Source organism: Bacteroides sp. D55t1_190419_B8, assembly GCF_015558905.1.
GTDB lineage: Bacteria > Bacteroidota > Bacteroidia > Bacteroidales > Bacteroidaceae > Bacteroides > Bacteroides vicugnae.
Genome location: NZ_JADMOU010000015.1, coordinates 6,911 through 64,581, shown reverse-complemented (window position 1 = coordinate 64,581; position 57,671 = coordinate 6,911). Strand labels below are relative to the sequence as shown.

Sequence of the window (57,671 nt, the reverse complement as noted above, 5' to 3'; positions counted from 1 at the left end):
GGCCCGTTTGAAACTGATGAAGGTACTTTCTCCTTCCAAAGATAAGATTGATACTTTATATAATTTGCTTTGTACATTGGGAAGCAGTTCGAGCATCGTATTCTGTAATCATCGGGATGCAGTGGATCGTGTGCATCAGTTATTGGCGGATAAAAAACTGTCTGCAGAACGTTTTCATGGTGGTATGGAACAGCCGGACCGCGAACGTGCGCTCTACAAATTCCGTAACGGCAGTTGTCATGTGTTGATTTCTACCGATTTGGCTGCCCGTGGACTGGATATTCCGGAGGTGGGACATATTGTTCATTATCATTTGCCGGTGAATGAAGAAGCTTTTACGCACCGCAATGGACGAACAGCACGTTGGGATGCTACCGGAACGTCCTATCTGATTTTGCATGCCGAAGAGAAACTTCCTCCTTATATTCCGGAAGATATGGAAACAGTAGTGTTACCTGAAAATCCTCCCCGTCCTCCGAAATCGGTTTGGGCTACCATTTATATAGGTAAAGGAAAAAAGGAGAAACTTAGCCGGATGGATATTGCCGGATTCTTATATAAAAAAGGAAATCTGACCCGCGAAGATGTCGGAGCGATTGACGTCAAAGAGCATTATGCTTTCGTTGCTATTCGCCGGGCTAAGGTGAAGCAGCTCTTGAATCTGATTCAGGGGGAGAAAATCAAAGGAATGAAGACTATTATAGAAGAAGCGAAGTAAAGATCTTTTCTGTAAGATACCTTACTTGACATCTATGGATAACAAAATGGTGTATATATCCTGTATAAACCAATAAAAAGAAAGGGAAATCTGCTTTAAAACAGTATTTTTATAAGGAAAGATTTGTGCAGCGGAAATAAATTCGTAAATTCGCAAGGTCAAAAGACAAAAGTAACGAAATTGTTAAACCAAAAACAAACTTCAAATGAAAAAGCATAATTTCAATGCAGGACCTTCCATTCTTCCGCGTGAGGTGATAGAGGATACAGCGAAGGCTATTTTAGATTTCAACGGCTCTGGTCTCTCTTTGATGGAAATCAGCCACCGCGCCAAAGACTTCCAACCTGTGGTTGACGAAGCAGAGGCATTATTCAAGGAATTACTCAATATCCCCGAAGGCTATTCGGTACTGTTCTTGGGCGGAGGTGCTAGTATGGAGTTCTGCATGGTTCCTTATAACTTCCTCGAAAAAAAGGCTGCATACCTGAACACTGGTGTATGGGCAAAGAAAGCAATGAAAGAAGCTAAAGGGTTTGGTGAAGTTGTAGAAGTTGCTTCCTCTGCTGAAGCTACATATACTTATATCCCCAAAGATTATACAATCCCAACAGACGCAGATTATTTCCACATCACGACTAACAACACAATTTACGGTACAGAATTGAAGAAAGACCTCGATTCTCCAGTTCCGATGATTGCCGATATGTCTTCTGATATTTTCTCACGTCCGATCGACGTTTCTAAATATATCTGTATTTATGGTGGTGCACAAAAGAATCTGGCTCCTGCAGGTGTTACATTCGTTATCGTTAAGAATGACGCTGTAGGTAAGGTTTCCCGTTACATCCCGTCAATGCTGAACTATCAGACACACATTGATAACGGTTCTATGTTCAATACTCCTCCGGTAGTGCCTATCTATGCTGCATTGTTGAACCTGCGCTGGATCAAAGCACAGGGTGGTGTGAAAGAAATGGAACGTCGTGCCATCGAAAAGGCTGATATGCTGTATGCTGAAATCGATCGTAACAAAATGTTTGTTGGTACTGCTGCCAAAGAAGACCGTTCACGCATGAATATCTGTTTCGTAATGGCTCCTGAATACAAGGAATTTGAAGCGGACTTCTTAAAGTTTGCTACTGAAAGAGGCATGGTAGGTATCAAAGGACACCGTTCTGTAGGTGGTTTCCGTGCATCTTGCTACAATGCTCTGCCGAAAGAAAGCGTACAGGCTTTGATCGACTGCATGCAGGAATTTGAAAAACTTCATTAATAATATTTTCACCACAGATTACACAGACGGACGCAGATTTTTTAATTCTGTGAGAATCTGGGTTATCTGTGGTGAGTCTTTATAAACAGAATTAGATTATGAAAGTACTTGTAGCTACTGAAAAACCGTTTGCTAAAGTTGCAGTAGATGGTATCCGTAAAGAAATAGAAGCAGCCGGATTTGAGCTTGCTTTACTTGAGAAATATACTGATAAGGCTCAATTGCTGGATGCAGTAAAAGATGCTAATGCTATCATTATCCGTAGCGATATTGTTGATGCAGAGGTGCTGGATGCTGCTAAAGAATTGAAAATCGTAGTCCGTGCCGGTGCAGGATATGACAACGTTGACCTGGCTGCTGCCACTGCTCACAATGTATGTGTGATGAATACTCCGGGACAGAACTCTAATGCTGTTGCCGAACTTGCTTTGGGTATGATGGTATATGCTGTCCGTAACTTCTATAACGGAACTTCCGGTACGGAATTGATGGGCAAGAAATTGGGTATTCATGCTTATGGAAACGTAGGTCGCAATGTAGCTCGTGTTGCCAAAGGTTTCGGAATGGAAGTGTATGCTTATGATGCATTTTGTCCGAAAGAAGTAATCGAAAAAGATGGTGTGAAAGCACTTGATTCTGCAGAAGAATTGTATAAGACTTGCCAGGTGGTATCTCTTCATATTCCGGCAACTGCCGAAACAAAGAACTCTATCAATTATGCTCTGTTGAAAGATATGCCGAAAGGTGCTATGTTGGTAAACACTGCCCGTAAGGAAGTGATTAATGAAGCAGAACTGATTAAATTGATGGAAGATCGTGCAGACTTCAAATATATCACAGATATCATGCCTGCTGCTAACGCAGAGTTTGCAGAAAAGTTTGCCGGACGTTATTTCTCAACTCCCAAGAAGATGGGGGCTCAAACTGCTGAAGCAAATATCAATGCCGGTATTGCTGCCGCTCAACAAATTGTTGGCTTCTTGAAAGATGGTTGCGAGAAATTTAGAGTAAACAAATAAGATTCTGAATAAGTCAGCCGGATTTTTTAGGATAACTATGGTAGTATCTGAATAAAAACAATCCGTTGCAGAATGTCTTTTTTAGAAATAAGTAGTATATTTGAGCCACAGATTTTCAAGAAGTCTGTGGCTTTAATTTTTTACATATAAAATACTAATATCATGGCAATAATCAAACCTTTCAAGGGCATTCGTCCTCCGCAAGACCTCGTAGAACAGGTCGCTTCACGTCCTTATGATGTATTGAATTCTGAAGAAGCCCGCGCAGAAGCGGAAGGTAACGAGAAGTCTCTTTATCATATTATTAAACCGGAAATAGATTTCCCTGTTGGTACGGATGAACATGACGAACAGGTGTATGCTAAAGCTGCCGAGAATTTCCAACTGTTTCAGGACAAAGGCTGGTTGGTGCAGGATAAGATGGAAAACTATTATATCTATGCCCAGACGATGAACGGGAAAACACAATATGGGTTGGTAGTCGGTGCTTATGTCCCGGATTATATGAACGGGGTTATCAAGAAGCATGAGCTGACCCGTCGTGACAAGGAAGAGGATCGTATGAAACATGTACGTGTGAACAACGCTAATATTGAACCTGTTTTCTTTGCTTATCCTGACAATGAGAAGTTGGATGTTATAATAAAGAAATATACAGCAAATAAGCCGGTTTATGACTTTATCGCTCCGGGTGATGGTTTTGGACATACTTTCTGGATTGTCGACCAGGAGGCAGATATTGCTGCAATTACTGCCGAATTTGCTAAAATGCCTGCCCTTTATATTGCTGACGGGCATCACCGTTCTGCCGCTGCTGCATTGGTGGGAGCAGAGAAAGCAAAACTGAATCCAAATCATCGCGGTGATGAAGAATATAATTACTTTATGGCTGTTTGCTTCCCGGCAAATCAGTTGACCATTATTGATTACAACCGTGTGGTGAAAGATCTTAATGGTTTGACTCCTGAACAATTCTTGGCTGCACTTGATAAAAACTTTGTAGTAGAAGAAAAAGGCGCGGACATCTATAAACCGTCCGGCTTGCATAATTTTTCACTCTATTTGGGTGGTAAATGGTATAGCTTGACCGCTAAGGCCGGTACGTATAATGATAACGACCCTATTGGGGTGCTTGATGTTACAATCTCTTCCAACCTGATTTTGGATGAAATTTTAGGCATAAAGGATCTGCGTTCTGATAAACGTATTGATTTTGTAGGTGGTATCCGTGGATTGGGAGAGCTCAAGAAACGTGTGGATAGTGGTGAAATGAAAGTGGCTTTGGCTCTCTATCCTGTATCTATGAAACAGTTGATGGATATTGCAGATACAGGCAATATTATGCCGCCGAAGACTACTTGGTTTGAACCGAAACTCCGTTCAGGGCTGGTGATTCATAAGTTAGATTAAGAAATATCTGTTATGCGAAAATCATTGTTGACGGGAATTATATCAATAGATGTGACGCTTGATTGATGTAGAAAAAATAGTGACGGGATATGCCCGGGATAGTGACGGTATCGTTGTGGTATACCGTCACTATTTTTATTGGATAGCGTCACTATTTTCAATCCCTCCAACTACCTATCATTGATAAGTGGAACATTAATATTTCCAAACGATAGATTGACTTTTCTTATTAAAGCCGTATCTTTGCAACATGACTGCTGAAGATACTTATAAAACCATCATTGAGCCTTCCGAAGGTATTTATACGGAAAAACGAAGCAAGTTCATTGCTATAGCCCTTCCTGTGCGTACTCTCGATGAGATAAAGATGCATCTTGAAACGTATCAGAAAAAGTATTATGATGCACGGCATGTATGCTATGCTTATATGTTGGGAGCTGCACGAAAGGATTTCCGTGCCAATGATAATGGAGAACCTTCCGGAACAGCGGGTAAACCCATTCTCGGACAGATAAACTCGAATGAACTGACGGATATACTGATTATAGTAGTCCGTTATTTTGGAGGAATCAAATTGGGAACGAGCGGATTGATCGTTGCTTACAAGGCTGCTGCTGCTGAAGCTATTGCTGCCGCTACCATTATAGAAAAGACGGTAGATGAGGAGGTGACGGTAATGTTTGAATATCCTTTTATGAACGATGTTATGCGCATTGTGAAAGAAGAAGAACCGGAGATTCTTAATCAGTCGTATGATATGGATTGTAGCATGACATTGCGGATTCGTCGTTCGATGATGTCTAAGTTGCGTGCACGTTTGGAGAAGGTGGAGACAGCGCGGATTCTTGATGATGAGAATATGTTGTAGGTAAAGTATTAGAGTGGTAATAGAGATAGAGAGTGGATCGCATGATAAATAAATGTCACATATTTTTTAGTCTGTTTTTAAGTTCCTTTGTATGGATAAGCGTTCAGGCGCAAGCACAAGTACAGGAGGCTCAAAAACTGGCTCCTAATAATATTCCTGTTCCGTGGTATTCGCAGAAAATCGCGGGATGTCCTTACTCGCATTGCTCTCTGGCTTCTTCGTTAATGGTCTTTGATTATTTTAAGGGAATGACGGCTGATACACAACGTACAGCCCAGGATGCAGAAAAGAAACTAATTGAATATCAGCGGAATTACTTTCTGAAAAAACGTGCTCCTTTCCGTCGCCGTACTTCGATAGGGCAGGGAGGATATTATTCTTTTGAAATTGATTCGTTGACACGTTATTATGAAAACATGATAAGTGCCGAACATTTCCAGCAGAAAGATTACCGGATATTGAAAGATTATATTGATCGTGGCATTCCTGTGCTTGTGAATGTGAGATATACAGGCGCAGTTCGTGGTTTGCGTCCCGGTCCGAGAGGGCATTGGATGGTACTTCGCGGCATTGATGATAAACATGTGTGGGTGAATGATCCCGGACGTTCGCCGGAGATGCGGACTAAAGGAGAAAACATCTGTTATCCTATTAAGAAACAGCCGGGTAACCCTTCCTATTTTGATGGTTGTTGGACGGGACGATTTATCATAGTCACTCCTAGAGAATGGATACGAAATTCCCTGTTTGCACAAGTAGGCAAGCTCCCTCCATTGGAGGAGGTGACTCATATAGTTCCTCCGGTTGTGTCGTCTGTAGCCTTACCGCAGGTTATCAATCAGTAGAAGCAACTCATAGTTAGGAAAATTCAGTAGTAGGATTAAGATAAAACATTTGTAGTAAAATAAAGAAGAACAAAAATATATGGCATTTGAAGCAACCAAAAAAGAATGGTGCGAACTCTATTCTTTCTTTCGTCTCTTAGCAGACGGAAAAGTAGTGTTAGGCACGGCAGAAGCAAAGGCGGGAGATACATTTTGGCCTGTTGCAATGATTCAACGGGAAGAACATGATGGAACACGTCAATATTATATTGAAGAAGATACGATTCGTATAGAAGGAGAGAATGGGAGTAAGTCCATGCCTCGTGAAGATTTTGGTATTGTAGCTGATCTGATATTGCAGGCAGTGAAATCTTCTTCGGAAAATGATGTTGCTTCTCCGGAAGGAGTAGAAGAGTTTTTAGACGAAGCTGCCATTTTCGATTTGGAAGCAAAAACAGAAGATCGCACAGATTTTTCCGTTGCATTTTGGCATCCGAAAGCTCCGTTAAGAGGGTTCAATGTCCGCTCACGATTGGGCGCAATGAATCCGTTGCTGGACGGAGGACGTGCAGCGAATCTTAAATTGGAACAGAGCGGAATCAAATTTGCTACTCCAACAGTGAATAAAATCAATGCTTTGCCTGAATCTCCGAATGAGGTTGCCGAACGGATGATGATGATCGAACGTTTGGGTGGCGTACTTAAATACGCTGATGTAGCCGACCGTGTGTTCCGCAGTAATCTGTTGATGATTGATCTGCATTTTCCACGTGTACTGACAGAAATGGTTCGTATCATGCATTTGGATGGCATCTCCCGTATTGGTGAGTTGACAGAAATTATCAAACAAATGAATCCGTTGAAGATTAAAGATGAACTAATCAATAAGCATAAGTTCTATGAATTCAAGATGAAGCAGTTCTTGATGGCATTAGCATTGGGAATGCGTCCTGCAAAGATTTACAATGGATTGGATTCGGCTGTGGAAGGTATTCTGTTGGTGGATGGAAGTGGAGAAGTGCTCTGTTATCATAAATCGGAAAAGCAAATAATGGAGGATTTCTTGTTTCTAAATACTCGTTTAGAAAAAGGATCTTTAGAGAAAGACAAATACGGATTTTTGGAGAGGGAGAATGGAGTCTATTATTTCAAACTGAATGCAAAGATTGGGCTGGTCAAACGGTAGAAAAGTACGAAGCATTGATGAGTCAAACTAATAATGATGACATACTTATATAAAATACTTGTTATCCATGAAAACAAATGAAGTTTTAGAGAACATGAAAGCACGCCGTAGCGTACGGGCTTATACAGGCCAGCAAGTTTCAGAAGAGGATTTGCAGGCCATTTTGGAAGCTGCAACTTATGCACCGAGTGGAATGCATTTGGAAACATGGCATTTTACAGCTATTCAAAATATGGATAAGTTGACAGAACTGAATGAACGGATTAAAGGAGCTTTTGCAAAAAGCGGCGATTCTCGTTTGCAGGAACGTGGACATAGCAAGACTTATTGTTGCTATTATCATGCTCCGACTTTAGTGATTGTATCTAATGAGCCTACTCAATGGTGGGCTGGTATGGATTGTGCCTGTGCTATAGAAAATATGTTTCTGGCTGCCCAGTCTTTAGGTATCGGCTCTTGTTGGATCAATCAGTTGGGAACAACATGTGACGATCCGGAGGTTCGTGAATTTATTACTGCTTTAGGTGTTCCTGCCAATCATAAAGTCTACGGTTGTGTAGCTCTGGGATATGCCGATCCTAAGATTCCGATGAAAGAGAAAAAGATAAAAGCCGGTGCGATAACCATCGTGGAATAGAAATACCCGGCACTCTATTTGTGAAACGACATTTCATTATTCTTGAAGCGGTACCTTGATGTTCTTGGTCCGACACCTCAATACGCTTAAAGCGGTGTCTTACGATACTTAAAGTGGTGCTTAACACATTGTAAAGCGGCACTTTAGGACTCCTAAAACGCCGCTTTATTTTTATACTATCTTTCCTGATTTAGGTAGACTGTCTGCCCTGTTTCAAAAGGACATATCAGTCAAAAGATCCATATCGGGTTGGCAACAGTTTGCGGTCTCCCAAGGTGTTATCTACGCGAGCTACATTTATCCAAAATTTATTATCACGTACGCTTTCTATAGGATAGGCTGCTTTCTCGCGTGTATATGAGTGTTCCCAACGATCACTTACAATTTCGTATTCCGGATGAGGAGCATTAATCAATACATTATCATCTTTATCCGCTTCGCCATTCTTTACTTCTTGAATTTCTTTCCAGATATTCAGCATGACATCTACGAAATTGTCTAGTTCTGCCAGACTTTCACTTTCTGTCGGTTCAATCATCAACGTACCGTGGACAGGGAAAGAGAGGGTAGGAGCATGATAACCATAATCCATCAGACGTTTGGCAATATCATTCTCCGAGATACCTGCTTCCTCATGTACTTTCCGGCATTCCAGAATCATTTCGTGTCCTACGAAACCGTTGGCTCCCCGATAAACAACTCCATAGGTATCTTTCAGACAACTAGCCAGATAATTGGCATTCAGGATCGCAATTTTAGTTGCCTGTGTCAGTCCTTCCGCACCCATCATACGGATATATCCATATGTGATAGGCAGAATACCTGCACTGCCGAATGGAGCTGCTGATACTTGATTTTGTGAGTTGCCGAAGATTCCGTGTCCGGGAAGGAAAGAAACCAGATGTTCGGCTACGCAGATAGGACCGACTCCCGGACCTCCGCCACCATGAGGGGAAGCGAATGTTTTATGAAGATTCAAGTGACAGACATCCGCACCGATGAATCCCGGATTGGTTAATCCTACTTGTGCATTCATGTTGGCTCCGTCCATATATACTTGTGCACCACAGGCGTGAATGATGTCGCAAATCTCTTTTATCTCGGTCTCGAAGATACCATGTGTAGAAGGATAAGTAATCATCAGTGCAGCCAAATCATCTTTATTCTCTTCTGCTTTTGCACGCAAGTCGGCCATTTCTACATTCCCTTGCTCGTCGCATGCACAGGTAACAGTCACAAAGCCTGCCTGTATAGCTGACGCAGGATTTGTTCCGTGAGCCGAAGCCGGAATCAAGACTTTGTTCCGGTGTCCCTGACCGATACTTTCGAGATAGGCACGAATCACACGAAGGCCTGCATATTCTCCCGCGGCACCCGAATTGGGTTGTAGGCTGACTCCTGCAAATCCGGTGATAACTTTCAAATCTTCACTTAGGTTCTTGATTAATTCACGATAACCTTCTGCCTGGTCTTCCGGGACCAGCGGGTGCATACCCATAAACTCGGGACGGCTTAAAGGCAACATTTCCGCGGCTGCATTCAGTTTCATTGTACATGAACCGAGGGAAATCATAGATTGTGCAAGAGAAATATCTTTGCGGTTCAGACGTTTGATGTAACGCATCATCTCTGTTTCCGTGTGATACTTGCTGAATACTTCGTGTGTCAGGAAAGGCGTTGTACGTTTCAAAGCCTTGTCGATATTGCTTCTTTCCGGAATATCGTCCACTTTCTGATAATCTTTTCCGGCGGCAATGGCAAAAATCGAGAGCAACACATTGGCAGCTGCCACGTCTGTTGTTTCGTCAATGCTGAAACCGACATTGCCATTTTCATAATAGCGCAGATTAACTTCTTTGGTAAGTGCTATCGTACGGATTTGCTGTGCCGAAACGTGTTCGGGCAATTCGAAACGTAAGGTGTCAAAGTATTGAGCGTTGACTTGTGTATATCCGCATTTCTTTAATTGCTTTTCAAGAAATACAGTAATGCTGTGTATACGCGATGCAATTGTAGTGATACCCTCCTGACCGTGATAAACAGCATAAAAGCCTGCCATAGTAGCTAATAGTGCTTGTGCGGTACAGATATTTGAAGTTGCTTTTTCCCGTTTGATATGTTGTTCACGTGTCTGTAAAGCCATTCGGTAGCAGAGCTTGCCATATTTGTCTTTAGACCATCCGATGATTCGTCCCGGCATATTCCGTTTATATTCATCTTTGGTAGCAAAGAAAGCAGCCGACGGACCGCCATAGAACATTGGAGTACCCAGACGTTGTGTGGTTCCGAATACAATATCTGCTCCCCATTCTCCCGGAGGAGTTAGCAGGGCGAGACTTAAAATATCAGCGGCAACAGCTACTTTGCAGTCTGCAGCATGTGCCTTTTCGGTAAATTCGGAATAGTCCTCTACGTTTCCATGTGAGTTCGGATATTGCAGAATACAGGCAAACACTTCCGGTGAAGGTTCAAAATCTTTATATTTACCTACACGTAGTTCGATGCCTTGGGGTACGGCACGTGTAGTCATAACAGCTAATGTCTGCGGAAAAATATTCTCGTCTACGAAGACTACGTTCGCATTGGCTTTCTGTTGTGCGCGAGAGCGTAAGGCATACATCATGCTTACGGCTTCGGCGGCGGCAGTTGCTTCGTCCAAAAGTGAGCAGTTGGCGAGTGGCATGGCAGTAAGGTCACATACGGCTGTCTGGAAATTCATCAATGCTTCCAGACGTCCTTGCGATACCTCTGTCTGGTACGGAGTGTAAGAAGTATACCATACCGGGTTTTCGAATACATTCCGCTGGATAACGGCCGGAGTGATCGTGTTGTACCATCCCAAACCGATATATGTAGTATATAGTTTGTTTTTAGCTGCCAGTTCAGCGATGTGTTTTCCAAATTCGTATTCCGTCAGCGGACTAGTCAATGCTAGTGGCTCTTTCAGCCGTATATTGGCGGGAATTGTCTGATTAATCAGTTCGTCCAGTGAGTTCACGCCAATTTTGCGGAGCATTATGGCTGTATCTTGTTCATTGATGCCGATGTGACGGCTAGCTAACAAATCGGTTTTCATAATAATCAAGTATTAAATTAAGTGTTAAGTATCAAGTATTAAGTATTACCGCAGTTAATGGGCGATTCACCTTGTTAATACCTAATACTTGATACTTATTCTTTTTTTATTATCTAAAAAATGGGTTTTCAGCTTTCTCCATTCCGATAGTCGTGGGAGCACCGTGCCCCGGATAAACGACTGTTTCGTTGGGGAGAACAAATAAACGGCTGCAAATATGCTCTATCAGTTCATCGAAGTTACCTCCTGTGAGATCAGCGCGGCCGATGCTGCCTTGGAACAGGACGTCGCCGGAGAACATGCAGTTGTCTTCTTTGCAATAGTACACCAAGCTGCCGGGTGAATGTCCGGGCACGTGTATCGCTTCCAGTTTGGTATGTCCGAAAGTGATGATATCTCCGTCATGCAGGTATTTGCCCAGTGGTACAGGTTCTTCCTGCAACTGAAAACCAAACATTCTGCTTTGTTTCGGTGCTTCGTCAATCCAGTACTCGTCTGCTTTGTTTGCTTCTGCCGATAATCCGAATTCTTTTAGCATGAACGGATTTCCGAAGATATGATCCAGGTGTAAATGAGTATTCAGCAGATGCTTTACATTCAGTTCATTGGTCAGAATGAACTTTTTCAGTGCCTGCTTTTCTTCTTCATAGAAACAGCCCGGATCAATTACGACTGCTTCTTTAGTGTCATCCCATAATACGTAGCAATTTACGGGAAACATATTAAATTCAAATCTTTTTATTTTCATGGTTTCTCTATGATTTATCATCTATCAGAACATATAGTCTTGTTTAAATCGGAACATATACCACTTTTTTTGTTTTAAAGAACTCTTCCTCGAAGTTGTCGCTCAAGCTATGAATGACCGTTTTATGTTTGAACGGCATTGTTTCGTGCTCCAGTTCACCGCCTTTGAGACAGATAAGTCCGTTGGGCAATGCATTCTGTTGTTTCGAAGAGATATTCTTTTTGATAATCTTAATCAAATCCGCCAAAGGCATTACGGCACGGCTGACAACAAAGTCGAACGTTTGTTTCTCCTCTTCTGCACGGGCATGGCGGAAAGTCACATTTTTCAGTCCGATGGCATTTGCCACTTCGGTTGCTACACGTACTTTCTTGCCGATGCTGTCTACGAGGTGGAATTTTACCTCGGGAAACAGGATTGCTAAAGGAATGCCGGGAAAACCTCCTCCTGTACCCAAGTCCATGATGCTGGTTTCGGGGCGGAATTGGATGACTTTGGCAATGCCTAATGAATGGAGCACGTGATGCTCATATAGATTCTCAATGTCCTTGCGGGAGATAACGTTGATTTTTGAATTCCAGTCAGTGTAGAGGGCGTATAGAGCTGCGAATTGTTTGCGCTGCTCTTCCGTCAGATCAGGAAAATATTTCAGTATGATTTCCACTTTTGAATTTTGAATTATAAGTTTTGAATGATAGATGTGGATGAATATCCTATTTTGTCACATGGAAGTGATAACAACAGGGTATTCATTGGTGTTCAGCTTTTTATGAATTTTAATTTTTCAGCTCTCCCAGAATCGGGTTACTGCCTAATAGATGTTCCATCATAGCAAATGGGATTGTTACCTTTACAGGTCCCATAGAATAAGGAGTGATATCATATACATTATAATAGAAGGTGACTCCTTCTTTGCTTAGGTAGAAATTCTCTGTCGGAGTGATGTCACCGGTTGAAGCATATCCCATGTCTTCCAATGCTTCGTGAGTGGTCACTTTGTTGTCCGCCATGAGCTGATTCCAGATCAGGTCGGTCAATGCATCTTTGTAGTCTCCGACAAAAATATCATCGAGACGGAGCGGACGCATCAGGGTGAGGTCCATATTTAAATAAGTTGCCATGTAAATACCATGTGCACCTCCGGTATATTCGTTATAGTCGATGCGGTATACAAGCAGGTCTTTATCATACAGTTGCACATGGCTCTCTATACCTTTATAATAAGAATACCAGGCACCGATGGAAGATTCGTCTTCCTTGTCTTTCTCATCCTCGGTATACATAGGCTCGAGATCGCGACGGTATTCGCTGATATAATTCTCGGTATATTGCTTTACAACTTCTTCCGGTTTTTCACCGATGTATTTATCACCGAAACAGGCCGAAATGAAATAAGTATTCAGACTGTCTTTCAGCATATCATCCGATGATTTTACCGGATAAGCAAAATTAATAATAATATTGCAGGCCGGTTTGGCTGTATCATTGAAGAGGTGCGCTGTCTTATTCACTTGAATGCTATCAAACTGTAACGCACCTGTGTTTTTGTTCATCTTGTCATGACAAGAAAACAAAAAGCCGCTTACCGAAAGTATAATTGCAAGCAGACTGACATATTGTTTTTTCATACCCGTTTTTTCTGTAAATTCAACATTTGTTTTATCATTCACTATTGACAAATATAGATGAAATTCGTGAATCGGGCTAATAAAAACAGAAAAATTTGCAGCTATTTATCCCCTAAAATTGATTGGCGGATATTATCCGCCAATCAATGCTTGCAAACTTTAGTGATATCTACTGTGAATCCATCTTCAGCAGGCATAAACTTCCCTTTCATTTTGAGAAATTCGATAAGGGTATCTACATCCATGTTTTCTGCCGAGCAAGCATAAAAACGTTGCTGTGAGCCAAACTTCTTAATGATTGCTTCCCGCAATGATGATTCCGAGTAGCTATTTCCTTCCATCATGTGGAGGACTTCATGAGCATGTAATTGTTCCATAATCTTTTTTTTCTGCAAAGATAGGGCAGAGATTACTCAGAAACTGTAACATATGTGACAAAACTGCATAATATTCATTGAAAATCGAAAATAACCATTTCACTATGCGTTCCTATTCTGAAAGGTGGTCCCCAAAGAGATAATCCGGAAGATACATACACGTGACTGTTTCCCCATTGGCGATAACCGTGGCTTTGCTCGAATATAGATTCGGTCACCCAACTAATAGGCCATATTTGTCCGTGGTGTGTATGCCCGCTGAATTGCAGGTCGATGCCGGCAGTTTCTGTTTCTTCTAAATCAAAAGGTTGATGATCCAATAAAATGATAGGTTTGCTTTTATCGACATTCACCATTAATTCTTGCAGGGAACGACGCTTTCGGTTATGGCGGTCATCACGTCCTATCAGTTGTATGCCATTAGGAAGTGTGACTACTGAATCGCGCAATAATTGTATTGGAGTGCTTTTTATATATCGGATACTTTCATCGATACCACTAATGTATTCGTGATTGCCGAGAACCATATAGATACCCATAGGAGCTTTCAAGTCGCCCAATTCTTCCGCCATATTCTCTGTATAAAGAGGTACGACGCTATTATCAATCAAGTCGCCACTAATCAGTATCAAGTCGGGATACTGTGCATTTATCATTTCCACATATTTTTTTAATGCGGCTTTCCCTGTACCATTTCCCAAGTGAACATCGCTGATTGCAACGATTTTAATTGCTTGGGGAGTATCTTCATATTGTTTATTGGTTAAAATGCTGACTACATTGGTTTCCGGATGATGATAGTTATATACCCCATATCCCAGCAGTCCCAACGTGAACACTAAAGACAGATAGAACCTATATTTGCAGACAACTTTGAATAATTTCAAGATATCAAACAAAAGTAGGAATAATGCCATGTATAAAGTAAATATCAGCCAACTTGTTCCAATGGTGTACATCGAATGGGAGATAAAGACAGGTATCTCAAGGTTACGAGCCAGCATCGTGTCGAAAAAGGATAAAGCACATATCCAGAATAAAACGGTCAGGAATATTTTTACTCCGAGAGATTTAACCTTCAGAGCTTGTTTTGCTCTGATAAATATGTAGGCATTACCTGCCAGATAAAGAGTGATAATAATCAGTAAATATGTAAGCATAGTGTTTACTTAAAAATCAGAGGAATTATTGGGGCAAAGATAGGTTTTATTGTTGAGTAAAAAGAGTTAATAGTGCTGATATGACTCTAAAATAGCCAAATAAAGGAAAGGGAATGGTGTCTGTAACGGATTGATTGAATCTTAATTACGAAAAATTATAGGAAAATCTGTTTTTATTCTTATCTTTGTCCTCTGAAATGAAAAGACTAGCCTACATAACAGCACTCATCCTCTCTCTCCTGATTATCTATTCAGGAGGCGGAGTCTCTATTGTGCGTTATTGCTGTGCCCGTTGTGAAACGGTGCAGAGCTGTTGTGATACAGGCTGTCCGAAGTGTAAAAAGGCTCATACTTGTGATTCAAAAAAAGGTTGTAAAGATAAAGGTTGTACAGCTACTATCTATAAGCTCGATTTGATGAAACATGCTACTGAACTGACAACATCTGCTTTGGTAGTCGATCTTTTGTGTGAGCATTTTTGCTATCTGTTGACTCCGACCTATGCGGATAAACCGGTAGAATATGATAGTCTGACCTCTCCGCCACCTCTCTGTTCGAGGCAGAAGTTGGCGTTATATTCCACTTATATTATTTAGCCACTATTTCTTTCTTATTTATTCCTTTGCTTTCTATTGAATATGAAAGTAAAGCAAAACTGAATGCAACTAAGTTGCATGAGAAATGAATTAATTTTGTATCTCGAAAGTAACTTTAGAAAGAATGAAATATATGATAATAGGGCTGTTCCTGTTATTTGCCGGTAATATATATGCGCAAGTACGGGGAACAGTGAAAGATAGTGCTGGGGAGGCTATTCCGGGTGCAAATGTGTTTTGGATGAATACAGGACAAGGAGTGACAACTAAGGAAGATGGTAGTTTTTCTATTGTAAAACCTTCCAAAAGCCACATGTTAATAATCAGTTTTATTGGTTTCCAGAATGATACCATTCATGTGAGCAGTAAAAATCAGCAGTTGGATATTGTGCTTCGTGATGGAGTGGAATTGAATGAGGTGAATATTGTCACTCGCAAATTAGGAACGATGAAATTACGCAGTAGCGTGATGAACGAAGATATGATAAGCAGTGCTGAACTGAGTAGAGCTGCTTGTTGTAATCTGGGTGAAAGTTTTGTGACCAATCCTTCGGTAGATGTGAGCTATTCTGATGCAGCAACAGGGGCCAAGCAGATTAAATTGTTGGGACTGTCCGGCACTTATGTGCAGATGTTGACGGAAAATATTCCGAATTATCGTGGGGCGGCTTCTCCTTATGGACTAGGGTATGTCCCGGGTCCGTGGATGCAGAGTATACAAGTTTCCAAAGGAACATCTTCAGTAAAGAATGGTTATGAAGCCATCACGGGACAGATTAACGTGGAATTTAAGAAGCCGCAGTTGCCGGAAGCCGACTGGGTATCTGCCAATCTTTTTGCAAGCACTACCAACCGGTATGAAGCCAATGCAGATGCTACATTGAAACTTTCCAAACGGTGGAGCACTTCTCTGCTGGCGCATTATGAAAATGAGACTAAGGCACATGATGGTAATGATGACGGATTTGTGGATATTCCTCAAGTAGAGCAGTATAACGTGTGGAACCGATGGGCATATATGGGCGACCATTATGTTTTTCAGGCAGGTATCAAAGCTCTTTCCGAAACACGTACCAGCGGACAAGCCAATCATGGAGGGGCAATACACTCCGGTGATTTATATAAAGTGGGGATTGATACGGAACGTTATGAATTCTTCACCAAGAATGCGTACATATTTAATAAGGAGAAGAATACGAATCTGGCTTTGATTCTTTCCGCTACTTTGCACAATCAGGATGCTACGTATGGGCGCAAACTGTATAATGTGGATCAAACCAACGTTTATGCTTCGCTGATGTTTGAAACGGAATTTAATCCGCAGAACAGTTTTTCCGCAGGATTAAGCTTCAATTATGACGCTTACGACCAGCATTATCGTTTGGAGAATAATACGGATAATCCTCTCAAAGCTTTTGAAAAGGAAGCTGTTCCCGGTGCATACGTGCAATATACGTTGAACCTGAATGATAAATGGATGGTGATGGCGGGTTTGCGTGGAGACTACAGTAACGAACATGGTTTCTTTGTGACTCCGCGTGCACATCTTAAATACAATCCGAATGATTATGTGAACTTCCGTCTTTCTGCCGGAAAAGGGTATCGTACCAATCATGTGCTGGCAGAAAACAATTATCTGCTTTCTAGTAGTCGTAGGGTAGAAATAGCTAAGAATCTGGATATGGAAGAAGCATGGAATTACGGTGCTAGTGTATCTACTTATATTCCTATATTCGGCAAGACGCTGAATGTAAATGCGGAATACTATTACACGGATTTCTTGAAACAAGTAATCGTGGATATGGATAGCAACCCTCATGAAGTGGCTTTCTATAATTTGGATGGACGTTCTTACTCGCATGTATTTCAGGTGGAAGCAAGTTATCCTTTCTTTAAAGGATTTACCTTGACAGGAGCTTACCGACTCACGGATGCAAAAACGACTTACAAGGGAGTGCGAATGGAGAAACCTCTAACCAGCAAATACAAAGGCTTGCTCACTGCTTCCTACCAGACTCCGCTGGGAATTTGGCAGTTTGATGCAACACTGCAACTGAATGGTGGAGGTAGGATGCCTACTCCTTATGAATTGGGAGATGGACAGTTGTCTTGGGAACGCCGTTATGGTAGTTTTGAGCAGTTGAGCTTACAGGTGACACGTTACTTCCGCCGCTGGTCTATCTATGTAGGAGGCGAGAACCTGACCAATTTCAAACAAAAGAATCCGATTATCGATGCGGCAAATCCTTGGGGAAGCAACTTTGATTCCACGATGATATGGGGACCGGTACACGGGGCAAAAGGATATATCGGAATACGTTTTAATTTAGCTAGGAATAGTGAGTAAAAACAGGAGAATAGTGAGTAGCGAAATGATCGCATAGAAAATAAAGAATACTAATTTTAAACTGATAGGAAAAATGAAAACAAAAAGATGGATGGCCACTTGCGTGGTGGCTCTTTTGAGTGTAGCAGCTGTATTGGCAAAAGATATTCGTGTAGTCGTATTTAAAGTGTCCCAGATGCATTGTGAGAAATGCGAAAAGAAAGTAAAAGACAATATGCGTTTTGAAAAAGGATTGAAGGATATTGCGACCGAAGTAAAAACTAAATTGGTGACTATCACGTATGATGCTGAAAAAACGAATGTAAAGAACTTGCAAGCAGGATTTAACAAGTTTAATTATGAAGCTGAATTTGTAAAAGAAACAAAGAAAGACGATCAGAAGACTGATAAGAAGTAATTGAACAAATACCTGTATTAGCTTGTTTCTATAAACAAACAATGGTTCTTCCCCGACTTCTTTCCGGGAGGAAGGGAAGACCATAAATAATAATTATATGGGTAACACAATAAAAAAGGCATTTCCTGTGCTTAATATGCATTGTGCAGGATGTGCCAATAATGTAGAAAAAACAGTGAAAAAATTGCCGGGAGTCATTGAGGCTTCCGTTAATTTTGCTACCAATACATTGACCGTTTCTTATGAGAAAGACCAGCTGACTCCCGGAGAAATCCGTGCGGCTGTGCTTGCGGCAGGTTATGATCTGATTGTGGAAGAAGCCCACAAAGAGGAACGCCGGGAAGAGGAGCAGCAGATGCGTTACACTCGTTTGAAGTGGAAAGTGATTGGGGCTTGGATTTTGGTAGTACCGTTGTTGGTATTTTCCATGATACTGATGCATGTACCATACTCTAATGAGATTCAAATGCTACTTGCTATCCCTGTCATGGTCTTTTTTGGAGGTGGTTTCTTTACCGGGGCTTGGAAACAGGCTAAACTGGGACGGAGCAATATGGATACACTGGTTGCACTTAGTACTTCCATTGCTTTTCTGTTCAGTCTGTTCAATACTTTTTTCCCCGAATTTTGGTATGCTCGCGGATTGGAACCGCACGTCTATTATGAGGCTTCTGCAGTGATTATCGCTTTCGTTCTTACCGGAAAATTGATGGAGGAGCGTGCTAAAGGCAATACCTCGACTGCTATTCGCAAGTTGATGGGAATGCAGCCTAAAGTTGCCCGGGTTCTGCGCAATGGAGTGGAAGAGGAGATTTTGATCGAGAACCTCCAGATAGGTGATATGGTTGTTGTACGTCCGGGAGAACAGATACCTGTGGACGGTCAACTCTCCGAAGGCGATTCGTATGTTGACGAAAGCATGATTAGTGGTGAACCGGTTCCGGTAGAAAAGAAGAAAGGCGATAAAGTCTTGGCAGGAACGATCAACCAGCGTGGCTCATTTATCATACACGCCACACAGGTAGGTAGTGAAACGGTGCTTGCCCGCATCATTTCCATGGTGCAGGAAGCACAGGGTAGCAAAGCTCCCGTGCAACGTATCGTCGACCGTATTACTGGAATTTTCGTACCTGTCGTATTGGGTATTGCCATCCTGACATTTGTTTTATGGGTTGCCATCGGTGGTAGTGAATATATCTCTTATGGTATTCTGTCGGCTGTTTCTGTTCTTGTCATTGCTTGTCCGTGTGCTTTGGGACTTGCTACGCCTACTGCATTGATGGTGGGAATAGGTAAAGCTGCCAGCCAGCATATTCTGATTAAAGATGCAGTAGCTTTGGAACAAATGCGTAAAGTGGATGTCGTTGTACTGGATAAAACCGGGACATTGACTGAAGGACACCCTACTGCTACCGGATGGTTATGGGCACAATCGCAGGAACCTCATTTCAAAGATGTGCTTTTAGCCGCAGAAATGAAATCGGAGCATCCGCTTGCCGGTGCTATCGTTTCTGCACTTCAGGATGAAGAGAAAATAAAACCTGCTACGTTGGATAGTTTCGAAAGTATTACGGGAAAAGGAATCAAAGTCTCTTATGAAGGACATACCTACTGGGTAGGTAGTCATAAACTCCTAAAAGATTTCAGTGCGACAGTAAATGATGTGATGGCTGAAATGCTGGTTCGCTATGAATCGGATGGCAATGGCATTATCTACTTTGGACGCGAAAACGAGTTATTGGCTATCATTGCTGTTTCTGACCCGATAAAGGCTACTTCTGCCGAAGCGGTAAAAGAACTGAAACGTCAAGGTATTGACATCTGTATGTTGACGGGTGACGGGCAGCGGACGGCATTAGCTGTTTCTTCCCGTTTAGGAATTGAACGTTTTGTTGCTGACGCTCTGCCGGACGATAAGGCCGAATTTGTGCGCGAGCTTCAAATGCAGGGAAAGAAAGTCGCTATGGTAGGAGATGGTATCAATGATTCGCAGGCTCTGGCACTGGCTGACGTGAGCATTGCCATGGGGAAAGGAACTGATATTGCTATGGACGTAGCTATGGTAACCTTGATGACATCGGATTTATTGCTGCTTCCTAAAGCTTTTCAGCTGTCAAAGCAGACGGTCAAACTGATTCATCAGAATCTTTTCTGGGCGTTTATTTATAATCTGATCGGGATTCCTATTGCTGCCGGTATCTTATTTCCATTGAATGAGTTGTTATTGAATCCGATGTTGGCAAGTGCTGCAATGGCCTTCTCCAGTGTGAGTGTAGTGCTCAATTCATTGAGCTTGGGAAGAAAATAAGTAAGCGACTGTAAAAGAAAACAAACTGTAAGTAAATAATAAACGGTGAATAAATTGCGCATGATCCGCAAAGTATTCACCGTTCGTTTTTTTGTAATTCGTTGTTTATAATTTTATCCTCTATCGCTCTTCATAAGAATTATCTGTTTCTGAATTCCAATGGCGTCATTCCTACGTACCGCCTAAAATACTTACCAAAGAATGAGGCGCTGGGGAAGTTTAAAGAATAAGCTATTTCTTGGATAGTCATATTAGTGCCTTTCAGTTTCGCTTTGGCATCCATGATTACAATATAAGCAATGGTGTCCAATACACTTTTACCTGTCACTTGTCTCACGGTTGTGCTTAGATGCTGAAGCGAGATTCCCAGTTTGTCTGCGTAGAATTGTGCACGACGTTCATTCTTATAATTCTCGGTGATGGCTTGAATCAATTCCCGGCAGATTTCCTTTTTGCGGTTTGAGCTGCTGTTCTCACCCGGAAATTTATGATATATCAGTCGTATGCTTGTCAGGATAGTCTGAAGGGATAATTCAACCAATTCGGAATCCATTTCGAAGTTCTCATTGCAACTGGCCCGTGATAATAGAGCAAAATAGTCTTTCAGATAACTGGCTACTTCTTCATTAAGAGGAACCACCGGCTGTTCTATCAGTTTGGGATATGCATTACCAATATTCTTCATCAGATTGATTCGTCCGGCACAAAAGGCGGAGAAACCGGCAAAGCAAAGGCATACTTTTTCTGTTCTCTCCCGGAACTGGATGATTGTTCCCGGTAACAATGTTATCAGGTCATTAGGACGAATTTCATAATCAAGCAGATTGATGGAGGCTTTCATCGAACCTTCGGTACAGATGGCAACAATACATGCCTGCAACCGGCACGATTGCTTATAAATATTGAGAATGTCTTCCGTAACATTCGTCCATGCTAATACTTCGGTAGGCAAGTCTACCTGTGGAAAGTCCATTTTCATAGTTGTGTTTGTTATATTAGGCCAACAAATGTACACATTTTCTTTTTATTTCTTACCTTTGTTTTCATGAAAACAGTTTTTATTGATTGGAATTTTATCCCATATGCCGAAGCATGGCAACGGCAGACAGAATGGTTTGATGATATTGTCCGGGCAAAAGTTCAGGGCGGGAGTTATGAAAATCGTGTCGTAATGTGCGAGCATCCCCATGTTTATACATTAGGGCGTAGCGGGAAAGAAAATAATATGCTGTTGAGTGGTGAACAGCTGAAAGCTATTGACGCTACTCTTTATCATATTGATCGGGGAGGGGATATTACCTATCATGGCCCCGGACAACTGGTATGCTATCCGATACTGAATCTTGAAGAATTTCAGTTAGGATTGAAAGAATACGTCCATCTGTTGGAAGAAGCGGTGATTCGTGTATGTGCTTCTTATGGTATTGAAGCCGGACGTTTAGAGAAAGCGACAGGAGTGTGGCTGGAGGGTGATACGCCCCGTGCACGTAAGATTTGTGCTATCGGAGTGAGGAGCAGTCACTTTGTCACTATGCACGGACTGGCTTTGAATGTGAATACGGATTTGCGTTATTTCAGCTATATCCACCCTTGTGGGTTTATAGATAAAGGCGTCACTTCTCTTCGTCAGGAATTAAAGCACGATGTGCCGATGGACGAAGTGAAGCAACGCCTCGAAGATGAGCTTAGAAAACTATTCCAACTCCCAGCTGCCAAGTGCGGTGCATAAAGCAATCCTTGTCAGCCAAAGCATAAGAGAAGTCTGCACGTATCGGCCAGAAGTTGATTCCGCAGCCTAAAGTGCCGTAGTTACCTATTCCTTTGTCTTTGTCTCCAAAATGGTATCCTGCACGGACAACACCATATTTCAGGAAATTATATTCGGCTCCTATACCGGCCTGTAAATGACGGATTTCAGAAGGAAGCAGGTAATTAAAGTCGAGCGCAACCTGCAAACGATTTTCTATACTGAATGGCAGGTCGATCGTACCTCCTAAGCCTAATCTGGCAGGTAATTTCTGTCCATCCAGTTTTTTGCCTAAGTTGGCAGCTTGGAAACCAATGCTCCAGGAAGCCATTTCGTCCAACAGAGCCATGCTGCGATAGTAAGTCGCACCGAAGTCCAGGCAAACACTATTCTTGGTGTCTGCACCTTCTGCGGCTTTGGCTTGCAGGTATCTGAACGTTAATGACATAGATAGATTCTTGGCTACATTTCTGAAATAGGCAGCTTCCAGATCCCATATATGCGGACGGTAATCAAATACTTTGGGATCTTTGAAATGCCGGAAACCTATAGCAAATCCATGTATGCCTTCCCTGCCGATCCGATAGAAAAGGGAGGCACTATGTAGCGCATAGTCTTTGTTGATATTGGCGTATGAATAACTCGCCCCCATCACTTCCTGTGAGAAGGCGATGGTAGAAGCATTATGAAAGATAGCTGTACTACCGTTATCGGTGGTAGCTAATCCTGTACCTGCCATACCTGCCGATTGGGCGTCCGGAGTAAGTTCCAGAAAGTAGGCGTTTGCCATTTCTTGTGCTCCCAGCAAAGTGGGGAATAAGCACGAGACGAGAAGGAAATGTTTTACTCGTTTCATAATCAGTTATTTTTAGAGTGAGACATCCGGACAACACGTATGCCTGTCCATGATTTATTGTTGTTTAGCATGTGATTGAGAGGTTCATCGCTGACAACTACTTTTCCCAATGTGGAAGAAGCGTGTAGCAGATGTAGTTTTCCATGTCTATATGCTGCTATTCCCACATGAGCTATATCCAATCCGGACATTTTCGTTGTAATAGCAATAATATCTCCATTCATAATCCAAGGCAATCCGGCTTCCGGCAATTCGTTTTTCGGCAGCCAATGTACCACTTTTCCGGAAATAGCTTTTTCATGTTCGGCCATTTGTAGTACATTTTCCGGCGAATCAGCCATTTTTTTGTATTGCCAGGGGTGAGCGGACATATATGAAAGAGCTAATTTATTTGTATGTAGACTGTTCTTGGCAGTAATATCTGTGAGGAATCCGTGGCGAACGCCGTTTTCAATCCATTCAGAAGTGTAATGCAACCGGGAAGGATATCCGTTGATGATGCCATCCCGATAGCGTATTTTCTGCAGATTGTCAGCAAAGGAAGAGCCGAGTGCCTGTGCAAGTGTATATTCTACAAAAGTGAGGCAATCTACCGCATCAGTCCGAATCACTAGCGTTTCTTTTTCGTCTTGGTCTAATGTGTTGGCCACATATTTGGTTCCCAGGTAAGATTTCCCGATCCGTAACATAGGTTCCGAATCTTCCGGGAATACAACACCGTCGCGCAACCATTTCTCTAATTCTTGTGTCCATTGTTGCTTATATTTAAAACTGTCCTGAAATCCCCAGCCATGTCCTCCGGTAGGATAGACGTGGAGAGTGGCCGGAACTTTATTTTTTTGTAAAGCAAGGTAATAGTTTACTCCATGGTAAGGCGGTACGGAAGGATCGTCGGAGGTAAGAGCTATAAATGCTTGAGGAGTATCGGGAGTTACTTGCAGTTCGGCCGAGAATTTCTGTATCTGTTCCATCGTGGGATTCTTTCCGAGCAATGCCTCTCTTGTATTTCCCCGGGTGACTTGCATCATCGTGACCACCGGATAAAGTAATATCTGAAAATCCGGACGTGTTTCCGAATTATAATGAGTGGCGATTGTAGAAGCTAAATGTCCCCCTGCAGAGGCTCCCATTATTCCTACCTTATGAGGATTGACATTCCATTCCTTGGCATGTTGCCGTACCATGCGAATTGCTTGTTCAGCATCTGATATGGGGACTTCGCTATGTCCGTTCGGCATCCGGTATTTTAATACAATATAGGTGATACCTTGTCCGCAAAACCAAGGGGCCATATCATACCCTTCTCCATCCATACCGAGTCCACGATAACCGCCTCCGGGACACATGATAATGGCCATCCCATTTGGTTTTTCCGGATGGTAGACTGTCATAGTGGGGTATGTGACATTTGTGACAAAATGAGGACGTACTTCCTGCTCTTCTCCGGTTAACCCACTGGAGTTGGGAGCACCGTCGGGCCACAAAGGTAGCTCGACGGGCTGTTGTGCAAATGTTATTGCAGTTATAAGCGATACTATGATGGATAAGAGTCTCCTCATAATTAATTATTTAACTTTCATTGAAGCCTTTATAAAGTAAAGAATCAATAATGCATATGCTCCTAATGCCAACACTTCAGACCAAGTATTGTTCAACCATGCTTCATTGACCAGATTGATTCCGCCAAAGCGCATTGCAGCACTGATTACTCCCATCAATGCACCTCCGGCAATGAAACCGGATGCCAACAAGGTTCCTTTTTCCCCTCTTTCCGTATTCAGGCTTGCATCTTTGCTACGGGTGGTCACAAACCAATTAACAGCTCCACCCACTACCAACGGTACGTTCAGTTCCAATGGAATAAACATACCCAGTGCGAAAGCTAATGCAGGAATTTTACAAAGAGTCAGAATAATCGCTAAGACAGCACCGATGCCGTATAACAACCAGGGTGCGCCTACACCACTCATCAACGGTTCGATAACGGCTGCCATTGCATTGGCTTGTGGAGCAGCCAGTGCACCACTTGTAAATCCGTATGTCTTATTCAAGATAATCATTACACCACCCACTGTTGCAGCTGATACGATCGTTCCCAGAAACTTCCATGTTTCCTGTTTGGCGGGTGTACTTCCGAGCCAGTACCCAATCTTCAAGTCGGTGATGAAACCTCCTGCCATTGACAGTGCAGTACATACCACACCACCCATCACCAATGCGGCAACCATACCCGAAGGACCTTTCAGACCGACAGCTACCATTACTACGGAGGCCAAAATCAGTGTCATCAACGTCATTCCCGAAACCGGGTTAGTACCTACAATGGCAATGGCATTAGCGGCTACTGTAGTAAACAGGAAAGAGATGCCTGCAACTAAAACGATAGCTACCAACGTATGCAACAGATTCCCTTGCATAACGTCGAGGTAGAAGAATAATACGATTAGTATCAATGTGATGATCGAACCGATAGCGATAATCTTCATTGAAAGATCTCGCTGCGTGCGGATAATGCTTTTCTCTACATTTCCTTTACCACCCATCTCTTTAGCAGCTAGTCCGACAGCACTTTTGATGATACTCCAGGAACGGATAATACCAATCACACCTGCCATAGCGATACCACCGATACCGATGCTCTTGGCATAATATTTGAATATCTCTTCCGGACTCATCATTCCTACGGTAGATGTAATTTCCGGGTTCCAGGCATTCAATACACTGTCTCCCCAGATAGCAGACATTCCCGGAATGATAATCCACCATACAGCCAATGAACCGGCACAAATGATGGAAGCATATTTCAGTCCGACGATATATCCCAAACCGAGTACAGCAGCACCGGTATTTACTTTGAATACTAACTTCGCTTTTTCTGCGAGCATTTCTCCGGCACTGCAAACACGGGTGGTAAAGTTCTCGTTCCACCATCCGAAGGTAGCTACGATGAAGTCATATAGTCCACCGATCATACCTGCCATCAACAATGGTTTAGCCTGACTGCCCCCTTTTTCTCCGGAGATCAGCACTTGTGTAGTGGCTGTTGCTTCCGGAAAAGGATATTTTCCATGCATATCACTAACAAAGTATTTTCGGAAAGGAATCAGGAACAAGATACCCAATACGCCACCCAGTAAGGAGCTGATGAATACCTGCATGAAAGTAACCGTCATTTCTGGATATTTGGCTTGAAGAATATAAAGAGCGGGGAGGGTAAAGATCGCTCCGGCAACAATGACACCGGAGCAAGCTCCGATAGACTGGATAATTACATTTTCTCCCAGCGCATTTTTTCTTTTTGCGGCTCCGGAAACTCCTACGGCAATGATGGCAATCGGAATAGCGGCTTCAAATACTTGTCCGACCTTCAACCCCAGATAGGCAGCGGCGGCTGAAAAAAGGATTGCCATGGCAATGCCCCATGCAACTGACCAGATATTAACTTCCGGATAATTTTTTGAGGGACCCATCAATGGGTTGTACACTTCCCCGGGTTTCAACTCTCTGAACGCATTCTCGGGTAACCCGGTGAATTTGTCTTCTTCTTGTTTCATAGTTTTTATAATTTGCTAATGTGTCAATTTACATTTCCGTCCTCAAAGTAAACAAAAAAAAAGGAGAACCGAAAGATTCTCCTTTATGTAATAGTCTATTTTTTCCTACTTTGCATCTTTTGCTGTCATATCGCCCTCGATATACAATCTTACCATCTCTGTTTTGGCATTGGTACGCAAGGTGATTGATTTTTTGAAATGTCCCGGATATTTGCCTGTTCCGTTATAAGTCACCTTGATTGTTCCCTTTTTGCCCGGCATGATGGGCTCTTTTGTATATTCAGGTACTGTACATCCGCATGAGGCTACAGCTTGATGGATTACCAAAGGAGCATCACCGATATTAGTAAAGGTAAATGTGCAACTGACAACCGGACTGTTTTCAGAAAACTTACCGAAATCGTGAGTTGTTTTGTCAAACTTGATATCTGCATTTGTTTGCGCAAATGCAAAGCTTACACCCATTACTAACAGGGTCATTAAAAAAAGTATCTTTTTCATTTTTCCTTCTCTTTTTGATTACGAATGCCAAAGATAATGCTTTTTCCCCTAAAATATACTTTATAGAGTGCGAAATAGTATTAAACGGTTCTCTTTTGCTATTTTGAGAGTTGGAATCCCAGCATCATTCCGTCGTAATTTTCAGCGAGTGAACTAACTGTTTTCAGTGCGGTACTGTTGCTTTTGCTGCCGATGAAAGCCATCAGCTTCAGTAGCTTGTCCGAGTTGAACAGTAATTCCAGTGAACTGGAGCTGCAATTCACTTTTGCATGCAGATTCAGCAGTTTCAGATATTTCAGGTCTACTTGTTTGGTTGAAGCATTGTAAGAATAAGTTCCTTTCAATGTTTTCTTACCCACTGTGCTGGTGAAAGTGCTGTCGGCATTGAAGGTGAAGCTCATCTGACCGTCTTTAATACCTATTTTGCTTAATTGCTCATTCAGTTTGCTTTCAGCCATAGTAGCTGCGGCTGCTCCTCCTGCTTTCATCAGCAAGTTGTCCGATTCGAATTCTACAGCCGAACCTTTGTAGTTCCATGTTCCGGTCATATCGATAGACTCGGTATTTCCAGTTATGGCATTCACTACCTTTGAGATGTTGTCCTTATTCAATAAGTCTGACCATGATTGTGCTTGGCTGTTAGTCGCCATTAGCATAAATACTGCCATTAAGGCAATCGATAAAAAACTCTTTTTCATTTTCATTCTTTTTTTTCATTTAGTGTTGAGATTCTTGTTTATGTTTTCGATGTAGTTGAGTATGTCTGTACGCCCCAAACGGTCTTCCGAGGAAGAAATGAAGTGAGGAGGGAGTTCTTCCCATTGCTTACTCAACTCACGTAAGTAGGCATTGATATTCATTTTTAAGCGTCCACCTTTGAGTTTGTCGGCTTTGGTGAAGATGATGGAGAAAGGGATACCGTTCTCGCCCAGCCATTCCATAAATTCCAGGTCTATTTTTTGAGGTTCCAGCCGACTGTCTATCAGGACGAAAAGATTGGTCATTTGCTCCCGTTCCAGGATATAATCTTCGATTATGGTACGTATCTGGTCTTTTCCTTTTTGTCCGCGTCGGGCATAGCCATATCCAGGAAGGTCAACGAGGTACCAGTTCTTATTGATAAAGAAGTGGTTGATTAACATTGTTTTTCCCGGAGTGGCGGAAGTCATAGCCAGTCCTTTACGGTTAGTCAGCATATTGATAAGACTTGATTTTCCCACATTTGAACGGCCTATAAAGGCATATTCCGGGAAAATTCCGGCCGGGCATTTCTTCACGTCCGTATTGCTAATCACAAATTCAGCACTTGTTATTTCCATCTTCTTGTCATTTATTTCTTTGTAGCTCCTTTTTAGACATAAACATTAAGCCCGCAAAGGTAAGCGTTCCATTTAACATTAGCAATTCATAACCAAATTTATATCCGGTTTCTTTTCCAATCCACCAGTCGGCAAGATAACAGAGTAGTGGTGAAAGGATGGCTATCAGAGGGACCCATCGGTCATTTGTTTGTCTTCGGGTAAAGAGTCCGAAGGCAAACATTCCGAGTAGGGGACCGTACGTGTAGGAGGCGATGATATATATAGCGTCAATTACACTTTTGTTATTGAGCATTTCTACCAGGCAAATGAAGAATGCCAATAAGATTGATAGCAGTAAATGTACCTTATCCCTTTTGCGACGTGCCACTTCTTCTGTGTCTTTTTCCGTATTCAGCAGGTCTACACATACGCTGGTTGTCATTGCTGTCAGAGCGGAGTCCGAGTTACTGAAAGCTGCTGCGATAATACCGATTGTGAAGAGTATTAATACGGGTTGACCCAGATAACCTTGTGCTGCAAACATGGGTAGTATATCATCATTCATTGCCGGTAGCTCGAGCTGCATTTGTCCTGCTAGTGCTATCAATAGAATTCCCAGACATAGAAAAAGGAAATTTAGTGGGATGAATGAGAAGCCGTAGCAATACATGTTTTTTTGTGCTTCCCGAAGGTTCCGGCATGAAAGATTTTTTTGCATCATATCCTGATCCAGTCCGGTCATCACGATAACGATGAAGATACCGCTGAAAAACTGTTTGAAGAAGTTTTGCCGCGATACCCAGTCGTCAAATACAAAAATACGGCTATGTTCACTACTTTGGATTGTTTGGACAATACTGTTAAAGTCAAGGTCTAATCTTTGGATCGTAAAATAGATGATAAAGATCAGGGCGGCAATCAGGCAACATGTTTGTAAGGTATCTGTCCACACGATGGTCTTTATTCCGCTTTTATGAGTATATATCCAAACCAGTGTAACAGAGCCGACAGCAATCAGCCAAAAAGGGACATGCATTTCTTGAAATACATAAGTATGTAGAATGAGGCAGACCAGATAAAGTTTGGCTGCGGTTCCCAGCATGCGCGATAATAGAAAGAAAAAAGAGCTTGTGCGATAAGCACGCAATCCGATACGGTTGCCGATATACCCGTAGATGCTTGTCAGATTTAGTTTATAATATAAAGGGAGTAAGACGTGAGCCACAACCATGTACCCGAAAAAAAATCCGAGTACCGTTTGCATGTAAGTCATATCCATTCCGCGCACCATTCCCGGTACAGAGACAAAAGTGACTCCGGAGATAGAGGCGCCAATCATTCCGAAAGAGACTATATACCAAGGTGACTGGTTCTCTCCCTTGAAGAACGCTGCATTCGATCCGCCCCTGCGTCCGGTGATACGGGCTATTAGTAGTAATGCCGCAAAGTAGCAAATAATAGTGACAAGTATCATCATAACAGATGCAAAGGTAGTAATTTTTGTAGGTATTAAAAACAATAATCTGTATCTTTGCAAGGTTTTATCGATAGAACAGCAATTATTATCTATGAATCAACAATATCCTTCTATACTGCTTGAAAAGGCAGTCGGCGAATTTTCCAAACTTCCGGGTATCGGGCGTAAGACAGCCATGAGGCTTGTCCTGCATCTGCTCCGTCAGGATACGGCTACTGTGGAAGCTTTCGGGAATTCTATCATTACTTTGAAACGTGAGGTGAAGTATTGCAAAGTATGTCATAATATATCCGATACTGAAACTTGCCAGATTTGTGCCAATCCGCAACGGGATGCTTCCACTGTCTGTGTGGTGGAAAATATTCGTGATGTAATGGCAGTGGAAGCAACCCAGCAGTATCGCGGACTTTATCATGTCTTGGGAGGAGTTATCTCTCCAATGGATGGAGTCGGACCGAGTGATCTTCAGATTGAAAGTCTGGTGCAGCGGGTAACTGAAGGTGGAATCAAAGAGGTCATTCTGGCTTTAAGTACCACGATGGAGGGTGATACTACCAACTTCTACATCTATCGCAAGTTGGATAAGCTGGGCGTGAAACTAAGTGTAATTGCCCGTGGTATATCTGTTGGCGATGAACTTGAATATGCCGATGAAGTAACTCTGGGACGCAGCATTGTGAACCGGACACTTTTTACCGGAACAGTATAATCATTATTAATTATTTAAGAACGAACATGGAAGAACAGATAAAACGAGCTGTTAGAAATTTGAATATTAGTTATGTTTTCTTTTGGGTGCTCCCGGCTTTTTTGCTTGGAGCAGGAGAGTTTGAACTCTTTCCCGTAGGAGGTTTGGCAGATAATGCACAAGCTATCTACTATTTTGAGACAATCGGCATTTTGCTCACAGCTTTGTGTGTGCCTCTTTCTCTCAAATTGTTTAGCTTGGTGCTTAAAAAGAAGATAGATTATATGACTATCACGCTTGCTTTGAAGCGATATGTGCAATGGAATATTGTTCGTTTGGGAGTGCTTGAAGTAGCTATTGTAGTGAATCTTTTGTGTTACTATCTGACATTAAGCAGTACGGGCAATCTCTGTATGCTGATTGGTTTGACGGCATCACTTTTTTGTCTTCCCAGTGAGAAAAGATTACGTAACGAGCTTCACATAGCAAAAGACGAAAAACGATGAGACACTCTTTCTTAATGAACGAACGTATTTATCTTCGTGCAGTGGAACCGGAAGATATGGATATTATGTACGAGATGGAAAATGACCCTTCCATGTGGGACATTAGCAATTTTACGGTTCCTTATTCCCGTTATGTGCTTCGTCAATACATCGAAGGCTCACAGTGCGATGTGTTTGCCGATAAGCAATTGCGGCTGATGATTGTACGCAAATCTGACCAGTGCATACTCGGTACAATTGATATTACAGACTTTGTACCTCTTCATTCGCGGGGAGAAGTAGGGATTGCCGTCCATAAGGATTATCGGCAACAAGGTTATGCTACTGACGCATTGAAATTACTTTGTGAATACGCTTTTGATTTTCTGTCTTTAAGTCAGCTCTATGCACATGTCATGACGGATAATGAAGTATGTGTAAAACTGTTCACCTCTTGTGGTTTCGTTCAATGCGGAATCTTAAAAAACTGGTTGCAGGTGGAGGGCTGTTACAAAGACGCATTGCTTCTCCAATGTTTGAATCCTAAGAAATGAGATACTAATTGAGAGTGGGCACTTGTGGGAAACGTGACCACGTTTCATACTTGCTGCCCAATTTCTCTAAAGCTTTCCGCCACATATCTTTAATATTGTTTTTCATCAGATATGATTTTTCTTCCTCGGACACCAGCCAAGTGTTTTCTCTGATTTCGTTACTCAATTGTTCGCTATCCCAGCCGGAATATCCCAAGAAGAAACGAATGCATTCACTGATTTTATTCCCTTGTAATATATATTTCTTTATTTCATCAAAATCTCCATTCAGATAAAGCCCTTTACTGATAGAAATGGATCCTGGTATATCAGATAATGTGTGGAGATAAAATAAGGTGTCAGTGGCAATAGGTCCACCTTTGTATAGAGGAATCTCATCCAAATATTTAAATTCCATGATGATATCATTAAGGAATAATGGCAGTTGTTTGTTGATCACCAATCCCATACTTCCTTCATCCGTATGATCGACCAGTAAAATTACGGATCTGCCAAACGTTGCGTCACGCAGAAAAGGTTCTGATATTAAAATCTTTCCTCTCGATGGCAACACATTATTCGATTGAATCTTAAATATGTCAGAGTCGATATTCATGCCACTAATGTAAGAAAAAAAACGGAATAACAATCGTTCTTTCCGTTTTTTTTCATTTTAAGAATGGCTTTTATGAATATCTCATATCAAATAATCAGGCTATCGGATGATTTTCAGCAAATAGTTTCATTCTTTCATCCAGTTGAGCATATTGGTGTTCTTTAATAAAAGAGGTACACGCGCGTAATCCTTCCTGATGGCTTCCTGTAGTCACTAATGAGATAGCGCTTACTCCGTAGTACATCAATTCTTTCGCCAGTTCGCCACTGGTCATTCCCGGATATCCGATGGTGAAATAAAATCCGTCTGCAATCGGGTCGCCCAGATCGTTGTCATATACCAGATGAAAACCGTGACGGAGGAAGATTTCTTTTAATTTCTGTGCTCTTTCACCATATATCTTCACTTCGTTGAGGAAATTATATTGTCCTTCATTGGCGGCTTTCAGCATGGCGGCCATGGCGAACTGTGCAGAATGGCTGGTTCCTGAAGAAAGCGCATAAAGCACACGGTGAATGAAAACCGTTCCGAAAGTTCCGCCACCATATCGTTGGGTCAGTCCCGGATAGCTTCGGTGGTATAGTTTATCAGAGATGCAGCTTACACCGATACGTTGCCCGGCGTAGCTGAATGCTTTCGAACCGGAAATCAGCAATACGTAATTGTCCGTATAATGGGCAATCGATGGCTGGAAAGGAGGTTGATACGGCTTGCTTAAATCTTGGCGGAAGTCCATGGCAAAATAAGCCAAATCCTCCAGAACAATCACATCATACTGTGTTGCCAATTCACCGATAATCCTCAATTCTTCTTCTTTCAGGCAAATCCAGCTGGGATTATTGGGATTTGAATAAATGATGGCTGATATATTTCCTTTTTTCAGATAGCTTTCCAGTTTCTCTTTCAGTTTTTCTCCACGGTAGTCATACACATCAAATGTTTCAAACTTTTGTCCCATTACAACCAACTGCTGTTTCTGTACCGGAAACCCCGGATCGATAAACAAAATCGTATCTTTCTTTTCGTCACATTGGCTGCAAGTAAGAAATGAAGCGAATGTACCTTGCATGGAACCGGTGACAGGCACACAACCTTCCGGATTTAAATCAACATTGATGAATGCTTTGATAAAGTTGGATGCCTCTTTCTTTAGTTCCGGCAATCCGTTGATATCGGGATATAGGCTGGCAATGCCATTTTGTAACGCTTCAATTTCCGCTTTCACGCCTACTGCGGAAGGGGGAAGTCCCGGAACACCCATTTCCATTTTAATAAATTCAACTCCCGATGCTGCTTCTGCTTTTGAAGCAATAGCTTTCACTTCACGAATGGTAGCTCTGGAAAAATCGACAATTTGAAACTCATTGATGGTTTCATCAATCAGATGTCGCTCAATTGGTGTATTTTTCATTCTATTTTCTATTTTATTAGTAGCTGCAAATGTACACGATAATTCTTAATAAACCCACTTTTTCAGAAAAAAGATACTGAAGCTATTGCAGGTTTCAAAAAAATATCTACCTTTGCATCCGCAATCGAGAGAGATGCTAAAGTGAATATTTTGGTGCGTTAGTTCAGTTGGTTAGAATACATGCCTGTCACGCATGGGGTCACGGGTTCGAGTCCCGTACGCACCGCATTAGGAAATAAAAGAATCCTCTGATTTACTAGAAATCAGAGGATTCTTTATTTTGAAGATAGCGAATATCGCTATCCCTTTTTTCCATCATATCCCCATTTCACATAGATGGCTCCCCATGCAAATCCTGCTCCAAATGCTGTAAGAATTAGATTATCTCCTTTTTTGAGTTTCTCTTCGAAATCCCAGAGGCAGAGTGGGAGAGTACCGGCGCTAGTGTTACCATATTGTTCAATGTTGACCATGACCTTTTCGACAGGAACTTCCAAACGTTGTGTTACGGCAGCGATAATACGTTGATTAGCCTGATGGGGAATTACCCAGTCGATGTTGTCTTTGCTAAGATGGTTTCTTGCAATGATAGATTCACAGGCATCAGCCATGTTGGATACTGCATATTTGAATACAGTACGCCCTTCCTGATAGATATAATGCATTTGATTATCCAATGTATAATAAGAAGGAGTACATACAGAGCCACCCGCTTTAATGTGCAAAAAAGGCAATCCCTTACCATCTGTTCTTAACACAGCATCCATAATACCTAAATCTTCAGTAGTAGGTTCAAGCATGACTGCTGCTCCGCCATCACCGAAAATCGGACAAGTTGCACGGTCGGTATAGTTTATTATTGACGACATCTTTTCAGCGCCTACAACTACCACTTTCTTATAATTTCCGGAACGGATAAAATTAGCTCCAGTCTCCAGTGCATATAAGAAACCGCTGCAAACAGCTTGCATGTCAAAAGCAAAAGCTCTTTTCAGCTCCAGTCTTTCACATAAAATAGAAGCCGTGGAAGGAAAACGATAGTCAGGGGTTGTTGTGGCTACAATTATCAGATCAATATCATCCGGATTTGTTTGGGTGCGTTCTATTAACTGTTTGACAGCTTTACGAGCTATGTAAGAAGTTCCCAGTCCTTCCTCTTTCAAAATATGTCTTTCCTTAATGCCGATACGCCCCATAATCCATTCGTCGGTAGTATCTACCATTTTGGAAATCTCATCGTTGGTCAAAATGTAATCGGGTACATATCCTCCGACTCCTGTAATTACTGCGTTTATTTTTTCCATTCGTTTTATCTAGTTTTGGTAAATTGAAAAAAGGAGGTTTGTTCTGAGAATAAAAATGCGGGCGCAAATATATGGAAAAGAGACTGAATTCCAATAGTAGTTTGTGAAACTGTAGCCTTTTTAATTAATAAAAAGGAATATTTGACCAAATTTCGTTTTATTTTTAGCAGGCGATTTTTGTTAAAAGTAATGTGCAGTAATAGTCAGTTATTCATCGGGAAAAGCATTGTATATGTGAAAATATTTTGTTAATTTTGTAGATATAAATCAAAGCATATTCATCATGAAAGAATTCACAATACGTGCCTATGGCCGTATGGAACTGGCATTACTTTATTCTCCCGAACTTACCGACATCGCTGCTTACCGAAAAATGAAAAAATGGATCCAATTATGTCCGGGGCTTTTACAACGCCTGTATGACTTGGGCTACCAGCCTAACTGCCGCTCTTACACACCACTGGAAGTAAGAGTCATTATAGATGCATTGGGAGAACCATGAGACCTGTAAAAAAGGACAGTTGAAACATGAAAAATGAAGAGATCGTAAAGCGGCGCTTTGCATGGCCTAAAGCATAGCTTTACGACCTCTAAAGCTTAGCTTTAGACCTTACAAAGCACTATGCTATTTTACGGGTTCAGCAGTCGTGTTCTTTTTCATCCAATCTATTCCGGGCACGTAATCTTCCAACTTCGTCATACTCGGGTCATGTCTGAAATAAAGCTCACGTGTTGTCCCATTACGGTGTTTGACAATATCCATTACACCCAGCCCTTCGGTAGGGTACGTACTCTTACGGTCTGTAGTACGTCCGGAGAGGGCAGGACGGGAAAGCATCAATACGACGTCAGCATCCTGTTCGATAGCTCCACTCTCGCGAAGATCGCTTAAGTTGGGGCGGTTGTCGGGATGTCCTTCTACATTACGGTTTAATTGACTGAGTAGTATCACAGGTATATTCAACTCCTTTGCCAGCATTTTGGCCTTGCGACTGGCTTGCGCTACTTCCTGCTCACGATTTCGATTATGCTGGTCGCTTTTCATGTCACAGAGTTGCAAGTAATCGATAATGACACCATCGCATTTACCTTTGCTTTGCAGCAGTTTTGCAGAAGAACGAACGTAATCCATGCTTACAGACGGATTGTCGTCAATATGGATGGGTAGACGGGAAAGTTCGGTGGATGCCTCGTGTACTTGTCGTAGTTCACTGGGAGTCAGTTGTCCGCTGCGGAGATGGTCGGGGTTCACTCCTGTAGTAGCAGCCAATAACCAGCGATCTCCCAAACGCTCACCTAACATTTCAAGACTATACACAGCGATATGATAACCGGCAGAAGCAGCGGTACGTGCCAGATGCAGCGCGAATGCCGTTTTACCTACCGCAGGACGAGCAGCAATAACGATCTCCTCACCGGGTTGCCAGCCGCATGTCAGCCGGTCAAGGTCGGCAAATCCTGTAGGCAGTCCTGTAACACCGTTCTTGTTATTGGCCATGCGGGCCTCTATCAATTTTATGGTATCCTCCATAAGTTGCAACATGGAACGGAGATGTTCGGCAGTACCACATTCATTTTCTAACCGGTCGAGGAGGGTATGGGCATCTGTCAGCGTATCGTCTATATCAGTTGTTTCATCGGCTGCCAGTGCGAGCAGCTTGTGGAATCCCAAAATTGCTTCACGACGGATATATTTCTGTTTGAGAATCCGTGCGTGATATTCCAAGTGTGCACTTGACACTACACGTGAACTGATGCGCACCAGTGTATAAAGTCCTCCTATCAATTCGAGCTTGCCACGTCGGGCAAGTTCTTCTTTTACAGTCATGATGTCAATTGCCTGACCGGCATGATACAGACTCCGCAGGGCAGCATAAATCTCACGATTCGTTTCAGTATAAAATACTTCCGGTCGCAATATGCTCACAACCAGTGTGATGGCTTTACTTTCCAGCAAGCAGGCGCCGAGTACGATTTCCTCAAGTTCGACGTCCTGCGGGTTTGTTATTTCACTCATTTTCTTTTCTAATAATCATATTCATTCATAAATGCTTTATTTGACAGATAGGAAGCCGCCTGCATACAATACTTGATATCTGTTAGATTATCATAATACTCATCAATATGATTCAGGCTAAGACAACGTTCGTTGACAGATAACTTTTTCCATTCCCGGCGGGCACGGCCGATATTGGTTTTAGGCTTCCGGGTAATCTCATGAAATTTTTCCCAAAACGCATCGAAAGTGATGCCATCAGCTTCGGCACGGATGCTCTCGCGGCGTTTCTGCCCAACCAGCAGATCGTAGTCGGGTATACGGATATGAGTGATATACGGATTAACCACCCTTTCAATAATACCTTCATCATACATCTTATTAAAAAAATACCGTGTGCGGCTACGTTTCCACCCAAATAGTTCTGCCCAGTGGGCAATGGAGATTACAGATTCACCCCGCCGGCATTGAAAGGTGTAATGATGGATGTGGCACTCTACAGTGCTATAATTGACATGGGTTAATACCAGAATAAACGCGTCAAAATAACCCGTTGCACCTTTAGTCACTTTTATTTGCTCCTCGAATAAGACTTTAGGGAAGAGGAGATATCCCTTTTTTAGCATTTCTGCTGTAGATTTAATCATGCTTCATATTATTTTAATTCGGTGCGAAGGTAGCCCGACCAGTTGAGCTGTACAATTTTCAGGTTATAAATGGCTAAATATTGTAATTTTGGCTCATGTAACGATTGCTCTGATTGTGTGCCAATATTTTGAACCTTCCAGAACGCCCTCCTGCACTCTCTTTAAACGCCCTGCTAAAGGGGGAAGCCGACTTGCTATTTCTGCACTTCGACCACCCCTTAGTCCATTAATATATAAATAAGAAAAGAATGTATTAAAATACATTATATCTTTTTCTTCATTTTCGGGACAGCGAGATATGAATTCTTTTTTATCATTTCAGATACTAATGAAGGCATTCCCCAGAACCTTACAATAATGGCAATTTGCTGCGGAGTGAGTGTCGTAGTATGCGGGGTGAATCCCGCTTCTGTGAGTTGGGACAGTAATACCGCATGTTCTTTGATGGTCCGGCGGAATGCTTTCACCGCTGAACAATTATACTGATAGTTGGGGAAATAAGCTACTGCCACCTCGGACAGTACGTGGCAACCGTGAAGCAGCCAGTCAAAAGATTGATTATCCATTGTTTAAAATATTTTAGTACGCCGCAAAAATACAACTCATTTCATTGGATGGAAAAACCGTTTTTCTGATACTGGTAATTTAAATGTGAAATAAGTACGAATATTTTTAAATAAAAATCTAATTATTTAAACAATCTTCTCTATATTTGCATTCGAAATTAGATTTTATATGGCGATTTTGTCGATTAATAATCAGTAATGTAAAACCATTTATATATAACTAAATTTTATAATGTTGAAAGGAATAGGTCTAATAAAAGATCGTTTACAACGAAAGCGGGAGCAATACATCCATCAGAGAGAGAAAATGGAACAAATGAAGTGTACAATGCAAAACACCAGTGAGGAAATTGAGCAACTGGAATATGTGCTTAGTGAGATGGAGCATATAGCGGATGCAAATCGTGCGCCACGAGTGATTCCCAATGCCCGGGTGGAAGAGGTGTTTGCATATCTATGCCGGGTGTTTGAGTTTTTACAGCACCGTTTAAAACTGCATTTCAAATATAAATTGGCATGCGAAGTCATCTTTGCCCGCTATCAGTTTAAAAGTCGGTTGCATACTCCCGGACGGGAATATTTAAGCTTTGCCACTATACTGACTTACTTTAAACGTGAAAGAGGAATGGCGTATGGGTGATTTCAAAAATATTGAAATATAGAGATAATAGTGTGAAAAACAAATGTTTTAGGAACAGAAATGACGGATTTGATATTTTTTCCTTATTTTTGTGTGTCCATTTTTGAATGATATGATACAGATAATACGATTAAAAGGAAAAGACAAACATTTATATCGGCTTTTAGCGCCGATGGTGATGGATCCCGAAGTGATACGCGCAAACAATAATTACCCTTTCAAGACGGGCGAAGAGTATGTGTGGTTCATTGCGATTGAAGATAAAGAAGTGGTGGGCTTTGTCCCCGTGGAACAGAAAAACCGGAAGAAAGCTGTAATCAATAATTATTACGTGAAGGCAGAAGGCACCGTACGGGAGGAAATCCTGTCGCATCTGTTGCCTGCCATTGTTGCGGAGTTCGGACCCCAGAGTTGGTTACTCAATTCGGTCACACTGGTACAAGATAAAGAAACATTTGAAAAGTTTGAATTTGTATCCATGGACAAGAAGTGGACACGGTATGTTAAAATGTATAGATGACTTATGGCGAAAAAGAAAATATTAGGCACAAAGAATGTATATGAACTAGCACAAGAACGACTGAAAGTTATATTTAATGAATTCGATAATATATATGTGTCATTTTCCGGAGGTAAGGACAGTGGGGTATTGCTGAATATGTGCATCGATTATATCCGGAAGAATAATTTGAAGATACGTTTGGGAGTTTTTCACATGGATTATGAAATCCAGTATAAAATGACTATTGACTATGTAGACCGGATGCTGGAGGCCAATAAGGATATTTTGGATGTATACCGGGTATGCATCCCTTTCCGTGTGGCTACCTGCACCTCGATGTATCAATCTTTTTGGCGTCCGTGGGAGGACAGCAAAAAGAATATATGGGTTCGTTCCATGCCTAAAAAAGCAATGACCAAAGAAGATTTTCCTTTTTATAATACAACCATGTGGGATTATGAATTTCAGATGCGTTTTGCGCAATGGATACATAATAAAAATGATGCAGTGCGCACTTGTTGTCTGATCGGGATTCGTACACAGGAAAGTTTCAATCGGTGGAGATGTATCTATATGAGCCGTAAATTCCAGATGTATCATAAATACAAATGGACTTCAAAAGTGGGGAATGATATTTACAATGCCTACCCTATTTATGACTGGAAGACAACGGATGTATGGACTGCCAATGGAAAATTCCAGTGGGATTATAATGTTTTATACGATCTTTATTATCGTGCCGGAGTCAATCTGGAGCGTCAGCGTGTAGCAAGTCCCTTTATTAATGAGGCACAAGAGAGTTTACAGCTTTACCGGGTGCTTGATCCCAATACCTGGGGGAAAATGGTGGGAAGGGTGAACGGTGTGAACTTTACCGGTATGTATGGTGGTACTCATGCAATGGGATGGCAGTCGGTGAAACTTCCCGAAGGATATACATGGCGCGAGTTTATGTATTTTTTGTTGTCCACTCTGCCGGAGCGGGCGAGGAAGAATTATCTCCGGAAACTTTCGGTGAGTGTGAATTTCTGGCGGACAAAAGGCGGATGTCTAAGTGATGCCACTATCCAAAAGCTGATTGATGCGAAAGTGCCGATCATCGTTATGGACAATAGCAACTACAAAACATTGAAGAAACCGGTGCGTATGGAATATCAGGATGATATTGATATTCCGGAGTTCAAGGAAATACCCACGTATAAGCGGATGTGTGTCTGTATCCTCAAGAATGACCATGCTTGCAAATACATGGGATTCTCACCGACAAAAGAGGAGATGAGTAAAAGAAGTCAAGTTATGGAACAATATAGAATCATAGTATCATGAGTGTAGATAAAAGCCCTGTTTACGAGGTAAAAGCGGTACCCGTAGAAAAAGTATGTGCGAACGATTATAATCCGAATGTCGTAGCACCACCCGAAATGAAGTTGCTGGAACTTTCTATTTGGGAAGATGGTTTCACGATGCCTTGTGTATGTTATTATGATAAGGAGGCGGACAATTATATCCTGGTAGATGGTTACCATCGTTATACGGTATTGAAAACTTCCCAACGAATCTATAAGCGTGAAAACGGTTTATTGCCGATTGTGGTGATAGACAAGGACCTGTCTAACCGTATGAGTTCGACAATCCGGCACAACCGTGCCCGCGGAATGCATAACATTGAATTGATGTGCAACATCGTTGCAGAGCTTGACAAGGCAGGTATGTCCGATCAATGGATTATGAAAAATATCGGTATGGATCGTGATGAATTGTTGCGCCTGAAACAAATTTCAGGACTTGCCGATCTGTTTGCCAATCGCGAATTCAGTATTCCTGATGAGGTGGCTCCTACGGAAACAGAACGCAAAAGCTTATAATCTGATAGCTATATATATACAGAAATTGAACATTTTGTCATTTAGGCACAAATTATACAAGTTATTAAGCTGTTTTATTGTATAAAATGGTCGTTTATCTTGCTTAATTTGTGCCTGAATTATATCTAAATGACATAAAAAACTATTAGCATATCTTGTTAGTGCAGTTTCAATAAGCGAAACTGTTTTCTTTAAAAAGGTACGCATATCGCAAAAAATACTTTCCATCAACATTCTTCTTTTATAATGCGTAACCCCTTCGACTGTAAATAGCATTAATAGTCTTACTTCTGGAATCTGATTATCTGTATCAGAAATGAATACAATTTTGTATCTCCTTTAATATTCCGAAATTTGCAATATGAGATTTGGATAAAATTTGATATCGCCAAGAATGAGGTGTTTAAGAGGTGTTTAATAAGGTAATGAGAGAGAGTAAGAGATATATAACTGTTTTTTTCTATTTGATTCTTCTTCTATTTATGGTTGGGTGTGAGCATGATGTAAGCACAATGGACCAAGAGAATGAAGAGGAAGTACTGAAAGAAAAAGTGCAAATAGAGATTTTTGCCAGGGCAAAATCGTACTCTTTGCCTCCGACCAGAGCTTTGGAAAGTGAGGTCGGTAAAACTCCATGGATACTGGTCTTTAAGGGACAGGGGACAGGAGCCACCTTTATAGAAGCTGTACAGGCTTTTGAAATGATAAGCAAGCGATATGTGTTATTGACTGGACAGCCTGCTGGTAACAAATACCAATTACTAATACTTGCTAATCCGTTGGATCAGTTCTATTATGGAAATGCATCTACGGGATATGATTTTAACCAGGCAGCTTTGCTTTCCAAGTTAACTCCGGGAGTGACTACTTATGGGGAAGCTTGTAGCAAGTTACTGACTAAACCATTGGATAGTAATCCGCTTACTACTATACCGTATAGTAGTGATGAAGAGACGATTCCGATGAGTTACCGATTGGAAGTGGATCAAATAGACAATACCACGAAGATAGCCAATACTGATGGAAGTTCATTATTGCTTACCCGTGTGGTTGCTAAGATTGTCATTGTCAATAAAGCATCTAACTTTATTTTGAAAGGAGTGACTGCTGTCATGAATGTACCCCGGCAGGGTGAATTGCATGATGCTGATGGAGCATTAATGAATAATACAGCCAATCTGACAGAGTACCAATATGATGCTGCTTACTCACTTCCTTTGATAAAAGCGGAAACGATTGCAACTGACGTGCAGAGTACAGAGAAATTCCCCATATATATGTACGAGTCCGATGTGCAGAATAATACATATCTTATTATTCAGGGTACTTATGACAATAAAGACTATTATTATAAGATGTCACTGCTCAATAGTAGCCTGCAGGCGATGGATATAGAGCGTAATCATTCATACACATTTACGATTAACAGAGCTAAAGGACCCGGCTACGATACGGTAAGTGATGCGAAGATTGCGAAGCCGTCTAATACTGGTCTTGATTTTGAGATTATGGTAGATGATAGTGAATCTTATGAGATCCTGGCCAATAATGACTATTATCTGGGTGTGAGCAACTCGGTTTTTATAGCCTATTACAGTGGTGAAAATGTGAAGGATTATGATGCCTTTAGTGTGATTACTGACTGTACAAAGGATTTTCCGGATGCTCGGACAATAACAGATAATAAACAGGAAGTATCAGGAGCCTTTCAGCTAAGCGGACCATTTAAAGTGCCGATAGTAACTTCCAATGGAACAAATCCGGTAATAACACCGGTAACAGTTGGAGTCACTAACCAGTTGATGGGTTATGAAGAGGGAATTGATGATAAGAAAAATGCGTATATAACATTAAAACTTGGAAACTTGGAAAAAAAAGTTCATATCAGACAAAGAAAAGCGATTTCCGCAGGAGGAAGCACGCTTAAGTTTATGCCTACTAATAATACCGATCCGGTAGTAAGCGAAATAAACTATTTCTGTCTTACTGGCCAGGTAGAAGAGGGGACTGACAATCCTAAGGAGTGGATTCGTTTATACTCTTCTGCAATGCCGGAAGGACATACAGGAGAAGATCATATTATCGTAGAAGACGGGAGAATATATGTTGAAGTGTTACCTAATACAAGCGCAACTCCCAGATCCGGCATTGTGCATCTAACTACCATGGCGTCTGTTGGTGGTGTTAGTGTAAACTCCGTGCAACGTATAAAATTAGATATTACTCAATTAGGGAAGTAAACATGGTGTTAATGAAGAAAGTAAGTTTACTCATTTTATTCATGCTCGGATGTATTCTTTCCGAGAGTAAGGCACAAAAAGTTGCTCTTAAAAGCAACCTTTTGTATGACGCTACCGCTACCATGAACTTAGGGCTGGAGTTGGGATTGGCACGTAAATGGACACTGGATATCCCGGTCAACTATAATCCATGGAAACCTTCCGATGGCAAACGGTTGCGTCATTGGGGAATACAACCCGAAGTTCGTTATTGGTTTTGCGAACGCTTCCGCCGTACGTTTATCGGAATACACGGGCATTATGCGGATTTCAATGTGGGAGGGTGGCCTAATTGGTCTTTCATCAGCAAAAATATGCAAGAGAATCGCTATCAGGGACATTTATATGGAGGCGGTTTTTCAGTGGGACACTCTTGGATCTTGAAAAAACGATGGAGTATTGAAGCATCTGTTGGAGTGGGATATGCCCATATTGTATATGATAAATATCCCTGTACCACTTGCGGTACGAAGGAGAAAGAAAGTAGTAAGAATTACTTTGGACCTACTAAAGCAAGTGTGTCGCTTATTTATATAATTAAATAGAATGATGATGAAAAGAAATATAGGTTTTATCGTATGTATGTTAGTGGTTTGCAGCCTGAATATAAAGAATGTCATGGCACAATCCCGCTCTTATGAGGGCAACATTGCAGTGAAGCCGGTTCAACTGGAACAAAAAGGAAACTTTCTTCATATCAATATAGACTTTAGCTTGAATAATGTGAAGGTTAAATCGGCGCGCGGAGTGGATTTTATTCCTCAACTGGTATCTCCGGGACGTACTTTGAATCTTCCGAAGGTATCTATTAAAGGTCGTGATGAATATCTGGCTTATGAACGTGAACTTGCTGTGATGAGTGCCAAAGAGAAGAAGACCTATGAGAAGCCTTATGTGGTGGAAAAAGGAAGCAAATTGAGAAATGATACGATTCACTATCGATATGTGGTGCGTTTTGAACCTTGGATGGAAGATGCGCGTCTGGATGTGCAGCGTGATGAGTGTGGTTGTGGTGAAACAGCATTGATGGATGTGGAGCAGTTTGATAAGGTTACGTTGGAACGTGTATTGTTGCCATACGTGGTATCACCTCAATTGGCATATTTGCAACCAAAGGCTGAAGAGATCAAACGTCGTGATATACAGGCAGAGTGTTTCCTTGATTTTGAAGTGAATAAGGTGAACATACGTCCCGAATATATGAACAATCCTCAAGAGTTGGCTAAAATTCGTAAGATGATTGACGAATTGAAGTCTGATCCTAGTGTGAAGGTTAATCGTTTGGACATCATAGGCTATGCTTCTCCGGAAGGGACATTGGCAACTAACAAACGCTTGTCTGAAGGACGTGCCATGGCACTCCGGGAGTATCTGGCGTCCAGATATGACTTCCCAAGAAACCAATATTATATCATCTTTGGCGGTGAGAACTGGGAAGGTTTGGAAGAAGCACTGAATACAATGGAAATGGAATATAAAGATGAAGTGCTGGAAATTATAAGGAATATACCTATAGAGAAAGGAAGAGAGACCAAGTTGATGCAACTTCATGGGGGAGTGCCTTACCGGTATATGCTGAAATATATTTTTCCGAGTCTTCGTGTAGCTATCTGTAAAGTGAATTATGAGGTTAAGAATTTTAATATAGATGAAGCGAAAGAGGTCATTAAAAGCCGTCCGCAGAATTTAAGTCTGAATGAGATGTTTTTGGTAGCTAATACCTATCCGGTTGGTTCGCAAGATTTCATTGATATATTCGAGACGGCTGTCCGGCTCTATCCGAAAGATGAGATTGCTAATATGAATGCCGCTGCTGCCGCCTTGTCGCGTAATGACCTGTCATCGGCAGAACGTTATCTGGGTATGGTATACTCGAATACTAATTTATCAGAATATAATAATGCCATCGGGGTACTAATGTTATTAAAAGGAGAATATGAAAAAGGAGAAAAGTATTTAAAAATAGCCGCCGGATCGGGTCTGGAAGCTGCCGGACATAATTTGGAAGAATTGGCTAGGAAGAGAACAAATGCAGCTGAAATTGAAAATAAAAATAGGGATAAATAAATTAATTACAAACGCTTTTATTAAATTGTAAAAAAACAATGAAGAAAAAAAACTTTTTTATGCTGGCACTTGCTGCTATTGCATTTGCAGCATGTAGTAATGAGGACATCGTTCCTGATGGGGAAAACGGGACTGATGTAACTAACTCTGATGGAGATGCATGGGTGGCTTTAAGTGTACAATCAACCAAAACACGTGCACTGAACAACCCCAATCAAGAAAATGGTACGCCCGATGAAAGTACGATTACTAAGGTTTATGCGGTTTTCTTTGATGGACATACTGATGCAAGTATCGTAACGAAAATTATAGATTTTGGAACAGAGGACATCAATAACCTACCTAACAGAACAAATGCATTTAAAATACCTTCTAGCTCGGAGGCTGTATTGATTATTGCTAATCCGCAGAATCTGGGTCGGACCATTCAGGAAGGTGATACTTATGAAAATGTAAATAAGGTAATAACGCTTACGGCAGAAACCGAAGTGACTACTGGGGTAGCAAAATCAGGCGGATTTGTTATGACAAATGCTAAAGGTGACCTGGAACCTTCAAAAACGAATGGAGATCCGGAAGTATTGACTTTGTATAATACGCCAACAGCAGCAACAAGCTCTCCTCTGGCAATTAGAATTGACCGTATATCGGCAAAAGTGCGGGTATATGTGAAACCTGACAGTGGTGAAGAACTTAGTGAAACGGCAACTATAGACTCGGATGAAACAGAGTGGTATTTGAACGTGACGAACAAGAAATTCTATCCTGCATCAAAAAGAATGAAGACAGCCATGAATACATGGACTCCTTATGACCAGTATAGTCTCGGTTCGTACAGAATAGATCCGAATTTTGGGGTAGTCAATGACATTGGCGCATGGGATGATGATGATCAAACGGTGTATGCTGGCAACTATTTTTATGTGTCATCTGCTACTAAAAAAGAGGATATAGATTGGAATAAAGTAAATACGTCTGTTAAATACTGTCTTGAAAATACACAGAATCAAACTGATGCTGTAAACTTCAATGTACATGCCTATACAACGCAGGTATTACTGAAAGTAGGTTATGCTCCTACTACTATTACTAACGAGGATGGTTCAAAGGTGACTTTAGCTAACGGAACGGATTGGTTTAACATGAATGGTATATTCTATACTCAAGCTTCGATATTGACTTATATTGAAAAAGAATTGGTCGGTAAATATAAACATGGTAAACCGTCTGAATATGCTACGGATATCACAGATTCTTATAATGAGTATATAAACGCACTTCTTAATACCCAAGTAACGATTCCTGCTGATAAGGATGATGCTAAAACAGCAGAAGAAATGGCAGAGGAACTTACACTGGAGTTTAGCAATCTTGCTACCCAAATTTCAACAGCAAGTAAAGGGGGCAAGAACCTGAAAGGTGTTGAATACTATTCAGAAGGTATTTGTTACTATAAAGTCATGATTAAGCATGATGATAGTCCTACCATCATGAATAAGTTGGGTGAGTTTGGTGTCGTTCGTAACTCTGTTTATGATATTACTGTAAATAAAATAAATAATCCGGGATATCCAATCATCCCCGATCCGGATCCTAGTGCACCGGATGAAGAAGAAGACCGTTACTTGTCTATCAAGATTGAGGTTAATCCATGGACTTGGTACAGTCAAGTTGAACCACTATAATATGAAATTCATTGTTTTAATATAATTTGAGGTAAAGAGGGGACACTCTCTTTACCTTCAAAACAAACAATAAAAAATAGAAAACAAACAATAGAAAACTTTATAGTTTGATAGAATTAGAAGAATAGAAATATGAACCTAAAAAGCCTTGTACGCCATGTCACCTTCGGGATTCTCATCATTAGCTCCTGGATAATGACTTCTTGTGATAACTTTAATGAAGACTTGCCGGAATGCCGTTTGTTTGTAAAGTTCAAATATGACTATAATATGGAATTTGCAGACGCTTTCCATACGCAGGTTGATAAAGTAGAGCTTTATGTGTTTAATAAGGACGGAAAGTTTTTATTTAAACAGGCAGAAGAAGGAAGTTCATTATCGACGGGAAATTATCTGATGGAGGTAGCATTGCCTGTAGGCGAGTATCAGTTTATGGCATGGGCAGGTGCACGTGATTCATACGATATTACTTCGTTAACTCCCGGTGTTTCTACAATTTCCGATCTAAGATTGCAGTTGAAACGCGAAGAGTCTCTTGTCATCAATAAAGAGTTGGAAACGCTTTGGTATGGTGAGATTATCGATGTAAACTTTACAGGAAAAAGTCATCAGACAGAGACGGTTAACCTGATAAGGGATACAAAACGGGTACGTTTTATATTCCAGGGTTATACCAATAACTGGGAACTCAACGTGGATGATTATGATTATGAGATTCGGGAATCCAATGGGTATCTGGGGCATGATAACTCTTTGTTGGAGGATGATATGCTTAGCTTCCAGCCTTATCGCAGAGATCAGGTGAATTCTGCTGCTGCTTCAGTAGACCTTAATACGATGCGATTGATGAAGGACCGGAAAACCCGGTTAGTGGTGACGGAGAAATCTTCTGCAAAAAAGGTATTCGATATTAATCTGATTGATTATCTTGCTATGACTAATATGGAGGATAAGAAAATCGGAATGCAGGAATATTTTGATCGCCAAAGTAACTATCATATCGTTTTCTTCATCTCTGATTCATGGCTTGCCATGAGAATCGTGATTAACGGATGGACTGTTTATTCGCAGACTGAAGGAGAATTGTAATATCAACAAATAAAGAGAAACCCCTGAAAGAATGCATAAGTATAGTAAGGGATAAAAAAAGAACCGGCTAAGTTAATTAACTTAGCCGGTTCTTTTTTACAAGGTATCAATTATACTTTCTTGATTTTGTAGAAATATGATACGCTGTGCTTCTCCGCTTTCCGAGATCAGAGTGGAGTGACGTTTCAAAGATAGAATCCAGTCACGTTGCATCTGACAAATATGCGGGCTTTGTGAATCCATAGAATTGATCGAATATATCCGCAATAGACTAATCTGGTAGTTCAGTTTTTCGATGTAGCTGTAAGTCGCTTCGAAGTTTATATTGGATAAATAGAAATACACTTTCCGTCCTTCGCCGAATTCACCTTTACTTGATAACGTTTCTATATACGTCAGTAGTTGATATAGTTCTTCTTTCAGGTTCGCTACATCATTTGGGGTAATCATATGCAAACTGGCAAAGTACTTGATCTCATTGACGAAAGAATGGAAAATACTGGTGTCCCAGATAAAAAAGGTTTTAGGACATTGCTTCACGCTTTCACTCAACTTCTTATGCGCCTGCACGATTTTCTTCTCTACCTGCATATCCGCCAAAGAGTGTGGGGTCTTGATTTGTCCGTGCTGATAGATCCATCGGCTAAGACGAAACTTAGACAGATTCTCGAAGGAAGAATAAAGTGTAAAAGGTAAAAGATTGGAAGCCGTATATATTTCCGTGCTATTATCTTCTTTTACAAAATCAAATATCTGTAGATAACGATTAAGTATTTCGTAATAGCTATCTATCGCATTAGAAGAATGATGCAGGTTGAGGTCGAAAGTCACCTTGTTAGAATGGTGATCGCCGACTACCTGATCGATAGAAATTCCCAATTTGTGAGATATGATGGCTACTTCTTCTATCGAAAAAGACACCTCACCCCGAAGTCTGCGGTATACAGCTTCTTTGCCCATACATAGGATATCCGCCAAATTACTGGCAAGATTTTGCCCTTTGGGAACCCTCTCTTTCATAACTGTTATTAATTCATTTAGAATACCATTTTTCATTGTCTGTTCCTCGCATTTAATATTAATAATCACTGTGATACATTTTATGCAAAATTAAGGCTTGTAAGTGAAAGATTAGTGTGGAAAAACGGCTATGAGTTATATGCTTATTTTCTGATTGGAAAGAAAATAAAAGAGCGGGGGCATATAATGAAAAAAAGTAGATAATGAGGTTATCTACTTTCATTTATTGTAATTCTATAATTTATTTGCTTCTGTTTTACGAAAAAATGGAAATTAAAGAGTATCAATGATTTCCCGTTGTTGTTTAAAGAAATGGATACGTTGCATTTCACCACTTTCGGATATCAGGGTAGAGAATTTCTTTAATGACTGAATCCATTCTTTTAAACTATGGAATATCTCATGGTCCAGGGTAGTCAAAGAATTGATGGAATAAATGCGTATCAGACTAAGCTGTAGCGAATTGGTTTCCACGTAACTGTATGTTGCCTCAAAATTGATGTGAGACACATAGATACGGACTGTATTGCCATCTTTGGTTTTTCCTCGCATAGCGAGTTCTTCCAATTCGTCTGTAAGTAGAAACAACTCTTCTTTAATCTGCATTTTCGCTTCATCCGAAATGAGATGAACATCAGAGAAGTATTGGATATCATTGATAAGATGCTGGAAAATCATGCTGTCCCAGATATAATCTATGGAATGAATATGACGGGTCATATCCACATAGTCTTTCTGGATATTGAGTAATTTTACCGGAATCTCCAGTTCATCGAAATTGTTGCACTGAATATATTTGTTTTGATACATCCATTTGAAAAAACGGAATTTTGCCAAAAGGTCATATTTCAGATAGAAAGTCTGGGGGATAATATTAGAAGAAGTCCCCATGGTAGACTCCGGATCATCCTGCATCGTATTGATCAATGATGCATATTTATATAAGATATTATAGTAACTTTCAAACGGATCATCATAATCTACGATGTTTATGTCGAACATTGCATTCGATTTGAAGCTGGTTCCTATAATCTTATCCAGCGATATGCCAAGTTTCCTTGAAACAAGGGCTGCTTCCTGTAGTGTGAAAGGTACCTCGCCGCGTAATCTTCTATATACGGCTTCTTTGCCTATGTATAGTGTATCCATTAGTATATCTGCCAGTTTACCTTTTGCCGGAAGCTTTTCTTTCATCGCCTCTATCAGGTTTGTATTAGGGTCATTTATCGTCATAATAGTCTAAATAAAATGTACTTTTGTATTATAAACATTTCACTGTGGCAAGTTGTTTCGGAATTTGAAACTATTTAAATCTTCTTTTTTTTAAAATATCCTCTCCGAAAATTGTTTATTTTAAGCAAATCGGTTACATTTGTGTCCATAAACAAAACGAAGAGACAGCGTCTCTTTAGTAAACAATAGAAAAACTTAGAATGAAAAGAATATTGGTAAGTGGCGGAGCCGGTTTTATAGGCTCTCATCTTTGTACTCGGCTTATAAACGAAGGTCACGACGTGATATGCCTGGATAATTTTTTTACGGGTTCGAAAGATAATATCATTCATTTGATGGATAATCATCATTTTGAGGTGGTGAGGCATGATGTCACTTATCCTTATTCGGCAGAAGTAGATGAAATCTATAATTTGGCATGTCCCGCATCTCCTATCCATTACCAACATGACCCGATTCAAACAGCTAAAACATCTGTGATGGGGGCTATTAATATGTTGGGATTAGCAATGAGGCTGGATGCCAAGATTTTGCAAGCTTCCACGAGCGAGGTATATGGAGACCCGATCGTTCATCCGCAACCGGAAAGCTACTGGGGGAATGTGAATCCGGTAGGTTACCGGTCTTGTTATGATGAGGGGAAGCGTTGCGCAGAAACGTTATTTATGGATTATCACCGTCAGAACAGTGTGCGTGTGAAGATTATCCGTATTTTTAATACATATGGTCCGCGAATGTTACCGAACGACGGCCGGGTTGTTTCTAATTTTATTCTTCAAGCGTTGAATAATGAGGATATAACTATATATGGTGATGGAAAACAAACACGTAGTTTCCAATATATTGATGATTTGATTGAGGGAATGATAAGAATGATGAATACGGAGGATGGGTTTACAGGACCTGTGAATTTGGGGAATCCGAATGAGTTCCCGGTGTTGGGACTGGCGGAAAGGATCATTAGTCTGACTGGCTCATCTTCGAAAATTGTATTTAAGTCTTTGCCGGATGATGATCCGAAACAGCGACAACCGGATATTACATTGGCTAAAGAGAAACTGGGTTGGCAGCCTACCATTGAACTGGAAGAGGGGCTGAAGCGTATGATTGAATATTTTAAAAATGTCTGAAGCATAAAAAAAGAAAATTATGAATATGGAAATTAATCCTTCCGAATATAAAGTCCTTATTGTGGACGATGTAATATCAAATGTCCTTTTATTAAAGGTACTTTTGACCAACGAGAAATTCAAAATTGTGACTGCCGGTAATGGGACACAGGCGTTGGAACAAGTGAAGAAGGAAAATCCGGATCTAGTATTGCTGGATGTGATGATGCCGGATATCAGTGGATTTGAGGTGGCTCAACAAATGAAAGCGGATCCCGAAATGGCTGAAATTCCCATTATCTTCCTGACTGCTCTTAACAGTACGGCGGATATCGTCAAAGGATTTCAGGTGGGTGGTAACGACTTTATCTCAAAGCCATTCAACAAAGAAGAGCTGATTATTCGTGTGACACACCAGATTTCGTTAGTCGCAGCGAAAAGAATCATTGTTGCACAAACGGAAGAGTTGCGTAAGACTATTATGGGACGTGACAAGCTCTACTCTGTGATTGCGCATGACTTGCGTTCGCCTATGGGATCTATCAAGATGGTATTGAATATGCTGATTCTGAATCTGCCAAGCGAAACGATTGGTGAGGAGATGTATGAATTGCTAACGATGGCCAATCAGACAACTGAAGATGTATTCTCATTGCTTGATAACCTGCTGAAATGGACGAAGAGCCAGATTGGTAAACTGAAAGTGGTTTATCAGGATATTGATATGGTAGAAGTGGTAGAGGGCGTAAGCGAAATCTTTACGATGGTGGCCAGTCTGAAGAATATTAAGATTGTACAGGATGTGACTGTGGAAAATATGGCTGTCCGTGCTGATATTGACATGATTAAGACTGTGATCCGTAATTTAATCAGTAATGCGATTAAGTTTAGCAATGAAGGTTCGGAAGTAGTGGTGTCATTGGCAGAAGAAGACGGTATGGCAATCGTAAGTGTGAAAGACAGCGGTTGCGGTATCGATGATGAAAATCAGAAGAAGTTGTTGCATACCGATACTCATTTCAGTACCTTTGGTACAAACAATGAGGAAGGTTCGGGACTCGGATTATTATTGTGCCAGGACTTTGTTGTCAAGAATGGCGGTAAACTGTGGTTTACTTCAAAAAAGGGAGACGGGTCTACATTTAGTTTCTCAATCCCATTGTTGGAGAAATAAGAATAACTATAGATAATACGGATTAGAATTAATAAGGGCACGGTTTGCATGAATATGTAAACCGTGCCCTTATTATTGGGTATACTCTGTTTTCGGCCTATCGTTTGCAGATAGCCTTAAAATCGCAATATGAACATTTTTTAGTATCTTCTGTCTGCGTGAAAGGCTCTTCTTCGTTGAATATTTCTTCTAATAATGCTTGCAGGCGTTCGCGGAATTCATCTTCAAAGAAAGCAAAGTTGTTTACCGGTATTTTCGGTTTACGGGGTTCTCCCATTTCGATAACAGGCGAATAGCTTTCCGATGCTGCCCGGTGAATGTAGAGTAGGGCAGGAGCTACCATTAATGATTGTTTCCGGCTCATGATAGCGGCATACAGAAAAGTCTGGAAGATATAGTTCGGGCGTGTTTCCGATGGGGTGAACAGTTGCCCGATATTAGCAGGTATTTTAGGACTTCCTCCTGTTTTGTAGTCAACAATCCGCAGGGTACTTTCTTTTGCATCCATACGGTCTATTGTGCCACCCAGACGGAGAGTGAACGGTCCTTGTCCTGTTTGTATAGTTATCTCTTCTGAAACTTTCTTTTCCATAGCGACCATTTCGAAAGGAGTATATAAAAGGTCGTTGCGCAGCAATTGTTTCAGATAGGAAACAATTACTTTGGAGTTGATAAGTTGTATGCCGTTATATTCCGGTTTTTCTTCGGGAGAGACCTTGAATAATTCTTCTTTGAAGGCTTGGTCAACGTAGCTTTGTAGTTTCACCTCATTGCGTAATAAGCGTTCGATATCTTCTTTATGTATCGTTTTTCCGGCTGCGGTCAGATCGGTGTATGCCAATTGGGCGGAGAGGTGGAAAATGGTTCCGAATAGGGCGGAATCAATTTCTGCACTAACTTCGTCCGGTGTTTTCAAGCCCGCTACATAGCGGTAGTAGAATCTCAACCGGCAATCCAGATAAGCATTAAGGGCGGAAGGAGAGAGAATCACTGAATTTGGATTAGTGCTATCGTAAGCACGATAGAGTCGTCTTAGTACTTCAGGTGTTTTTTCTACTCGTATCTCTTGGGTACTTTGCGGAGATTGTCCGGCTTCCAGATACTCGCGAGTGATATCATGCGGACCTTCTACAAGTAATTGCAGCATGAAACGGGATTCTTCTCCACGGTTGAGACCGTCCGAAGAAGTATTGTAGAGTAGCGTGATATTCTCTGCCCGTTGTATCAGTCGATAAAAGTAGTAGGCATACACTGCATTTTTGTGTTCGATAGTGGTCATGCCGAATGCTTTCCGGAGATTATAGGGAATAAAAGAGGAATCTCCTCCGGATTTTGGAAGTTGTCCTTCGTTGAGAGACAATATAATGAGATTCCGGAAGTCCAGATTACGTGTTTCCAATACTCCCATGACTTGCATTCCGATAGCCGGTTCTCCGTGGAAAGGAATATTGGAAGATGTCAGTACTTTGGTAATCAGTCGTTTCAGAGTATCGGTGCGTATATTTAACTCTCCACTTTCAATCAAACTGTAGAGACGGTTGATTTTGGTATGGCTTTGAAAGAGCGATTCTCTATATAGTTGATTGAAAATATCATTGTATTCTCCTTCTTTGCGATAAATGGTTGAAATGTTTTTGATTAATTCAATCAGGTAATCGCATAGCTCTCTTATACCATTACGGGGAGTGAAGAGGGTAGCTAAAAAATCATCTTGTTTAAGTTCCGATGGAAGTGGATAAAAACGGTTGGTTTGGGTCAGCTCATGTTCCAGGGGAGTGGCATGAGATGATAATTGCCGGGTATAGGGATGTTTCAATATAGCAGATACTGCCTCGTAAGTGAATCGGCCGGTGTCGGAGCGGTAACCATTGGTTTGCAATTCCATTGCGGCATTGATAAAGCTATAAACGGGAGTTTGTGCCAATGGGAATCCCATGGTGATATTGACGTTTTTCACTTCCTGTGGAATGGAATGAAGCACGGGGAGAAGCAGAGCTTCATTACAAAGCACTACGGCATTTTCTTTTTCCTTTTCTATGGCAATTTGCGAATGATCGTTTGTTATCGCCTTAATCCATTCGGGAAGGAAACGTGCCTGGGCATTCTCGGTAGAAGCGGAAATAGATCGTATTTTCTTCGGTTCTTTAAAGGTGTTGAAAAAGCTTTCCGGGAGTTCGTTCGGAAATTCCCCGAGATTACGTTTCAGGAATTCTCCGGCCTCATGTTTTTTGATTTGTTGGGTGTAGAAAATATCATAGTCCCAATAGAAGAGTGCTTTGCCCGCATCTTTCAGTTTTCTGAAAAAGTCATTTTCTACTTTGTTCAATACATTGAACCCGACAAATATGTATTTGTCGTATTTGAGTTGGTCAGTATCAAGTTGTTCGATCACGTTCCGGTAGAGCATGCCTTCGTAAGCAATGCCTAACTCTGTCAGGTTCGCCCGGTAACGATGGTAGATAGTACCTAGCTTGTCCCAAAGGGAAATAAATTTTTCTTTTAGTTCGGTCCGTTTTTCAATGGAGAAATTCTGAAAAAACTGTTGTATGGCTTCTTCCTGCTCTTTGTCAAGGAATTCATAGTCGTCCATCAGATTTTTCAAATCTTGTAGATTACTGAATAATTTGTCGGCATCGACCATATTTTTATCTACATCATCAAAATCACTAATCAACAACTCTCCCCAGAAGTAGAAATCGTCCAATGTTTCCTGACTCTGTGTTTCCTCTTTGAACACTTTATAAAGTTCGCATACCAATCGAATAGGATCACCACTTTTCTGTACGGATAGTTTCTGAAACAGGTCGCTGATACTCATGGCGGCTGGTGACCAGATCGGTTGATCGGATTCTCCTACTAAATATTCATTGAAGAACAAGTTAGCACGTTTATTAGGGAAAATGAGTGCTGTACGTGACAGGTCGTTTCCTATCTTGGTATATAAATCATGAGCGACTAGTTGGAGAAATGATTGCATATTGATTAAACTATTTTCTGATTTTTGTATTTATTGTAATCGGAACATAACAGGAACAGTGAAATAAACAGCAACTTTAGTACCATCTTCCAGTTCTCCCGGTTTCCATTTAGGCATTTGATTAATGACGCGTAAAGCTTCTTTATCCAGATAAGGATCTACGCCACGTAAAACTTTTGGCTTGACTACATTTCCTTCTTTATCAACGATGAACTGAATAATAGTACGCCCCTGTACACCATTACCTTCTGTTCCTGTATTAGGGTATTGAATTTTTTTTGCAAGAAATTCCATGAGAGCTTGCTGGCCTTCAGGAAAATCAGGCATAACAGGTACTTTCTCGTAAACGTCAGGATAGTTTATACGAGTATAAGTGATTTTCAATTCCGGGCCATACATCGCACTGAATGAGAGCATCAGATTGTATGTCACTTGTACTGTCTCATTTGCCAACATGCCGGGTGTCCAACGAGGAATGAGAGACATGACTCTTAATATTTCAGCTTCAACTTTGGGATGTATCTTGCGAGTAATCTTTGGGTTGATAACTTGTCCGTCATGATCTATAGTGAATTGTACATCAGTATATGTATTATTAGCAATACTATCTATTTCTGAATAACGAAGATTTTCTTTCAGAAATTCTATAAATTTTTCTGTTCCTCCGGGAAATTCCGGTAGCTTCTCCGGACCATAAAAGGGAGCTTCCCCTTTCATGTCTTTTTCTTGTATCAGGCTGTCAACAGTAATAGTCCAATTCATTTTAGGGCATTGTAGTGTTTCTGCGTTCAATGAAGTAGGAGGTATTATTGTAAGTATGCCAGTTGATAGTCCAAACAGAGTGATGGCCTTACCTACACGGCGTTTTCGCTCAAGTTGTTGCTCCAGATATCGAACTTCTGCTTCGCATTTGGGGCAAGTACCCAAACAATCTCCCTGATACTGACATTCAGAAGTGATGAATTCAATATCATTCGCTTCGGCTATTTGCCGACGAATCTCTTTTAAAATTTTACAGGTTTGTTTTCCTCGTTTCATGGTATTATCTATATTGAAAAGGAGATATTATTGTTTGGCTCTGAATACGATTGGAACTGTATACTTTACAGCTACAGGTTTTCCCATTTGAGTTCCGGGCTTCCACGCTGGCATTTTTTTTATAATTCTCAATGCTTCCTTATCATAAACCGGATGAATCCCACGAGCAACTTTTGCATCTATAATCTTCCCTTTTTTAGTAATAGTGAACTGGACAATAACACGTCCTGAAATACAAGGTGCGTCTTGAGGATAGTTTGTATTTTTGGCTATATATGCCATTAATGCTTTTTGACCTCCAGGAAATTCAGGCATTGCCTCGACGATCCCAAACATAGCCTCTTCTTTTTTCAACGACAAGGCTTTTAGCTCCTCTGCAGTAATGGTGGTTCCTGCTACCTGATGTATTTTTTCTGTTTTTCCACCCGTAACTTCAACTTTAGGAAGTGAATCACAACTGTTACTTAGACTGTCCTTTATCGCTTCTTGTCCATATAGAGGAGAAGAAATCAATGCAGCAGATAGCCCAAGAGATACGCCCACTATTTTTACACTTAATCCGGACCTTTGGCGGTTGAGAAGTTGTTGCTCCAGATATCGAACTTCAGCTTCGCATTTTGGGCAAGTGCCCAAACAATCTCCCTGATACTGACATTCAGAGGTGATGAATTCAATATCATTCGCTTCGGCTATTTGCCGACGAATCTCTTTTAAAATTTTACAGGTTTGTTTTCCTCGT

At 41.2% G+C, this 57,671-nt stretch carries 53 protein-coding genes and 1 tRNA gene (1 of these 54 cut by a window edge); 29 read left to right on the top strand and 25 right to left on the bottom strand.

The features are described 5' to 3' along the window. The 8 genes from I2I13_RS14165 to I2I13_RS14130 form a co-directional block, all read left to right on the top strand. Window positions 1-718 carry the 3' portion of a DEAD/DEAH box helicase gene (locus I2I13_RS14165; RefSeq protein ID WP_195649742.1) on the top strand. The gene continues 611 nt to the left of window position 1, outside the view, so only the last 718 of its 1,329 coding nucleotides appear in the window; the start codon falls outside the window, past its left edge; it ends in the stop codon at window positions 716-718. A 205-nt stretch (window positions 719-923) separates the two neighbouring features. Beyond that, window positions 924-1,991 (top strand): 3-phosphoserine/phosphohydroxythreonine transaminase, encoded by a 1,068-nt coding sequence (gene serC, locus I2I13_RS14160; RefSeq protein WP_099145780.1) that lies wholly within the window; start codon window positions 924-926, stop codon window positions 1,989-1,991. Between the two features lie 98 nt (window positions 1,992-2,089). Further along, window positions 2,090-3,010: an NAD(P)-dependent oxidoreductase gene (locus I2I13_RS14155; RefSeq protein ID WP_099145779.1), complete on the top strand. Its 921-nt coding sequence runs from the start codon at window positions 2,090-2,092 to the stop codon at window positions 3,008-3,010. 162 nt (window positions 3,011-3,172) lie between these two features. Then, window positions 3,173-4,420, top strand: coding sequence for a DUF1015 domain-containing protein (locus tag I2I13_RS14150; RefSeq protein WP_148367242.1), 1,248 nt, complete (start codon window positions 3,173-3,175; stop codon window positions 4,418-4,420). Between the two features lie 250 nt (window positions 4,421-4,670). Beyond that, window positions 4,671-5,288, top strand: a complete 618-nt coding sequence (locus tag I2I13_RS14145; RefSeq protein WP_074636540.1) for a YigZ family protein — start codon at window positions 4,671-4,673, stop codon at window positions 5,286-5,288. Between the two features lie 41 nt (window positions 5,289-5,329). Further along, window positions 5,330-6,133, top strand: a complete 804-nt coding sequence (locus tag I2I13_RS14140; RefSeq protein ID WP_229128642.1) for a C39 family peptidase — start codon at window positions 5,330-5,332, stop codon at window positions 6,131-6,133. A 79-nt stretch (window positions 6,134-6,212) separates the two neighbouring features. Beyond that, window positions 6,213-7,298 carry an HpaII family restriction endonuclease gene (locus tag I2I13_RS14135; RefSeq protein WP_099145777.1) on the top strand — a complete coding sequence of 362 codons (1,086 nt, stop codon included), beginning with the start codon at window positions 6,213-6,215 and terminating at the stop codon, window positions 7,296-7,298. Between the two features lie 67 nt (window positions 7,299-7,365). Continuing rightward, window positions 7,366-7,935, top strand: coding sequence for a nitroreductase (locus I2I13_RS14130; RefSeq protein ID WP_148367238.1), 570 nt, complete (start codon window positions 7,366-7,368; stop codon window positions 7,933-7,935). Window positions 7,936-8,161: 226 nt separating this feature from the next. On the opposite strand, the gene gcvP is transcribed toward I2I13_RS14130, so the two are convergent. From gcvP to I2I13_RS14100, 6 genes are all read right to left on the bottom strand, one after another. Further along, the gene (gene gcvP / locus I2I13_RS14125) at window positions 8,162-11,011 is read right to left on the bottom strand and encodes an aminomethyl-transferring glycine dehydrogenase (RefSeq protein ID WP_195649741.1); all 2,850 of its coding nucleotides are present in this window, start codon (window positions 11,009-11,011) and stop codon (window positions 8,162-8,164) included. A 109-nt stretch (window positions 11,012-11,120) separates the two neighbouring features. Beyond that, complete coding sequence (locus tag I2I13_RS14120) at window positions 11,121-11,759, bottom strand: MBL fold metallo-hydrolase (RefSeq protein ID WP_004311627.1); 639 nt, start codon at window positions 11,757-11,759, stop codon at window positions 11,121-11,123. A 43-nt stretch (window positions 11,760-11,802) separates the two neighbouring features. After that, window positions 11,803-12,423: a 16S rRNA (guanine(527)-N(7))-methyltransferase RsmG gene (gene rsmG, locus I2I13_RS14115; RefSeq protein ID WP_195649740.1), complete on the bottom strand. Its 621-nt coding sequence runs from the start codon at window positions 12,421-12,423 to the stop codon at window positions 11,803-11,805. Window positions 12,424-12,535: 112 nt separating this feature from the next. Further along, complete coding sequence (locus tag I2I13_RS14110) at window positions 12,536-13,387, bottom strand: DUF3298 and DUF4163 domain-containing protein (protein ID WP_074557205.1); 852 nt, start codon at window positions 13,385-13,387, stop codon at window positions 12,536-12,538. Between the two features lie 143 nt (window positions 13,388-13,530). Next, window positions 13,531-13,764, bottom strand: a complete 234-nt coding sequence (locus tag I2I13_RS14105) for a YecH family metal-binding protein (protein WP_004306297.1) — start codon at window positions 13,762-13,764, stop codon at window positions 13,531-13,533. A 74-nt stretch (window positions 13,765-13,838) separates the two neighbouring features. Further along, complete coding sequence (locus I2I13_RS14100; RefSeq protein ID WP_195649739.1) at window positions 13,839-14,924, bottom strand: metallophosphoesterase; 1,086 nt, start codon at window positions 14,922-14,924, stop codon at window positions 13,839-13,841. A gap of 197 nt (window positions 14,925-15,121) precedes the next feature. On the opposite strand from I2I13_RS14100, the gene I2I13_RS14095 reads away from it, so the two are divergent. The 4 genes from I2I13_RS14095 to I2I13_RS14080 all read left to right on the top strand — a co-directional run bounded on the left by I2I13_RS14095 (window position 15,122) and on the right by I2I13_RS14080 (window position 20,572). After that, window positions 15,122-15,520 (top strand): hypothetical protein, encoded by a 399-nt coding sequence (locus I2I13_RS14095; RefSeq protein ID WP_074557273.1) that lies wholly within the window; start codon window positions 15,122-15,124, stop codon window positions 15,518-15,520. 124 nt (window positions 15,521-15,644) lie between these two features. Further along, a complete protein-coding gene (locus I2I13_RS14090; protein ID WP_195649738.1) occupies window positions 15,645-17,867 on the top strand; it encodes a TonB-dependent receptor in 2,223 nt (740 codons plus the stop codon). 73 nt (window positions 17,868-17,940) lie between these two features. After that, entirely contained in the window at window positions 17,941-18,264 is a 324-nt protein-coding gene (locus I2I13_RS14085; RefSeq protein ID WP_074557212.1) for a heavy-metal-associated domain-containing protein, read from the top strand. Window positions 18,265-18,361: 97 nt separating this feature from the next. Next, the gene (locus I2I13_RS14080; RefSeq protein WP_148367229.1) at window positions 18,362-20,572 is read left to right on the top strand and encodes a heavy metal translocating P-type ATPase; all 2,211 of its coding nucleotides are present in this window, start codon (window positions 18,362-18,364) and stop codon (window positions 20,570-20,572) included. A gap of 139 nt (window positions 20,573-20,711) precedes the next feature. Here the strand turns inward: I2I13_RS14080 and I2I13_RS14075 are convergent, their stop codons facing one another. Next, window positions 20,712-21,551, bottom strand: a complete 840-nt coding sequence (locus I2I13_RS14075) for a helix-turn-helix domain-containing protein (protein WP_195649737.1) — start codon at window positions 21,549-21,551, stop codon at window positions 20,712-20,714. Between the two features lie 66 nt (window positions 21,552-21,617). Between I2I13_RS14075 and lipB the strand changes: the two genes are divergently transcribed. Next, window positions 21,618-22,301 (top strand): lipoyl(octanoyl) transferase LipB, encoded by a 684-nt coding sequence (gene lipB, locus I2I13_RS14070; protein WP_148367227.1) that lies wholly within the window; start codon window positions 21,618-21,620, stop codon window positions 22,299-22,301. Here lipB and I2I13_RS14065 read toward each other — a convergent pair. The 7 genes from I2I13_RS14065 to I2I13_RS14035 form a co-directional block, all read right to left on the bottom strand. After that, the gene (locus I2I13_RS14065) at window positions 22,258-23,175 is read right to left on the bottom strand and encodes a PorV/PorQ family protein (RefSeq protein ID WP_148367224.1); all 918 of its coding nucleotides are present in this window, start codon (window positions 23,173-23,175) and stop codon (window positions 22,258-22,260) included. The two genes, lipB and I2I13_RS14065, sit on opposite strands and share 44 nt — an antisense overlap. A 2-nt stretch (window positions 23,176-23,177) precedes the next feature. Continuing rightward, complete coding sequence (locus I2I13_RS14060) at window positions 23,178-24,734, bottom strand: N-acetylmuramoyl-L-alanine amidase-like domain-containing protein (RefSeq protein WP_195649736.1); 1,557 nt, start codon at window positions 24,732-24,734, stop codon at window positions 23,178-23,180. Between the two features lie 6 nt (window positions 24,735-24,740). Continuing rightward, window positions 24,741-26,729 (bottom strand): OPT family oligopeptide transporter, encoded by a 1,989-nt coding sequence (locus I2I13_RS14055; protein WP_004300419.1) that lies wholly within the window; start codon window positions 26,727-26,729, stop codon window positions 24,741-24,743. A gap of 105 nt (window positions 26,730-26,834) precedes the next feature. Next, window positions 26,835-27,230, bottom strand: a complete 396-nt coding sequence (locus I2I13_RS14050; protein ID WP_004300420.1) for a DUF1573 domain-containing protein — start codon at window positions 27,228-27,230, stop codon at window positions 26,835-26,837. Between the two features lie 98 nt (window positions 27,231-27,328). After that, window positions 27,329-27,928, bottom strand: a complete 600-nt coding sequence (locus I2I13_RS14045) for a DUF4923 family protein (protein ID WP_195649735.1) — start codon at window positions 27,926-27,928, stop codon at window positions 27,329-27,331. A 15-nt stretch (window positions 27,929-27,943) separates the two neighbouring features. Beyond that, window positions 27,944-28,549, bottom strand: a complete 606-nt coding sequence (gene yihA / locus I2I13_RS14040; protein WP_148367218.1) for a ribosome biogenesis GTP-binding protein YihA/YsxC — start codon at window positions 28,547-28,549, stop codon at window positions 27,944-27,946. Between the two features lie 7 nt (window positions 28,550-28,556). Continuing rightward, a complete protein-coding gene (locus I2I13_RS14035) occupies window positions 28,557-30,008 on the bottom strand; it encodes a sodium:solute symporter (RefSeq protein ID WP_195649734.1) in 1,452 nt (483 codons plus the stop codon). A gap of 91 nt (window positions 30,009-30,099) precedes the next feature. Between I2I13_RS14035 and recR the strand changes: the two genes are divergently transcribed. From recR to I2I13_RS14020, 3 genes are read left to right on the top strand one after another with little or no spacing between them, the layout of a single operon-like run. Further along, entirely contained in the window at window positions 30,100-30,717 is a 618-nt protein-coding gene (recR, locus tag I2I13_RS14030) for a recombination mediator RecR (protein WP_195649733.1), read from the top strand. A 26-nt stretch (window positions 30,718-30,743) separates the two neighbouring features. Continuing rightward, a complete protein-coding gene (locus I2I13_RS14025; protein WP_148367211.1) occupies window positions 30,744-31,202 on the top strand; it encodes a hypothetical protein in 459 nt (152 codons plus the stop codon). Further along, window positions 31,199-31,735 carry a GNAT family N-acetyltransferase gene (locus tag I2I13_RS14020; RefSeq protein WP_195358045.1) on the top strand — a complete coding sequence of 179 codons (537 nt, stop codon included), beginning with the start codon at window positions 31,199-31,201 and terminating at the stop codon, window positions 31,733-31,735. The genes I2I13_RS14025 and I2I13_RS14020 overlap by 4 nt, the downstream gene beginning before the upstream one ends. Window positions 31,736-31,739: 4 nt before the next feature. Here I2I13_RS14020 and I2I13_RS14015 read toward each other — a convergent pair whose 3' ends face one another. Both I2I13_RS14015 and I2I13_RS14010 read right to left on the bottom strand, forming a co-directional pair. Next, window positions 31,740-32,330, bottom strand: a complete 591-nt coding sequence (locus tag I2I13_RS14015) for a YqgE/AlgH family protein (RefSeq protein ID WP_148367207.1) — start codon at window positions 32,328-32,330, stop codon at window positions 31,740-31,742. A gap of 94 nt (window positions 32,331-32,424) precedes the next feature. Further along, window positions 32,425-33,741 carry a pyridoxal phosphate-dependent aminotransferase gene (locus tag I2I13_RS14010; RefSeq protein ID WP_195649732.1) on the bottom strand — a complete coding sequence of 439 codons (1,317 nt, stop codon included), beginning with the start codon at window positions 33,739-33,741 and terminating at the stop codon, window positions 32,425-32,427. Between the two features lie 152 nt (window positions 33,742-33,893). Between I2I13_RS14010 and I2I13_RS14005 the strand changes: the two genes are divergently transcribed. Further along, a tRNA-Asp gene (locus I2I13_RS14005) sits at window positions 33,894-33,967 on the top strand. Window positions 33,968-34,040: 73 nt separating this feature from the next. Here the strand turns inward: I2I13_RS14005 and I2I13_RS14000 are convergent. Further along, a complete protein-coding gene (locus I2I13_RS14000) occupies window positions 34,041-35,045 on the bottom strand; it encodes a beta-ketoacyl-ACP synthase III (RefSeq protein ID WP_195649731.1) in 1,005 nt (334 codons plus the stop codon). Between the two features lie 283 nt (window positions 35,046-35,328). Between I2I13_RS14000 and I2I13_RS13995 the strand changes: the two genes are divergently transcribed. Further along, window positions 35,329-35,547: a DUF4248 domain-containing protein gene (locus I2I13_RS13995; protein ID WP_148367201.1), complete on the top strand. Its 219-nt coding sequence runs from the start codon at window positions 35,329-35,331 to the stop codon at window positions 35,545-35,547. A gap of 123 nt (window positions 35,548-35,670) precedes the next feature. Here I2I13_RS13995 and dnaB read toward each other — a convergent pair whose 3' ends face one another. The 3 genes from dnaB to I2I13_RS13980 all read right to left on the bottom strand — a co-directional run bounded on the left by dnaB (window position 35,671) and on the right by I2I13_RS13980 (window position 38,254). Next, window positions 35,671-37,062, bottom strand: coding sequence for a replicative DNA helicase (gene dnaB, locus I2I13_RS13990; RefSeq protein ID WP_195649730.1), 1,392 nt, complete (start codon window positions 37,060-37,062; stop codon window positions 35,671-35,673). 8 nt (window positions 37,063-37,070) lie between these two features. Beyond that, window positions 37,071-37,688: a hypothetical protein gene (locus I2I13_RS13985; RefSeq protein WP_148367197.1), complete on the bottom strand. Its 618-nt coding sequence runs from the start codon at window positions 37,686-37,688 to the stop codon at window positions 37,071-37,073. Between the two features lie 263 nt (window positions 37,689-37,951). After that, window positions 37,952-38,254: a DUF4248 domain-containing protein gene (locus tag I2I13_RS13980; RefSeq protein WP_148367195.1), complete on the bottom strand. Its 303-nt coding sequence runs from the start codon at window positions 38,252-38,254 to the stop codon at window positions 37,952-37,954. Between the two features lie 232 nt (window positions 38,255-38,486). On the opposite strand from I2I13_RS13980, the gene I2I13_RS13975 reads away from it, so the two are divergent. The 9 genes from I2I13_RS13975 (at window position 38,487) to I2I13_RS13935 (ending at window position 48,381) form a co-directional block, all read left to right on the top strand. After that, the gene (locus I2I13_RS13975; protein WP_148367194.1) at window positions 38,487-38,894 is read left to right on the top strand and encodes a hypothetical protein; all 408 of its coding nucleotides are present in this window, start codon (window positions 38,487-38,489) and stop codon (window positions 38,892-38,894) included. A gap of 112 nt (window positions 38,895-39,006) precedes the next feature. Continuing rightward, the gene (locus I2I13_RS13970; protein WP_148367191.1) at window positions 39,007-39,414 is read left to right on the top strand and encodes a hypothetical protein; all 408 of its coding nucleotides are present in this window, start codon (window positions 39,007-39,009) and stop codon (window positions 39,412-39,414) included. Window positions 39,415-39,417: 3 nt separating this feature from the next. Continuing rightward, window positions 39,418-40,722: a DUF3440 domain-containing protein gene (locus I2I13_RS13965; protein ID WP_148367189.1), complete on the top strand. Its 1,305-nt coding sequence runs from the start codon at window positions 39,418-39,420 to the stop codon at window positions 40,720-40,722. Next, the gene (locus tag I2I13_RS13960) at window positions 40,719-41,261 is read left to right on the top strand and encodes a ParB/RepB/Spo0J family partition protein (protein WP_148367187.1); all 543 of its coding nucleotides are present in this window, start codon (window positions 40,719-40,721) and stop codon (window positions 41,259-41,261) included. The genes I2I13_RS13965 and I2I13_RS13960 overlap by 4 nt, the downstream gene beginning before the upstream one ends. A 425-nt stretch (window positions 41,262-41,686) precedes the next feature. Beyond that, window positions 41,687-43,501: a DUF4906 domain-containing protein gene (locus I2I13_RS13955; RefSeq protein ID WP_195649729.1), complete on the top strand. Its 1,815-nt coding sequence runs from the start codon at window positions 41,687-41,689 to the stop codon at window positions 43,499-43,501. 11 nt (window positions 43,502-43,512) lie between these two features. Beyond that, complete coding sequence (locus I2I13_RS13950; protein WP_148367183.1) at window positions 43,513-44,085, top strand: DUF3575 domain-containing protein; 573 nt, start codon at window positions 43,513-43,515, stop codon at window positions 44,083-44,085. A 4-nt stretch (window positions 44,086-44,089) separates the two neighbouring features. Further along, a complete protein-coding gene (locus tag I2I13_RS13945) occupies window positions 44,090-45,607 on the top strand; it encodes a DUF3868 domain-containing protein (RefSeq protein ID WP_195649789.1) in 1,518 nt (505 codons plus the stop codon). A 38-nt stretch (window positions 45,608-45,645) separates the two neighbouring features. Continuing rightward, entirely contained in the window at window positions 45,646-47,292 is a 1,647-nt protein-coding gene (locus I2I13_RS13940) for an Mfa1 family fimbria major subunit (protein WP_148367181.1), read from the top strand. A 132-nt stretch (window positions 47,293-47,424) separates the two neighbouring features. Continuing rightward, entirely contained in the window at window positions 47,425-48,381 is a 957-nt protein-coding gene (locus tag I2I13_RS13935) for a FimB/Mfa2 family fimbrial subunit (RefSeq protein WP_195649728.1), read from the top strand. A 96-nt stretch (window positions 48,382-48,477) separates the two neighbouring features. Here the strand turns inward: I2I13_RS13935 and I2I13_RS13930 are convergent, their stop codons facing one another. Both I2I13_RS13930 and I2I13_RS13925 read right to left on the bottom strand, forming a co-directional pair. Beyond that, window positions 48,478-49,437: a hypothetical protein gene (locus I2I13_RS13930; RefSeq protein WP_195649788.1), complete on the bottom strand. Its 960-nt coding sequence runs from the start codon at window positions 49,435-49,437 to the stop codon at window positions 48,478-48,480. A 237-nt stretch (window positions 49,438-49,674) separates the two neighbouring features. Next, window positions 49,675-50,634 carry a hypothetical protein gene (locus I2I13_RS13925; RefSeq protein WP_148367177.1) on the bottom strand — a complete coding sequence of 320 codons (960 nt, stop codon included), beginning with the start codon at window positions 50,632-50,634 and terminating at the stop codon, window positions 49,675-49,677. A 200-nt stretch (window positions 50,635-50,834) separates the two neighbouring features. Here I2I13_RS13925 and I2I13_RS13920 point away from each other — a divergent pair, with 200 nt between their 5' ends. Further along, a complete protein-coding gene (locus I2I13_RS13920; protein ID WP_148367176.1) occupies window positions 50,835-51,764 on the top strand; it encodes a UDP-glucuronic acid decarboxylase family protein in 930 nt (309 codons plus the stop codon). 19 nt (window positions 51,765-51,783) lie between these two features. After that, entirely contained in the window at window positions 51,784-52,917 is a 1,134-nt protein-coding gene (locus tag I2I13_RS13915) for a hybrid sensor histidine kinase/response regulator (protein WP_148367175.1), read from the top strand. A 97-nt stretch (window positions 52,918-53,014) separates the two neighbouring features. On the opposite strand, the gene I2I13_RS13910 is transcribed toward I2I13_RS13915, so the two are convergent. The 3 genes from I2I13_RS13910 to I2I13_RS13900 form a co-directional block, all read right to left on the bottom strand. Then, window positions 53,015-55,894, bottom strand: coding sequence for a PD-(D/E)XK nuclease family protein (locus tag I2I13_RS13910; protein WP_195649727.1), 2,880 nt, complete (start codon window positions 55,892-55,894; stop codon window positions 53,015-53,017). Window positions 55,895-55,924: 30 nt separating this feature from the next. Beyond that, window positions 55,925-56,932 (bottom strand): energy transducer TonB, encoded by a 1,008-nt coding sequence (locus I2I13_RS13905; protein WP_195649726.1) that lies wholly within the window; start codon window positions 56,930-56,932, stop codon window positions 55,925-55,927. Between the two features lie 27 nt (window positions 56,933-56,959). Beyond that, a partial coding sequence (locus I2I13_RS13900; protein ID WP_195649725.1) for an energy transducer TonB occupies window positions 56,960-57,671 on the bottom strand: 712 nt, incomplete at its 5' end.

Excerpts from the sequence above, each read along its gene's own strand:
- serC (WP_099145780.1), top strand. The coding sequence starts at position 924 with ATGAAAAAGCATAATTTCAATGCAGGACCTTCCATTCTTCCGCGTGAG.
- I2I13_RS14155 (WP_099145779.1), top strand. The coding sequence starts at position 2,090 with ATGAAAGTACTTGTAGCTACTGAAAAACCGTTTGCTAAAGTTGCAGTA.
- I2I13_RS14150 (WP_148367242.1), top strand. The coding sequence starts at position 3,173 with ATGGCAATAATCAAACCTTTCAAGGGCATTCGTCCTCCGCAAGACCTC.
- I2I13_RS14145 (WP_074636540.1), top strand. The coding sequence starts at position 4,671 with ATGACTGCTGAAGATACTTATAAAACCATCATTGAGCCTTCCGAAGGT.
- I2I13_RS14140 (WP_229128642.1), top strand. The coding sequence starts at position 5,330 with ATGATAAATAAATGTCACATATTTTTTAGTCTGTTTTTAAGTTCCTTT.
- I2I13_RS14135 (WP_099145777.1), top strand. The coding sequence starts at position 6,213 with ATGGCATTTGAAGCAACCAAAAAAGAATGGTGCGAACTCTATTCTTTC.
- I2I13_RS14130 (WP_148367238.1), top strand. The coding sequence starts at position 7,366 with ATGAAAACAAATGAAGTTTTAGAGAACATGAAAGCACGCCGTAGCGTA.
- gcvP (WP_195649741.1), bottom strand. The coding sequence starts at position 11,011 with ATGAAAACCGATTTGTTAGCTAGCCGTCACATCGGCATCAATGAACAA.
- I2I13_RS14120 (WP_004311627.1), bottom strand. The coding sequence starts at position 11,759 with ATGAAAATAAAAAGATTTGAATTTAATATGTTTCCCGTAAATTGCTAC.
- I2I13_RS14110 (WP_074557205.1), bottom strand. The coding sequence starts at position 13,387 with ATGAAAAAACAATATGTCAGTCTGCTTGCAATTATACTTTCGGTAAGC.
- I2I13_RS14105 (WP_004306297.1), bottom strand. The coding sequence starts at position 13,764 with ATGGAACAATTACATGCTCATGAAGTCCTCCACATGATGGAAGGAAAT.
- I2I13_RS14100 (WP_195649739.1), bottom strand. The coding sequence starts at position 14,924 with ATGCTTACATATTTACTGATTATTATCACTCTTTATCTGGCAGGTAAT.
- I2I13_RS14095 (WP_074557273.1), top strand. The coding sequence starts at position 15,122 with ATGAAAAGACTAGCCTACATAACAGCACTCATCCTCTCTCTCCTGATT.
- I2I13_RS14090 (WP_195649738.1), top strand. The coding sequence starts at position 15,645 with ATGAAATATATGATAATAGGGCTGTTCCTGTTATTTGCCGGTAATATA.
- I2I13_RS14085 (WP_074557212.1), top strand. The coding sequence starts at position 17,941 with ATGAAAACAAAAAGATGGATGGCCACTTGCGTGGTGGCTCTTTTGAGT.
- I2I13_RS14080 (WP_148367229.1), top strand. The coding sequence starts at position 18,362 with ATGGGTAACACAATAAAAAAGGCATTTCCTGTGCTTAATATGCATTGT.
- I2I13_RS14075 (WP_195649737.1), bottom strand. The coding sequence starts at position 21,551 with ATGAAAATGGACTTTCCACAGGTAGACTTGCCTACCGAAGTATTAGCA.
- lipB (WP_148367227.1), top strand. The coding sequence starts at position 21,618 with ATGAAAACAGTTTTTATTGATTGGAATTTTATCCCATATGCCGAAGCA.
- I2I13_RS14065 (WP_148367224.1), bottom strand. The coding sequence starts at position 23,175 with ATGAAACGAGTAAAACATTTCCTTCTCGTCTCGTGCTTATTCCCCACT.
- I2I13_RS14060 (WP_195649736.1), bottom strand. The coding sequence starts at position 24,734 with ATGAGGAGACTCTTATCCATCATAGTATCGCTTATAACTGCAATAACA.
- I2I13_RS14055 (WP_004300419.1), bottom strand. The coding sequence starts at position 26,729 with ATGAAACAAGAAGAAGACAAATTCACCGGGTTACCCGAGAATGCGTTC.
- I2I13_RS14050 (WP_004300420.1), bottom strand. The coding sequence starts at position 27,230 with ATGAAAAAGATACTTTTTTTAATGACCCTGTTAGTAATGGGTGTAAGC.
- I2I13_RS14045 (WP_195649735.1), bottom strand. The coding sequence starts at position 27,928 with ATGAAAAAGAGTTTTTTATCGATTGCCTTAATGGCAGTATTTATGCTA.
- yihA (WP_148367218.1), bottom strand. The coding sequence starts at position 28,549 with ATGGAAATAACAAGTGCTGAATTTGTGATTAGCAATACGGACGTGAAG.
- I2I13_RS14035 (WP_195649734.1), bottom strand. The coding sequence starts at position 30,008 with ATGATGATACTTGTCACTATTATTTGCTACTTTGCGGCATTACTACTA.
- recR (WP_195649733.1), top strand. The coding sequence starts at position 30,100 with ATGAATCAACAATATCCTTCTATACTGCTTGAAAAGGCAGTCGGCGAA.
- I2I13_RS14025 (WP_148367211.1), top strand. The coding sequence starts at position 30,744 with ATGGAAGAACAGATAAAACGAGCTGTTAGAAATTTGAATATTAGTTAT.
- I2I13_RS14020 (WP_195358045.1), top strand. The coding sequence starts at position 31,199 with ATGAGACACTCTTTCTTAATGAACGAACGTATTTATCTTCGTGCAGTG.
- I2I13_RS14015 (WP_148367207.1), bottom strand. The coding sequence starts at position 32,330 with ATGAATATCGACTCTGACATATTTAAGATTCAATCGAATAATGTGTTG.
- I2I13_RS14010 (WP_195649732.1), bottom strand. The coding sequence starts at position 33,741 with ATGAAAAATACACCAATTGAGCGACATCTGATTGATGAAACCATCAAT.
- I2I13_RS14000 (WP_195649731.1), bottom strand. The coding sequence starts at position 35,045 with ATGGAAAAAATAAACGCAGTAATTACAGGAGTCGGAGGATATGTACCC.
- I2I13_RS13995 (WP_148367201.1), top strand. The coding sequence starts at position 35,329 with ATGAAAGAATTCACAATACGTGCCTATGGCCGTATGGAACTGGCATTA.
- dnaB (WP_195649730.1), bottom strand. The coding sequence starts at position 37,062 with ATGAGTGAAATAACAAACCCGCAGGACGTCGAACTTGAGGAAATCGTA.
- I2I13_RS13985 (WP_148367197.1), bottom strand. The coding sequence starts at position 37,688 with ATGATTAAATCTACAGCAGAAATGCTAAAAAAGGGATATCTCCTCTTC.
- I2I13_RS13980 (WP_148367195.1), bottom strand. The coding sequence starts at position 38,254 with ATGGATAATCAATCTTTTGACTGGCTGCTTCACGGTTGCCACGTACTG.
- I2I13_RS13975 (WP_148367194.1), top strand. The coding sequence starts at position 38,487 with ATGTTGAAAGGAATAGGTCTAATAAAAGATCGTTTACAACGAAAGCGG.
- I2I13_RS13970 (WP_148367191.1), top strand. The coding sequence starts at position 39,007 with ATGATACAGATAATACGATTAAAAGGAAAAGACAAACATTTATATCGG.
- I2I13_RS13965 (WP_148367189.1), top strand. The coding sequence starts at position 39,418 with ATGGCGAAAAAGAAAATATTAGGCACAAAGAATGTATATGAACTAGCA.
- I2I13_RS13960 (WP_148367187.1), top strand. The coding sequence starts at position 40,719 with ATGAGTGTAGATAAAAGCCCTGTTTACGAGGTAAAAGCGGTACCCGTA.
- I2I13_RS13955 (WP_195649729.1), top strand. The coding sequence starts at position 41,687 with ATGAGAGAGAGTAAGAGATATATAACTGTTTTTTTCTATTTGATTCTT.
- I2I13_RS13950 (WP_148367183.1), top strand. The coding sequence starts at position 43,513 with ATGAAGAAAGTAAGTTTACTCATTTTATTCATGCTCGGATGTATTCTT.
- I2I13_RS13945 (WP_195649789.1), top strand. The coding sequence starts at position 44,090 with ATGATGAAAAGAAATATAGGTTTTATCGTATGTATGTTAGTGGTTTGC.
- I2I13_RS13940 (WP_148367181.1), top strand. The coding sequence starts at position 45,646 with ATGAAGAAAAAAAACTTTTTTATGCTGGCACTTGCTGCTATTGCATTT.
- I2I13_RS13935 (WP_195649728.1), top strand. The coding sequence starts at position 47,425 with ATGAACCTAAAAAGCCTTGTACGCCATGTCACCTTCGGGATTCTCATC.
- I2I13_RS13930 (WP_195649788.1), bottom strand. The coding sequence starts at position 49,437 with ATGAAAAATGGTATTCTAAATGAATTAATAACAGTTATGAAAGAGAGG.
- I2I13_RS13925 (WP_148367177.1), bottom strand. The coding sequence starts at position 50,634 with ATGACGATAAATGACCCTAATACAAACCTGATAGAGGCGATGAAAGAA.
- I2I13_RS13920 (WP_148367176.1), top strand. The coding sequence starts at position 50,835 with ATGAAAAGAATATTGGTAAGTGGCGGAGCCGGTTTTATAGGCTCTCAT.
- I2I13_RS13915 (WP_148367175.1), top strand. The coding sequence starts at position 51,784 with ATGAATATGGAAATTAATCCTTCCGAATATAAAGTCCTTATTGTGGAC.
- I2I13_RS13910 (WP_195649727.1), bottom strand. The coding sequence starts at position 55,894 with ATGCAATCATTTCTCCAACTAGTCGCTCATGATTTATATACCAAGATA.
- I2I13_RS13905 (WP_195649726.1), bottom strand. The coding sequence starts at position 56,932 with ATGAAACGAGGAAAACAAACCTGTAAAATTTTAAAAGAGATTCGTCGG.